This is a genomic window from Variovorax sp. ZS18.2.2, from assembly GCF_024701975.1.
Lineage (GTDB): Bacteria > Pseudomonadota > Gammaproteobacteria > Burkholderiales > Burkholderiaceae_C > Variovorax.
This window is the reverse complement of record NZ_JANLNM010000010.1, coordinates 1-57671: the sequence shown is the minus strand read 5'-3', so window position 1 is coordinate 57671 and position 57671 is coordinate 1. Positions and strand designations below refer to the sequence as shown.

Annotated in this window: 41 protein-coding genes (1 of these 41 running past the window's edge); 25 read left to right on the top strand and 16 right to left on the bottom strand. The window is 65.4% G+C overall.

What is annotated here, in order from left to right:
- Positions 1-251 carry the 5' portion of an acyl-CoA thioesterase gene (locus NU688_RS29080; RefSeq protein WP_257864306.1) on the bottom strand. 199 nt of this gene lie to the left of the window's left edge, so 251 of the gene's 450 nt are visible here — the first part of the coding sequence; its start codon is at positions 249-251; its stop codon lies off the left edge, out of view.
- A 99-nt stretch (positions 252-350) separates the two neighbouring features.
- A complete protein-coding gene (locus NU688_RS29075) occupies positions 351-1247 on the bottom strand; it encodes a LysR family transcriptional regulator (RefSeq protein ID WP_257864305.1) in 897 nt (298 codons plus the stop codon).
- Positions 1248-1376: 129 nt separating this feature from the next.
- On the opposite strand from NU688_RS29075, the gene gtdA reads away from it, so the two are divergent.
- The 11 genes from gtdA to NU688_RS29020 all read left to right on the top strand — a co-directional run bounded on the left by gtdA (position 1377) and on the right by NU688_RS29020 (position 12064).
- Positions 1377-2474 carry a gentisate 1,2-dioxygenase gene (gene gtdA / locus NU688_RS29070; RefSeq protein ID WP_257864304.1) on the top strand — a complete coding sequence of 366 codons (1098 nt, stop codon included), beginning with the start codon at positions 1377-1379 and terminating at the stop codon, positions 2472-2474.
- A gap of 67 nt (positions 2475-2541) precedes the next feature.
- Positions 2542-3246 carry a fumarylacetoacetate hydrolase family protein gene (locus NU688_RS29065; protein WP_257864303.1) on the top strand — a complete coding sequence of 235 codons (705 nt, stop codon included), beginning with the start codon at positions 2542-2544 and terminating at the stop codon, positions 3244-3246.
- Between the two features lie 26 nt (positions 3247-3272).
- Positions 3273-4523, top strand: a complete 1251-nt coding sequence (locus NU688_RS29060) for a 3-hydroxybenzoate 6-monooxygenase (RefSeq protein ID WP_257864302.1) — start codon at positions 3273-3275, stop codon at positions 4521-4523.
- 55 nt (positions 4524-4578) lie between these two features.
- A complete protein-coding gene (locus tag NU688_RS29055; protein ID WP_257864301.1) occupies positions 4579-5556 on the top strand; it encodes a tripartite tricarboxylate transporter substrate binding protein in 978 nt (325 codons plus the stop codon).
- Between the two features lie 84 nt (positions 5557-5640).
- Complete coding sequence (locus NU688_RS29050; protein ID WP_257864300.1) at positions 5641-6618, top strand: tripartite tricarboxylate transporter substrate binding protein; 978 nt, start codon at positions 5641-5643, stop codon at positions 6616-6618.
- Positions 6618-7973, top strand: a complete 1356-nt coding sequence (locus NU688_RS29045; RefSeq protein ID WP_257864299.1) for an FAD-dependent oxidoreductase — start codon at positions 6618-6620, stop codon at positions 7971-7973. Before NU688_RS29050 ends, NU688_RS29045 begins: the two co-directional genes overlap by 1 nt.
- 126 nt (positions 7974-8099) lie before the next feature.
- A complete protein-coding gene (locus NU688_RS29040) occupies positions 8100-8717 on the top strand; it encodes a hypothetical protein (protein ID WP_257864298.1) in 618 nt (205 codons plus the stop codon).
- A 94-nt stretch (positions 8718-8811) separates the two neighbouring features.
- On the top strand, positions 8812-9690 hold the full coding sequence (locus tag NU688_RS29035; protein ID WP_257864297.1) for an acyl-CoA thioesterase II: 879 nt from the start codon (positions 8812-8814) through the stop codon (positions 9688-9690).
- A gap of 29 nt (positions 9691-9719) precedes the next feature.
- The gene (locus NU688_RS29030; RefSeq protein WP_257864296.1) at positions 9720-10331 is read left to right on the top strand and encodes a glutathione S-transferase; all 612 of its coding nucleotides are present in this window, start codon (positions 9720-9722) and stop codon (positions 10329-10331) included.
- 309 nt (positions 10332-10640) lie between these two features.
- Positions 10641-11354, top strand: a complete 714-nt coding sequence (locus NU688_RS29025) for an SDR family oxidoreductase (protein WP_257864295.1) — start codon at positions 10641-10643, stop codon at positions 11352-11354.
- 98 nt (positions 11355-11452) lie between these two features.
- Positions 11453-12064: a class I SAM-dependent methyltransferase gene (locus tag NU688_RS29020; protein WP_257864294.1), complete on the top strand. Its 612-nt coding sequence runs from the start codon at positions 11453-11455 to the stop codon at positions 12062-12064.
- Positions 12065-12071: 7 nt separating this feature from the next.
- Here the strand turns inward: NU688_RS29020 and NU688_RS29015 are convergent, their stop codons facing one another.
- The 12 genes from NU688_RS29015 to NU688_RS28960 form a co-directional block, all read right to left on the bottom strand.
- Complete coding sequence (locus NU688_RS29015) at positions 12072-12800, bottom strand: ABC transporter ATP-binding protein (RefSeq protein ID WP_257864293.1); 729 nt, start codon at positions 12798-12800, stop codon at positions 12072-12074.
- Entirely contained in the window at positions 12797-13552 is a 756-nt protein-coding gene (locus NU688_RS29010; RefSeq protein WP_206176804.1) for an ABC transporter ATP-binding protein, read from the bottom strand. The genes NU688_RS29015 and NU688_RS29010 overlap by 4 nt, the downstream gene beginning before the upstream one ends.
- A complete protein-coding gene (locus tag NU688_RS29005; protein ID WP_257864292.1) occupies positions 13549-14532 on the bottom strand; it encodes a branched-chain amino acid ABC transporter permease in 984 nt (327 codons plus the stop codon). The genes NU688_RS29010 and NU688_RS29005 overlap by 4 nt, the downstream gene beginning before the upstream one ends.
- Complete coding sequence (locus NU688_RS29000) at positions 14529-15449, bottom strand: branched-chain amino acid ABC transporter permease (RefSeq protein ID WP_257864291.1); 921 nt, start codon at positions 15447-15449, stop codon at positions 14529-14531. Before NU688_RS29000 ends, NU688_RS29005 begins: the two co-directional genes overlap by 4 nt.
- A gap of 131 nt (positions 15450-15580) precedes the next feature.
- Positions 15581-16786, bottom strand: a complete 1206-nt coding sequence (locus tag NU688_RS28995) for an ABC transporter substrate-binding protein (protein WP_257864290.1) — start codon at positions 16784-16786, stop codon at positions 15581-15583.
- A 193-nt stretch (positions 16787-16979) separates the two neighbouring features.
- Positions 16980-17219, bottom strand: coding sequence for a F0F1 ATP synthase subunit C (atpE, locus tag NU688_RS28990; RefSeq protein ID WP_013538854.1), 240 nt, complete (start codon positions 17217-17219; stop codon positions 16980-16982).
- A 142-nt stretch (positions 17220-17361) separates the two neighbouring features.
- Entirely contained in the window at positions 17362-22083 is a 4722-nt protein-coding gene (locus NU688_RS28985) for an RICIN domain-containing protein (RefSeq protein ID WP_257864289.1), read from the bottom strand.
- Between the two features lie 150 nt (positions 22084-22233).
- A complete protein-coding gene (locus NU688_RS28980) occupies positions 22234-23094 on the bottom strand; it encodes a class I fructose-bisphosphate aldolase (protein WP_257864288.1) in 861 nt (286 codons plus the stop codon).
- A gap of 43 nt (positions 23095-23137) precedes the next feature.
- Positions 23138-24118 carry an aldo/keto reductase gene (locus NU688_RS28975; RefSeq protein ID WP_257864287.1) on the bottom strand — a complete coding sequence of 327 codons (981 nt, stop codon included), beginning with the start codon at positions 24116-24118 and terminating at the stop codon, positions 23138-23140.
- Positions 24115-25149 (bottom strand): ABC transporter permease, encoded by a 1035-nt coding sequence (locus NU688_RS28970; RefSeq protein ID WP_257864286.1) that lies wholly within the window; start codon positions 25147-25149, stop codon positions 24115-24117. Before NU688_RS28970 ends, NU688_RS28975 begins: the two co-directional genes overlap by 4 nt.
- Complete coding sequence (locus NU688_RS28965) at positions 25146-26672, bottom strand: sugar ABC transporter ATP-binding protein (protein ID WP_257864285.1); 1527 nt, start codon at positions 26670-26672, stop codon at positions 25146-25148. The genes NU688_RS28970 and NU688_RS28965 overlap by 4 nt, the downstream gene beginning before the upstream one ends.
- Positions 26669-27724, bottom strand: coding sequence for a substrate-binding domain-containing protein (locus NU688_RS28960; RefSeq protein WP_257864284.1), 1056 nt, complete (start codon positions 27722-27724; stop codon positions 26669-26671). Before NU688_RS28960 ends, NU688_RS28965 begins: the two co-directional genes overlap by 4 nt.
- A 179-nt stretch (positions 27725-27903) precedes the next feature.
- Between NU688_RS28960 and NU688_RS28955 the strand changes: the two genes are divergently transcribed.
- From NU688_RS28955 to NU688_RS28945, 3 genes are read left to right on the top strand one after another with little or no spacing between them, the layout of a single operon-like run.
- A complete protein-coding gene (locus tag NU688_RS28955; protein WP_257864283.1) occupies positions 27904-29391 on the top strand; it encodes an FGGY family carbohydrate kinase in 1488 nt (495 codons plus the stop codon).
- A complete protein-coding gene (locus NU688_RS28950; protein ID WP_257864282.1) occupies positions 29388-31148 on the top strand; it encodes a glycerol-3-phosphate dehydrogenase/oxidase in 1761 nt (586 codons plus the stop codon). The genes NU688_RS28955 and NU688_RS28950 overlap by 4 nt, the downstream gene beginning before the upstream one ends.
- A 2-nt stretch (positions 31149-31150) precedes the next feature.
- Positions 31151-31909 (top strand): GntR family transcriptional regulator, encoded by a 759-nt coding sequence (locus NU688_RS28945; protein ID WP_257864281.1) that lies wholly within the window; start codon positions 31151-31153, stop codon positions 31907-31909.
- 13 nt (positions 31910-31922) lie between these two features.
- Here NU688_RS28945 and NU688_RS28940 read toward each other — a convergent pair whose 3' ends face one another.
- Both NU688_RS28940 and uvrA read right to left on the bottom strand, forming a co-directional pair.
- Complete coding sequence (locus tag NU688_RS28940; protein WP_257864280.1) at positions 31923-32816, bottom strand: DMT family transporter; 894 nt, start codon at positions 32814-32816, stop codon at positions 31923-31925.
- Between the two features lie 8 nt (positions 32817-32824).
- The gene (gene uvrA, locus NU688_RS28935; protein WP_257864279.1) at positions 32825-35968 is read right to left on the bottom strand and encodes an excinuclease ABC subunit UvrA; all 3144 of its coding nucleotides are present in this window, start codon (positions 35966-35968) and stop codon (positions 32825-32827) included.
- A gap of 158 nt (positions 35969-36126) precedes the next feature.
- On the opposite strand from uvrA, the gene ssb reads away from it, so the two are divergent.
- The 11 genes from ssb to NU688_RS28880 form a co-directional block, all read left to right on the top strand.
- Complete coding sequence (ssb, locus tag NU688_RS28930) at positions 36127-36693, top strand: single-stranded DNA-binding protein (RefSeq protein WP_257864278.1); 567 nt, start codon at positions 36127-36129, stop codon at positions 36691-36693.
- A gap of 143 nt (positions 36694-36836) precedes the next feature.
- Complete coding sequence (locus NU688_RS28925) at positions 36837-37073, top strand: hypothetical protein (RefSeq protein ID WP_257864277.1); 237 nt, start codon at positions 36837-36839, stop codon at positions 37071-37073.
- A gap of 503 nt (positions 37074-37576) precedes the next feature.
- The gene (locus tag NU688_RS28920; RefSeq protein ID WP_257864276.1) at positions 37577-41101 is read left to right on the top strand and encodes a hypothetical protein; all 3525 of its coding nucleotides are present in this window, start codon (positions 37577-37579) and stop codon (positions 41099-41101) included.
- Positions 41102-41214: 113 nt separating this feature from the next.
- Positions 41215-42786 carry a hypothetical protein gene (locus NU688_RS28915; protein WP_257864275.1) on the top strand — a complete coding sequence of 524 codons (1572 nt, stop codon included), beginning with the start codon at positions 41215-41217 and terminating at the stop codon, positions 42784-42786.
- Between the two features lie 46 nt (positions 42787-42832).
- On the top strand, positions 42833-49279 hold the full coding sequence (locus NU688_RS28910; RefSeq protein ID WP_257864274.1) for an Ig-like domain-containing protein: 6447 nt from the start codon (positions 42833-42835) through the stop codon (positions 49277-49279).
- 13 nt (positions 49280-49292) lie between these two features.
- Complete coding sequence (locus NU688_RS28905) at positions 49293-49919, top strand: glutaredoxin domain-containing protein (protein WP_257864273.1); 627 nt, start codon at positions 49293-49295, stop codon at positions 49917-49919.
- Complete coding sequence (locus NU688_RS28900) at positions 49916-54493, top strand: RHS repeat-associated core domain-containing protein (protein ID WP_257864272.1); 4578 nt, start codon at positions 49916-49918, stop codon at positions 54491-54493. The genes NU688_RS28905 and NU688_RS28900 overlap by 4 nt, the downstream gene beginning before the upstream one ends.
- A gap of 12 nt (positions 54494-54505) precedes the next feature.
- Entirely contained in the window at positions 54506-55192 is a 687-nt protein-coding gene (locus tag NU688_RS28895) for a hypothetical protein (RefSeq protein ID WP_257864271.1), read from the top strand.
- A gap of 122 nt (positions 55193-55314) precedes the next feature.
- Positions 55315-56136 (top strand): DUF4240 domain-containing protein, encoded by an 822-nt coding sequence (locus tag NU688_RS28890; protein WP_257864270.1) that lies wholly within the window; start codon positions 55315-55317, stop codon positions 56134-56136.
- Positions 56137-56211: 75 nt separating this feature from the next.
- The gene (locus NU688_RS28885) at positions 56212-56568 is read left to right on the top strand and encodes a hypothetical protein (RefSeq protein ID WP_257864269.1); all 357 of its coding nucleotides are present in this window, start codon (positions 56212-56214) and stop codon (positions 56566-56568) included.
- 70 nt (positions 56569-56638) lie between these two features.
- On the top strand, positions 56639-57671 hold a 1033-nt coding region (locus NU688_RS28880), incomplete at its 3' end, for a hypothetical protein (protein WP_257864268.1).

Here is a 57671-nt window from a genome sequence, read left to right as displayed (position 1 = left end):
ACCGAGATGTTCATGCTGGTGGTGCCGGTGTAGGCGAGGCGGGCCTCGACCTCGACGAGGTCGCCGATCATGATCGGCCGGTGGAAGCGGATGCTGCCGATGAAGGCGGTGACGCAGTAGCGCTTGGCCCAACTGGTCGCGCAGGCGTAGCCGGCCTCGTCGATCCACTTCATGACCGTGCCGCCATGGACCTTGCCGCCGAAGTTGACGGTGTTGGGCTCGGCCAGAAAACGCAGGGTGATCGAAGACATGGAGGCCGCCTTTTGTTGGATGGCTGTGGGTGGGGAGCCGCGATTATGCGAGCGGGCGCCCGCTTCCGGCCGCGCCGCCTGTCGTCCCGGCACACACGTTCAGCTGCCGCTGAAGAGCTGCGCCAGCGTGCGCCGCAGCCAGGCATTGCCCGGGTCTGCATGAAAGCGCTCGTGCCAGTGCTGCTTGACCGCGTAGTCCGGCAGCGCGAAGGGCAGCTCCAGCAGCTTCACCGGCTCCTGCGTGGCCAGCACCTTGCCCAGGATGCGCGGCACCACGACGAGCAGTTCGGTGTGCGCCACGATCCGCGCCACGCTCAGGAAGCTCGACAGCCGCACCACCACGTCGCGTTTCAGCCCGAGCCGCGCGATGGTCGTGTCGACGATGGCGTGCCCCGTACCGGACGTGGACACCACCGCATGCGCCTCCGCCTCGAAGCGCTTGCGCGTGAGCCGGGCGCCGATGCGCGGATGGTTCTGCGCCGCCAGGCAGACGAAGTTCTGCATGAAAAGCGTCTGCTGGTAGAAGCCCGCATCCAGCTGCGGCATGAAGCCCACGGCGAGATCGACCTCGCCGTCCTGCAGCCGGCGGCCGCTGTTGGTGGAGATGATCTCGGTCTCGATGTGCACCCCCGGCGCCGCGTGCCGCAGGTGGTCGAGCAGGCCGGGCAGCAGCACCACCTCGCTGATGTCGGTCATGCAGATGCGAAAGCGCCGCTGCGCTCCGGCGGGCTCAAAGCTGCTGCGGTTGCCCTGGGCCTGCGCCAGCTGGGCCAGCACCTCGCGCAGGTTCGGGCAGATGCGCTCCGCATGCGGCGTGGGCTGCATGCCCTGCGCGGTGCGGGTGAACAGGCGGTCGTCGAAATGCGCGCGCAGCTTGTTGAGCGCGGTGCTGGCCGCGGCCTGCGCCATGCCCAGCCGCTCGGCGGCCTTGGAGACGTTGCCGGTCTTGTAGACCTCGTCGAACACGGCGAGCCATTCGAGATCGAGCTTGGACATGGTGTTCTCCGGGCTTCTTTGCTTAGGGCGAAAGACACCATTATCGAAATTTCCAATTCCGTGTATTGGCTGCCGGTCTTGAGGAAATAGTGGGGCGGCTCAACAATGCGGTAACGGAGACAACCACGCATGAATCCTGCTTCCCAGAGCCCCGCCAAGAGCCCCGCGAAAAGCGCCCCGGCCAACGCCGCCGAACGCAGCGACTACTACGCCCGCATCCGCCCCCTGAACCTCACGCCGCTGTGGGAATCGCTGCACGCCCTGGTACCGCGCGAGCCGCAGACGCCATGCGTGCCGGCCCTGTGGCGCTATGACGAGATCCGCCCGCTGCTGATGGAATCGGCCGACCTCATCACCGCCGAGGAGGCCGTGCGCCGCGTGCTGGTGCTGGAGAACCCGGCGCTGCCCGGCAACTCGTCGATCACGCAGTCGATCTACGCGGGGCTGCAGCTCATCATGCCGGGCGAGGTGGCGCCGTCGCACCGCCATGTGCAGTCGGCGCTGCGCTTCATCGTCGACGGCAAGGGCGCTTACACCACGGTGGGCGGCGAGCGCACCACCATGCACCCGGGCGACTTCATCATCACGCCCTCGTGGGCCTGGCATGACCATGGCAACGAAGGCATCGCGGGCGTGAGCGAGCCGGTGGTGTGGCTCGACGGGCTCGACATCCCGATGCTGCGCTTCTTCGACGCCGGCTTTGCCGAGAACGACGACGCCAAGGTGCAGCACGTCGCGCGGCCCGAAGGCCACAGCCTCGCGCGCTTCGGCCACAACATGGTGCCGGTGCGGCACGACCACGTGTCGGCCACCTCGCCGATCTTCAACTACCCCTATGCGCGCAGCCGCGAGGCGCTGGCGCAACTGCAGAAGCAGGAAGCGCCCGATGCGTGGCTGGGCCACAAGCTGCGCTACATCAACCCGCTGACGGGCGGCTCGCCGATGCCGACGATCTCGACCAACCTGCAGCTTTGCCCCAAGGGCTTCGCGGGCAAGACGCACCGCGCGACGGATGGCGCCGTGTACAGCGTGGTCGAAGGCCACGGCATCGCCGAGATCGCGGGCCAGCGCTTCGAGTTCGGCCCGCGCGACACCTTCGTCGTGCCGTCGTGGGCGCCGCTGCGGCTGCTGTCCCCAGTCAAGGACGTGGTGCTCTTCAGTTTTTCCGACCGGCCCGTGCAGCAGGCCATGGGCATCTTGCGCGAAGCCTTTCTCGAAGACGCCTGAAGCCGGGCGACTCTTTTTCCTTTCACTTGTTTTGACCGTGTGCCGCCGCGTGCGGCAGGAACTCCTCATGTCCTTCGTCTTCACTCCTCCCTCCATCGTCGGCCTGCCCATCGTCGATTCCGACAAGCTGTTCCCCGTGCGCCGCGTCTACTGCGTCGGCCGCAACTACGCGGCGCATGCCCGCGAGATGGGGTTCGATCCCGACCGCGAACCGCCGTTCTTCTTCTGCAAGCCCAACGACGACGCCTCGGTCGTGCCCGTGGCCGAAGGCCAAGTCGGCGCGATTCCATACCCGCCGCTCACCAGCAACTACCACTACGAAGTCGAACTCGTGGTTGCCATCGGCAAGGGCGGTCGCGACATCCCGGTGGACCAGGCCTCCGCCCACATCCACAGCTACGCCGTGGGCCTGGACATGACGCGCCGCGACCTGCAGATGAAGATGCGCGAAGCCGGCCGCCCGTGGGAAATCGGCAAGGCCTTCGACTTCTCGGCGCCCATCGCGCCGCTGCGCACGCTCGCCGATGTGGGCGAGATCAACGCGGGTGCGATCACGCTCACGGTCGATGGCGAGGTGCGCCAGAACAGCGACATCACGCACCTGATCTGGTCGGTCAACGAAGTGATCGCCAATCTCTCGACGCTCTTCGCGCTGCAGCCCGGCGACCTGATTTTCACGGGCACGCCTGAGGGCGTGGGCGCGGTGAAGGCGGGGCAGACGATCAAGGTGAGCATCGAGCGGCTGCCTTCGCTCACGGTCCGCATCGACTGATTTCATCGAAGCGCAAGGGCCACGCGATGAGCACATCCCCCACGAAGAACGCGCCCACCGTGCTGCTTGTCGGCGGCGGCATCGGCGGCATGGCTGCGGCGCTCGCGCTTGCGCGCCTCGGTGTTTCCATCGACCTGCTCGAACAGAGCGCGGCCATCGGCGAAATCGGCGCGGGCCTGCAGCTCGGCCCGAACGCCTTCGCGGCACTCGACGCGCTCGGCGTGGGCGAAGCGGTGCGCCGGGGCTCGGTCTTCACGGACAGGCTGGTGATGATGGATGCGGTCGATTGCGGCGAAGTCGCCTCGGTGCCGGTCGGCGAAGCCTTCCGCGCGCGCTTCAAAAATCCGTATGCAGTGAGCCATCGTGCCGACCTGCACGGTGCGATCCACGAGGCGGTGAAGCAGCATCCGCTGATCCGTTTCCACACCTCGGCGCAGGTCGAATCGATCGACAGCGGCGCGCGCGGTGTCGTCGCAGTCACGCGCGACGGCCGGCGCTTCCAGGCCGATGCCATCGTGGGGTGCGACGGCGTGAAGTCGGTGGTGCGCGCCAAGCTCATTGGCGATGCGCCGCGCGTCTCGGGCCACGTCGTGTACCGCGCGGTCGTGCCCGCGTCCGACATGCCGGCGGACCTGCGCTGGAACGCGCCCGTCGTCTGGGCCGGCCCCAACTGCCACCTGGTGCACTACCCGTTGCGCCATGGCGAGCAATACAACCTGGTCGTCACCTTCCACAGCCGCGACGAAGAAGAGTGGGGCGTCACCGACGGCAGCAAGGAAGAAGTGCTCTCGTACTTCGAGGGCGTGCACGCGCGCCCGCGCCAGCTGCTCGACCGGCCCACCTCGTGGCGCCGCTGGAGCACCGCCGACCGCGACCCGGTCGACCGCTGGAGCGAAGGCCCGGCCACGCTGCTGGGCGATGCGGCGCATCCGATGATGCAGTACCTCGCGCAGGGCGCCTGCATGGCGCTCGAAGACGCGGTGACGCTGGGCGCCGCGGTCGAGGCCTGCGATTTCGACATGACCGCCGCGTTCAAGCTGTATGAAGCGGCACGCGTCGCGCGCACGGCGCGCGTGGTGCTGTCGGTGCGCGAGATGGGGCGCCTGTATCACGCGAAGGGCGTCGAGCGGCTGGTGCGCAACAGCCTCTGGGTCGGCCGGACGCCGGAGCGTTTCTACGATGCCGTCGAGTGGCTCTATGCGTGGCGGCCCGAGCACTGCCTGGACGATGCGCCGGCCTCGCTGCAGCCCGCCGCAGCCGAGCTTTCGTTGCATTGAAACGAGTTTCTTCCATCATCACTATTCGAGGCCACAGGCCCAGGAGACAAGCACCATGAATTTCTCGCGCGCATTGCTGACGGGCGCCCTTGCCCTGACCGCCGCCACGGGCGCACTGGCGCAGGCCGGCGACTTCCCGAACAGGCCCGTCACGCTGGTCACGCCCTTTGCCGCTGGCAGCGGCCCCGACGCGGTGCTGCGCCTCGTGTCCGACAAGCTCTCGCGCCTGTGGAACCAGCGCGTGGTGATCGACAACAAGCCCGGCGGCGGCGGCTTCATCGCCATCGACCAGGCCCGCCGCGCCGCGCCCGACGGCTACACGCTGCTGCAGCTGGACAGCGAGCACATCGCCGCGCTGCCGCACCTGTACAAGTCGAAGAACTTCGTGACGCTGCAGCACTTCGACCCGGTGGCTTCGCTGTTCCGCACGCCCTTCTTCGTGGCGGTGGGTGCCGATTCGAAGTGGAAGACCATGGCCGACCTCATCGCCGCCGCCAAGGCCGAGCCCGAAGGCGTGGTGTATGGCTCCTGGGGCGTCGGCAGTCCCGGCCACCTGGGCGCGCAGCAGCTGGAGGCGCTCACCGGCATCCGCATGCGGCACGCGCCGTACCGCGAGGTGTCGCAGCTGTATTCCAACGTGGGCACGGGTGAGGTGCCCTGGGCCTTCGCGAGCATTCCGTCGAGCCAGGGCATCTACAAGGCCGGCAAGCTGCGCTACATCGCCGTCGCGGCGCCCAAACGCATTCCGCAGATGCCCGATGTGCCGACCATGGCGGAGGCGGGCGGGCCGGCCTCGCTCGAAGTCAATTCCTTCGTCTCGCTGCTCGCGCCCAAGGGCGTGCCGGCGGCGGTGAAGGCAAAGATCAACGCCGATGTGGCCAAGGTCATCGCCGATCCCGAGATCCGCGCCCGCTTCGACACCTTCGCCTTCGAGCCGCTGGCGTGGTCGCCCGAGGAGATCCAGCGCAACGCCGAGGCCAAGTCGAAGGTGTACGGCGAATTGGTGCGCAGGGGCAACATCAGCCTCGAATAGGGAAACGCGTTCCTTGCCCCGCATTCCCCTCGGCTTTAAGCTGGCTTTCTTCGGTTTTTGTTAACTTTTTCACTTCTTTTCGCCATGCACGCCAAAAAGAGAGCCCTTTTGATCGCTTGCGGCCTGGCAGCCGCCACCCTGCTGCCGCTCGCCGCGAGTGCACAGAACAGCGCCTGGCCGACCAAGCCCATCCGTCTGCTGGTGGGCTTTCCGGGCGGCTCCACCCCCGACATCGCGGCGCGCACCATCGCCGAGCCGCTGGGCAAGGCGCTGGGCCAGCCGATCATTGTGGACAACAAGGCCGGCGCCTCGGGCAACATCGCGGCCGACCAGGTGGCCAAGGCCACCGACGACCACACGCTGGGCATCGTCATCAACGGCAACCTCACCTCGTCGAAGATGCTGTATCCCAAGCTGCCTTACGACCCGGTCAAGGACTTCACCTACCTCTCGCTGATCGCGACCGCGCCGCTCGTGCTGGTGGCGCAGAACAACCTGCCCACGGGCACCGCCTTCTTCGACGCCGCGCGCAAGGCCGGCGACAAGTGGAACTACGGCTCGGTGGGCATCGGCTCGGTCGGCCACCTGGGCATGGAACTGCTGAAGAGCCGCGTGAACGGCTTCAAGCCCGAGCACGTGCCCTACCAGGGCAACCCGCAGGTCATCACCGGCATGCTGGGCGACCAGGTGCAGATGGGCCTGATCCCGCCGGGCGTGGCCATGCCGCAGATCAAGGCCGGCAAGCTCAGGGCCGTGGGCCTTACCGGCGGCCGCAGCGCGCTGGTGCCCGAGATCCCGCCGCTGTCCGAAGCCGGTGTGAAGGACTTCAGCCTCGAGGTGTGGGTGGCGCTGCTTGGGCCGGCCAATCTCTCGAAGACGGCGCAGGCGCGCATCGGCCACGAACTCGAAATCGTCATGAAGGACCCGGAGGTTCGCCGCAAGCTCTTCGAGCAGGGCTGGCAGGCCGTGGGCACCTCGCCGGACGGCATGCGCTCGCGCGTGACGGAAGAAGCGGCCATCATGAGCAAGATCATCTCCACCCGCGGCATCAAGCTCCAGTAATGACAACCCAGCCAAAGACTCTGACCGAACCGGCGCGCGAACTGCCGGTCTTCGGCGAATACGACGTGGTGGTGGTCGGCGGCGGCCCCGCCGGCATCGCCGCCGCCGTGAGCGCCGCGCGCCACGGTGCCAACACCCTGCTGGTGGAGCGCTACGGCTTCCTCGGCGGCATGGGCACCGCGGGCGGCGTGACCAACTTCGCGGGCCTGTACGGCAAGCGCAACGGCGAGATGACGCTGCTCGTGCGCGGCGTGGCCGACGACCTGCTCGATCGCATCGGCGCGCTCGGCGGTCTCAACAAGCCGCAGGACGGCATGCAGGGCCGCATCCGCGTGCGCTCCTACGACACCTCGGCCTACAAGATCGCGGCCGACCAGTTGCTGCTCGATGCGGGCGTGAACCTGCTGTTCCATGCGTGGGCGGCGGCGGTGATCCGCGACGGTGAGCGCATCGCGGCGCTCGTGGTCGAGACCAAGTCGGGCCGCCAGGCGATTCGCGCCAACGCCTTCATCGACGCGAGCGGCGACGCCGACGTGGCGGCCTTCGCGGGCGTGCCGTTCGAAGTGGGCGATGGTCACGGCAGCGGCCTCTTTCCGACCACGATGTTCCGCGTCGGCCAGGTCGATGCGCAACCCGCGCTCGAGGCCGTCGGCGAGTTCAAGGCCATCAACGACCTGATGGCCAAGGTGCAGCAGCAGAAGCCGGGCACCTACAGATTTCCGCGCGAAGGCGCGATTCTGCGCCCCAACATCGACCCGCGCGAATGGCGCGCCAACGTCACGCAGATCCGCAACGCGGCCGGCCGCGCGATGAACGGTGTCGATGCGCGCGAACTCACCGAAGGCGAACTCGAAGGCCGTCGCCAGATCGCCGAATATTTCAAGTTCATGAAGGCCGAGGTGCCGGGTTTTGCGCATTCGGCCATCGTGGAGATCGCGCCGCAGGTCGGCATCCGCGAAACGCGCCGCATCGAAGGCCTCTATGCGCTCGCGGGCGAGGACATCCTCTCGTCGGCCATGTTCGACGACAGCATCGGCATCAACGCCTGGCCGATGGAGATGCACGCCGACGGCCGCATCGAATGGGCCTTTCCGCGCGACGACAACCGCACCTACAACCAGCTGCCCTGGCGCATGCTGGTGCCGCGCCGGGTCGACAACCTGCTGGTGGCCGGCCGCTGCGCCGCGATGACGCACGAAGGCCAGTCGGCCGCGCGCGCAAGCGGGGGCTGTTTCGTGATGGGGCAAGCGGCGGGCACGGCGGCGGCATCGCTGGGCAGCGCGAATTTCGTGGATGTCGATGTGCCGGCGCTGCAGAAGAAGCTGGTCGCCGACGGCGCCGACATCGACCGTTGAATCCCGTGGCGCGCTAGAGTCCGGGGCTTGATGAACTCCAACCCCGGACGAAAAGTGCACCTCCTTTCGTTTTCGACCCCTGCGCGTCGTCTCCTCCTCGCCCTGTCCTGCGCCGCGCTCGGCCTCATGCAATGGGGCTGCGCAAGCACCCCCGAAGGCGAACCCGTCCACGGCAAGGACCAGGTGGAGAGCTTCTTCGCCGCCAAGGACGGCCGCAAGGTCGTCATCGCTGCCGAGAAATATCACTACGTGTTCGACGGCGATCCGTCCGTGGCCGCGCTGCTGCGCTGGAGCGGGCGCGCCAAGATCACGCCCAGCCTGACCGGCGAACTCAAGGTGGCGCGCAACAACAGCTTCGAAGGGACCTACACGCTGCTCGCCTTCGACGCCGACCTGACGCCCGAAGACCGCACCTTCCTCGTCCAGATCGGTTTCGCGAAGACCGACATGAAATACGGCGACCGCACCGGCCCGGCGCTGCGCTACTTCGGCACCGTCTACGGCACGCGCTACGCGGCCGCGCCGCTGAAGCCGGCCGACACGCTCGATTTCTCCCGTTGGTTCTTCATTAACTACGTCGAGCAGGAAACCTCCACCGGCCCCGCCGCCCAACCCGCCCCGTCGCCGCTGATCTATGACGACGACGGCAAGCTGCTGGTGGGCGGCGTGCCCATGTTCATCGTGCAGGGCGGCACGGACTACCGCTGCCGGGCGCGCTTCATGGACATCTGCTTCTACAAATAGCAGCAGCACGCTGACCGGGCCGCGACAGCTCGCAGGCCCGTCCTTTGCTATGGTCGAGGGCTGCTTTTTTTCTTGCACTGACTGCCCTTTGCCGATGACCACCGATCCCGCCACCGCCGCCCGCCTCGTCGACGAACTCGTCGCCCTCATGCAGCTCGAACCGCTCGGCGGTGACCGCTTTCGAGCCCAGAGCGAAGACATCGGCACGCCGGCCGTCTTCGGCGGCCAGGTGCTCGGCCAGTCGCTCGCGGCCGCGAGCCTCACGGTCGGCGCCGACCGGCCGGTGCATTCGATGCATGCCTATTTCCTGCTGCCAGGCGAGCATGCACCCATCGAGTACAGCGTCGACCGCGTGCGCGACGGCCGCAGCTTCACCACCCGCCACGTGGTGGCGCGCCAGGGGGAGCGGATCATCTTCGAGATGTCGGCGTCGTTCCAGACGGTGGACGACGGCGTCGAACACCAGCTTGCGATGCCCGCCGTCGAAGGCCCCGAAGGTCTGGTGAGCGAACTCGACCAGCGCCTCGCGCTCGGCGACCGCCTGCCCGAGCGCTGGCGCATCAAGGGCCTGGAGCCGCACGGCATCGAGTACCGCCGCGTCGAGGCCGACGACCTGCTCACGCCCATCGTGCGGCCGTCGGAAAGCGCCCTCTGGATGCGCGCCATCGCGCCGCTGCCCGACGATCCGGTGGTGCACCGCGCGCTGCTTGCCTACGCCTCCGACCACGGCCTCTTGCGCGCCGCGATGCTGCCGCACGGCCTGAGCTTCATGAGCGGCCAGGTGCGCCCCGCGAGCCTGGACCACGCGATGTGGTTCCACCGCGATTTCCGCATGGACGACTGGCTGCTCTACGTGCTCGATTCGCCCAGCGCGAGCGGTGCACGGGGCCTGTGCCGCGGCAGCCTGTTCACGCGCGACGGGCGGCTCGTGGCGTCCACGGCGCAAGAGGGCATGCTGCGCATCGTGCGCTGAGAGAGACCCGCAACCCAAGGACACACCGAATGAAGATCTTCCACTCGCCCGCTTCGCCGTTCGTGCGCAAGTGCATGGTCGTCGCACACGAGCTCGGCATTGCCGACCGCATCGAGAAACTGCCGAGCGCGGCCGGCCCGGTGAAGCGCGACGCCACCATCCTCCCGAAGAACCCGCTCGGCCAGGTGCCGACTTTCCTGTGCGACGACGGGCAGGTTCTGTACGACAGCCGCGTGATCTGCGAATACCTCGACGCTACGCATTCGGGTGAGCTGTTTCCCACCGATGGCACCGAACGCTGGGCCCGCCTCACCGAACTGGCCCTCGCCGACGGCATGACAGCCGCCGCACTGCTCGCGCGCTACGAAACCATGCTTCGACCCGAAGCCCTGCGCTGGAACGACTGGACCGAAGGCCAACTCGCCAAGGTGCGCACCGGTCTCGAATGGCTCGAAACGGCGGCGCCGTCGTTCGGCGACCGCGTGGATATCGGGACCATCGCCTTTGGTTGCGCGCTGGGCTACATGGACTTTCGGTTTCCGGCTGTCGACTGGCGTGGCGATGCGCCGAACACGGCGAAGTGGTTCGAGGTGTTCAATCAGCGGACGTCGATGCAAGCGACGCTGCCGGCCGTCGCTTAAGTCCGTTCAGGGCGGCACTCGCGCCGACGGTGGGCTCTGTTTCGCGAATGTCCCCCGGCTTCGCCTCCCCCTTGATTTCGCGAAACAGAGCCCACCATCAGCGCGAGCGCTTTCAGAGCGGTCGTTGATCGGCTGTTCACTCAGAGCGTGCCCAAGTGCGCAGGGCATCGGGTGCTCCCCGCAGCGAAATCAAGGGGGAGGCCGCAGGCCGGAGGACATTCGCGGAGGGGAGTACCCGGTGGCCTGTGCACCCGCCCCGAAATCTTGGCCAAATGCACCCCTTGCATGAATTCAAACCAAGGACCCCGAATGTCTTCAGAAGCACCCAAGAAAGTAGCCATCGTCACTGCCGGCGGCAGCGGCATGGGCGCCGCAGCAGCGCGCAAGCTCGCGGACGACGGCTTTCGCGTCGCCATCCTCTCGTCGTCCGGCAAGGGCGAAGCGCTGGCCCAGGAGCTCGGTGGTATCGGCGTGACCGGCTCCAACCAGTCGAACGACGACATCAGGCGCCTGGTCGACAAGGTGACCGACACCTGGGGCCGCGTCGACGTGCTGGTCAACAGCGCAGGTCATGGCCCTCGCGCACCGATCCTCGAGATCACCGACGAAGACTGGCACCGCGGCATGGATGTCTATCTGCTGAGCGCCGTGCGCCCCAGCCGCCTCGTGGCGCCGCTGATGGTCAAGCAGGGCGGCGGCACCATCATCAACATCTCCACCTTCGCCGCGTTCGAGCCCGACCCCGTGTTCCCGACCTCGGGCGTGTTCCGCGCCGGCCTTGCGGCCTTCACCAAGCTCTTCGCCGACAAGTACGCCGCCGACAACGTGCGCATGAACAACGTGCTGCCCGGCTTCATCGACAGCCTGCCCGAGAAGGAAGTGTTCCGCGAGCGCATTCCGATGGGCCGCTACGGGCGCAGCGCCGAGATCGCGGCCACCATCGGCTTTCTTGCCTCCGAAGGCGCGGGCTACATCACCGGGCAGAACCTGCGCGTGGACGGCGGCATCACGCGCTCGGTGTAATGCATGGGTCTTAGGTGGTTTTCCCCATGAGCCGGGTGGTGCCCCGGACCTAGCCTTCCCGGTTCCCGTCGGATGTCCGATGGAGCGGAAAGGCGCTCATGGAAATTCCCGCCTCGGTGTTGAAGAACATGGATCGCACCATCCAGTCCTACGAAGACTCCGCGCGCGAATACAACGCGATCGTGGCGGGCCACCGGCCGCCCGAAATCGAGGATGCGGTGCGCCGGATGATGCAGCTCGTGCCCGCCGGCGCCTCCGTGCTCGAGATCGGTTCCGGATCGGGGCAGGACGCCGACTTCATCGAGTCCCTGGGCGGCGTCGTCAGGCGCACCGATGCGGCGCAGGCGTTTCTCGACCTGCAGGCCGAGCGCGGCAAGAAGGGCGAGTTGCTCAATGTCGTGACGGATGCGTTGGGCGGGCCCTACAGCGCCATCCTCGCGATGGCCGTGTTGATCCATGTCGATCGTGAGCAGGTCGCACCGGTCCTCTGCAAGGTGTTCGACGCGCTCGAGCCCGGCGGGGTCTTCCTCGCGGGCATGCGCATCGGCGAAGGCGAGACGAACGGCGACTACCAGACCGTCTACTGGGCGAAAGACCGGTTCGCCGAAGCGCTCGAAGCGGCGGGCCTGCGCCTGCAATGGGACACGCAGTGGATCGGCCGCAAGGACGTGCGGTGGGCCGGCTTCCTCGCGTGCCGCCCGCGGGAGTGAAGGCGGGCTACACGCCCAGGTAGCGCGTCCAGAGCGACCGGTCGGCATCGAGCGCGGCCGAGTCGCCCCGCCACACGACGCGCCCGCGTTCGAGGATCACATGCCGGTCGGCCAGCGGCAGCAGGCGCTGCACGTACTTGTCGACCACCAGGATCGCTTCGCCCTCGGACTTGAGCGTGGCGATGCAATGCCAGATCTCTTCGCGGATCACCGGCGCGAGGCCTTCGGTGGCTTCGTCGAGGATCAGGAGGCGCGGGTGCGTCGAAAGCGCGCGTGCAATCGCCAGCATCTGCTGCTCGCCGCCCGAGAGCTGGTTGCCCGCGTTTGCCTTGCGTTCCGCCAGGCGCGGGAACAGACCGTAGAGCGCCTCGACCGTCCAGCGCGGTGCGCTGCCGGGGCGCGGCCGTGCGAAGGCGCGCAGGTGCTCGTCGACGCTGAGGTTCGGGAATACATGGCGCCCCTCGGGCACGATGGCCACGCCGCGCCGCGCAATCGCATCGGGCTTGTGGCCGCCGATGGCGTCGCCGCCGAAATGCACGTCGCCGCGCATCGGCGAGATCGTGCCGGTCAGCACCTTCAGCAGCGTGCTCTTGCCCATGCCGTTGCGGCCCAGCAGCGCGAGCACTTCGCCCGCGCCGATCGTGAGGTCGATGCCGAACAGCACCTGGCTCGCGCCGTAGCCGGCCTCGATGGACTTCGCGTCGAGCAAGGTCTTGGTTGTGGTCGCCGTGCTCATGCGTGTCCTTCTGCTTCGGTACCGAGGTACACCGCCTGCACGTCGGGATGCCCGCGCACTTCGTCGGCCGTGCCGCTCATCAGCACGCGGCCCTGCACCAGCACCGTGAGCCGGTTGGCGAGGCGAAACACCGCATCCATGTCGTGCTCGATCAGGAGGATGGCCATCGATTCGCGCAGCGATTCGATCAGGTCCACCATGCGCGCCGATTCGTCCGGGCCCATGCCGGCCATCGGCTCGTCCAGCAGCAGCAGCTTGGGTTCGGCCGCGAGCGCGAGCGCCACGTCGAGTGCGCGCTGCGCACCGTGCGGCAGCGTGCCCGCGATGCGATCGCGCTCGCTGCCCAGGCCCACGCGGTCGGCCAGTGCGATGGCGCGTTGCACCAGGTCGCGCTCGGTCGCACGCGGCGCCATGAAGCGAAGGCTGCTGCCCGCATGGGCCTGCGCCGCGAGCATGAGGTTGTCGTGCACGGTTTCCTTGGCGAACACGCGCGTCACCTGGAAGCAGCGTGACATGCCGGCCGCCACGCGCTGGTGGTCGCGCAGCTTCGTGATGTCGATTTCGTCGAGCAGGATGCGGCCCGCGTCGGCCTTCAGGAGCCCTGTGATCAGGTTCACCAGCGTGGTCTTGCCCGCGCCGTTGGGGCCGATCAGCGCATGCACCTCGCCGCGTTCGACGGTGAGGCTCACATGGTCGGTGGCCAGCAGGCCGCCGAAGCGCTTGACCAATCCTTCGATTCTGAAAAGGCTCATGGTGTTTTGCTCCCTCTCCCCTCTGGGGAGAGGGTTGGGGTGAGGGGCAGGCGGCGCTTGTAGAGGGCGGCAAGCCCCTTGGGTGCCCACAGCGCGACAGCGATCAACAACAATCCCAGCGGCATATGCCAATGCTCCGTGTGTTGCTTCAAGAACTCCTCGAGCAGCAGCCAGACGACGGCGCCGACCGGCCCGCCCCAGCTGCGGCCGAGGCCGCCGATCACCACCATCACCAGCAGCGTGGCCGATTGCGTCCAGTGCATCGTCGCGGGACTGACGAAGCCGTTGCCGCCAGCAAGAAGCGCACCCGCCAGCCCGGCAATGGCGCCGGAAATCGCAAACGCCACCAGCTGCAGCCGGAACACCGGATAGCCCAGCGCCCGCATGCGCGTCTCGTTGTCGCGGATGCCCATGAGTGCATAGCCGAAGCGCGATTGCGTCGCGCGGTGCAGCCACCAGAGCGCGAGCGCTACGATGACCAGCACGACCCAGTAGAAGTTCGATTCGTTGCCGAGATCGAGCCCGGGCAGCAGCGTGGGCCGGCTCATGAGCGTGTAGCCGTCGTCGCCGCCATAGCGGCGCAGCGACACCACCACGAAGTACAGCATCTGCGCGAAGGCCAGCGTGGTCATGATGAAGTAGATGCCGCGCGTGCGCAGCGCCACCGTGCCGATCAGCGCGGCGACGACGCCCGCCACCAGCGCCGCCAGCGGCCACATCACCCAGGCCGACATCACGCCCGCATCGCTGAGTGCCACCACGGTGTATGCGCCCATGCCGATGAAGCCCGCATGCCCGAGCGCCACCATGCCGCCGAAGCCGAGAATGAAGTTGAGGCTCGCCGCGGCCAGCGCCACGACGAGCACGCGCCGCACGAAGCCGATGTAGAAGTCGAGCCCGAAGAGCGGCGCGACCAGCGGGAACGCCGCGAGCAGCACGAAGACCAGCCCGAGGCCGATGGAGCGTGAGGAGAGCTTCATGCGCGCGCCGAAAAGAGGCCCGAGGGCCGGAAGATCAGAACAATCACCATCAGCGCGTACATCGCGACTTCGGCGAAGAGCGGCCCGAGGTCCGCCGCAGTGGCGGGCGGCAGCGTGGCGCGCAGGAGCATCGGCACGAACGCACGGCCGATGGTGTCGACCACGCCCACGAGCAGTGCGGCCACGAAGGCGCCGCGCACCGAACCGATGCCGCCGATCACCAGCACGACGAGTGCCGGAATCAGGATGGCCTCGCCCATGCCCACCTGCACAGCAACGATCGGTCCCATCAGCGCGCCGGCCAGTGCCGCGAGCGCCGCGCCGAGCAGGAACACGCCGTTGAAGATGCGGCCCACGCGCACGCCCATCAGCTCGGCCATCGGCCGGTCGGATGCGCCCGCGCGCACCCGCATGCCGATGCGCGTGTGGTTCACCAGGAGGTAGAGCGCGAGCGCCACCAGCAGACCGCCGATGAGGATCACGAGGCGGTAGGCCGGGTAGGGCAGGCCGTCCATCAGGGTGACCGGGCCCGAGAGCGCGGCGGGCGTCGGCGCCATCACCGGCGAGGGGCCCCAGGCCATCGTCACGATGTCGTCGGCCACCAGGATCACGCCGAATGTGGCGAGCACCTGCGCGAGGTGGTCGCGGGTGTAGAGGCGACGCATCAGAAGCACTTCGAGCAGCAGCGCCACCACGACGGTGACCGCCACCGCGATCACGATGGCGGCGGTGAACGAGCCGGTGCGCGTGTGCGCCTCGGCCGCCACGTACGCTCCCGACATGAACAGCGAGCCGTGCGCGAGGTTCAGCACGTCCATGATGCCGAACACCAGCGTGAGGCCCGCGGCCAGCAGGAACAGCATCAGGCCGTAGCCGAGGCCGTTGAGCAGCTGCTCGAGAACAAGAATTCCACTCATAGGATCACAACGATTGCCCGCGTTTTCATTCGAGAAACACCGAGGAACCGGCTTTGCCGGGCCTCAGGTGTTGCCCCCGGTAGGGGGAAGGAGAAGCGGACACGAAGTGCCGCGCAGCCTGAGGGCGAGCTTTACTTCAGCGGGCACTTGTCGGCGTAGGAGTCGCCGTAGTTCGTGAGCACCGTATTGATCAGCTTGTTCGTGACCTTGCCCTGCGCATCCTTGCCGATCACGCGCAGGTAGAAGTTCTCGATGGGGTAGTGGTTGTTCGCGTACTTGAAGGCGCCGCGCGTGGAGGCGTAGTTGGCCTTCTTGAGTGCGGCCACCACGGCTTCGCGGTTCTGCGCGTTGCCGCCCGATTGCTTCACGGCCGCGTCCATCGCGAGGATCGCGTCATAGGCCTGCGCCGCGTACACCGACGGGTAGCGGCCGTTGTATTCCTTGCGGAACGCGGCCACGAACGCCTTGTTGGCGGGGTTGTCCAGGTCGTGCGCCCAGTGCGAGGTGTTGAACAAGCCGAGCATCGGCTCGCCGACGGCGCCGATCACGTCCTCGTCGGCCGAGAAGCCGCTGGTCACGAGCGTGATGTCCTTCGACAAACCGGCGCCCACGAACTGCTTGATGAAGTTGATGCCCATCGCGCCGGGCAGGAAGAAGTAGATCGAGTCGGGCTTGGCCGCGCGCAGCTGCGCGAGTTCGGCGGCGTAGTCGATCTGGCCGAGCTTGGTGTAGAGCTCGTCGGCCACCTGTCCCTTGAACTGGCGCTTGAAGCCGCCCAGCGCGTCCTTGCCGGCGGGGTAGTTGGGGGCGATCAGCACGGTCTTCTTGAAGCCGCGGTCCTGCGCGAACTTGCCGGCGGCCTCGTGGAACTGGTCGTTCTGGTAGGCGGTGCCGAAGAAATACGCATTGCATTGCGCACCGGCAAACTGGCTCGGGCCGGCGTTGGCCGAGAGGTAGGGCACCTTGGCGTTGAAGAGCGTCGGGCCCACGGCCAGTGCCACGTTGGAGCCGATGGGGCCGCTGAAGATGTCGATCTTGTCGCGCTGGATCATGCGGTCGACCAGCTGCTTGGCCTGGTCGGGGCTGCCGGCCATGTCGGCCTGCACGAACTCCACATCCTGCCCGCCGAGCTTGCCGTTCAGCTGCTTGATGCCGAGCGCGAAACCGTCGCGCGCCTCGGCGCCCAACGCCGCGAAAGGCCCCGAGATGTCGAGGGCCAAGCCCACCTTCACGGGGGCGGCCATGGCCGACGCCGCAGTACCAAGGGCTGCACCGCAGAGCAGCAGCGAGAGCAGGGTGCGCGGCAGCGCGGGCGACTTCGGGGACAGGTGGCTCATGGGTTCTCCGAGGGAGGAAGGATGAAACGACGCACCGGCACCGCGTCATGCAGCACCGGCGACATCGAACCGTTGATAGCTAAATACTTTAACCATAAACGATTTGGTGTCAACGGTGCTAGCACGAATGGTGCCAGTGGATCGTGTCACTTCCTGGTGCGTGGGCCCCGTTTTTCAGAGGCCCGGCACCCGTTCAGCCGAAGGGATTTGCTGTCGCAAACCAGAGGCCAATGCCCGTTGCGATGATGAACGCGCCGTCCGTCACGCCCGCGATCAGGAAGAACTTGGTCTGCAGCACGTCGACCATCTCGGGCTGGCGCGCGGTGCTCTCCAGGAACTTCTGGCCGACCAGTCCGATGCCCAGGCACGAGCCGAGCGCTGCGATGCCGATCAGCAGGGCGACTGCGAGGGGAAGGATGTTGAAGCCGGTCATGGTGTTTTCTCCTGGTGATTGGTTGATCGATGGACGTACTTTCCCGCAACGGGTGCGCGCGGTCCATGACCTCGGAGGTCATGCCCAGGACGAAAAAAGCCGGCCGCGGTGAGCGGCCGGCTTTCAGGGGAACGTCAAACGCTCAGGGGAGCTGCGTCCAGTTCTGGTTGTTGCCGCCGTTGCAGGTCCAGGTGATCAGCGCCGTGTCCTGCGTCGTCGAACTGTTCGGCACGTCGAGGCAAGAACCCGAGGCGCGGTTCTTGAGGGTGCCGCCGACCATGCTCCACTGCGTCGTGTCGCCGGCCGAGCAGGCCAGCTGCACCACCGCCGCGTTCGTCGTCGCGGTGCCGCTCTGCGCCAGGCACAGGCCGCTGTGCTCGGCCTTGAACTGCACGTAGCCGCCCGTGAGGCTCGTCACCGTGAACCGCTCGTTGCTCGCATTGCCGCACGGCCACTGCACCGCCGTCGCGCCGCTGGTGGTCGACACGGCCTTGATGTTCACGCACAGGTTGCTGAGGTTCGAACGGATCCGGGTGATCGTCGGCGTCGGGTCCGTGTCCTGCGACCGCACGTACTCGCGAATCGCCACCACGTCGGCCGCCGGCAGGCTGCTGGCGTTGCCGTGACCGCTGGCGAGCACGTCCTGCAGCGTGGCCGCCTGGCCGTTGTGGAAGAAGGCCGTGGTGTTCCAGGTGCCCACGAGCGTCGGCGTGTCGAAGCCCACGCCCGCCAGCGGCTGGTTCATGCCCTTGCCCGACGAGAGCTGGATGGTGCCCACGTCGTGCCGCTGTCCGTCGCGGAAGGTGGCACCGGTGTGGCAGGTCACGCACTGCGCCGAGGCGAACAGCGCCTGGCCCCGCGCCGCGTCGACGCTGAGGCTGCCGTCGGCGTTGCGCGCCGGGCTGCGCATGTACTTGTTCAGCGAGGTCAGGTAGGCCGCCAGATCGTCCAGCTGCGCGTTCTTGCCGGCCTTGGGTGCGCCCAGCGGGTCCTGCGTGGCCGTGAAGTCCGCGTTGGTGAGGAAGCCGACGCCGCCGAACTCGTTGCGGATGTCGTTCTCGAAGTCCTGCACCTCGTCGAAGTTGGCCGTCCAGTGCAGCTTGCCGTGGCCCAGACCTCGCCGTCCCATCAGGCTGATGGTGCGGCGCAGGCCTTCGCCGCGCTGGGTGAAGTCCCACACCATGCCGTCATCGCCGGCATCCGCGTGGCAGCTCGCGCAGGAGATGTAGTTGTCCTTGCTCATGCGCCGGTCCGACGCGTTGTAGAACACCTGCTTGCCGCGCAGCGCCGCGGCCGCCATCGGCTCCTGCGCGACCGTCGAGACGTTCTGCAGGAAGGTCGGCGCCGCGGTTTCCGAGGCCAGCACCGAGGCCACGTCGTGCACCGACACCGAGCGCGCGAGGAAGTTGTTGACGAACAGGCGCTTCCTCGCCGCGTCCAGGTACAGGCCGTGCGGCGCGCTGCTGGCGTTGATCTCGCCCCGCACCGAGCGGCTGTACGGATCGACGATGGCCACGCGGTTGCCCTCCATCTGCGCGACGAACAGGTAGTCACCCGACGGCGAGTACAGCGCGGCGCGTGCCGGTGCCCGGTCGTCGAAGTCGATCTGCTCGCCGAACACCTCCGCGGCCGTCTGCAGGTTGACCTGCGAGAGGATGGAACGCACCGTCTGGTCGTGCACCAGGTTGTTGCCGTCCCTGAACTTGCCGCGCACGATGTTGTCCTTCTTCGAAGGCAGCACCGCCCGCGTGCCATCCGGCGAGATGATCACCTGGCTCAGGTAGTTGGCCACGCCGCGTGCACGGCTCTCGGTGTCCACCGTGGTGGTGTCCACCGGCAGCGCGATGGTGGTCATCGCACTCATGCTCTGCAGGTTCACCTTGTGCAGCTGGCCACCGGTCATCTTCGATTTGAAGCGAGTGACATAAGCTACCTGCGCGTCGGAGTTGACGGCGATGCCGCGCAGGTTGCCTTCGAGCGCGACCGCGCCGGTGGTGGCGCCGTTGCTCGGGTCGAAGCTCATCAGCACCGACTTGCTCTCCAGCGTCAGCAGGCCCTTGGTGCCATCGGGCGTGAAGGCCACGCCGTAGGGACCGCTGCCATAGGCGAGCGGCACGGTGGCCGAGACGCTGCCGTCGGCCGCGTTGAGCGCCACCAGCTTGTCTTCGCCCTGCACCGTGACCCAGATGCGGCCGTCGGGGGCGACGGCCAGCGTCTTCGGTTCTTCGCCCACACGCACTTCCCAGCGCTTGGCCAGGGTCTGCGCATCGATGGCGGCGACCGTGCCGCTGTCGGGGTTGACCGAGTACACCGAGTTCGCATCGCCCGCGATGTTGGTGGTGTGCGTGGGTGCCCGCGCCGTGAGCGGCACGATCACGGTGAGGTTGTAGGTGTAGAAGGTCTCGCGGCCGCTCGCATCCTTCACCGTCAGCGTCACCGTGAAGTGGCCGGGGCGCGTGTAGGTGTAGGTGTAGTTCGGCTGACTCGAGTAGGCGGTCTGCGTGCCGTCGCCGAAGTTCCAGCGGAACTGCGCGCCGCTGCTGCCGAGCGTGCCGGGGTTGAACACCAGCTGGCCGTTGACCAGCTTCGGCCCGCCGCCGATGCCCGGGTCGCCGATGATGGCCTGCCCGCGCAGCGTGCTCACCTCGGTGTCGGTGAGCACGCGGCCGTAGACGCGCACCTCCGCCAGCGTGCCCTTGAAGAGCGCGGTGTTGCCCTGGATCTGGCCCAGCACACTGAACTTGTTCGACAGCCCCTTGTTGCCCGTGAGGCCCGCCGAAGTGGTCTTCACGCCGTCGACGTACACCGCCTGCGCGCCCGAGGCCGCATCGCGCGTCAGCACCACGTGGTGCCAGTTGCCGTCGTTCACCGCCGCGGTGGAGGTGGTGCCGCCGTCGTTGCCGACCGACAGCTTGATGCGCCCGCTGTTGTCCAGCCAGCCCCAGAACACGTCGTCCGCACCGCCTGACTGGTCGCGCCCGAAGATGCCGGGCGCGGTCCACGAGTTGGGTCCGCCTGCCTGCGTGGTCTTCATGTAAAAGCTCAGCGATGCGGTACCGCCGAGCACCGTGGCCACGGAATCGTTCTTCAGCGGCACACCGGCGGTGCGGTTCGCGAAGTTCATGCCGATGCTCTCGAACGCGTCGCCCGAGACCGGCGTGCCGTTGTTGTTGCCGATCTGGTCGGAGAGGTTGCCCGCCAGCGTCCAGTAGTGCATCAGGTTGATGTCGGTCGCGTTGCCGGTGTTGAAGGTCGACTTGTAGTCCGCGCCGATCGCGTTGCCCGCATAGTCCTTCAAGCCGTTGGCGGGCAGGAACACTTCATAGCTCGTGCCCGGCTGCAGCGGCTGGTCGGGGTGGAAGTTGATGATGCCCAATTGCGCGCTGTAGGTGCCCGCCAGCGTGTTGCCGCCCACCGGGCGCACGATGAAGGTGTTGGCGTTCACGCTCTCGGGCCGGATGTTGTCGGTCATGCCCAGGCCGATGCGCGAGGTCAGGGCCTGTTGCTTCGCGCCGTTGGTGGGCGAGACCTGCTTCACTTCAGGCTTGGTGATGTCCGGGTCCACCGAGTGCACGACGAAGCCGCTGCCCGAGCCGTGGTCGTTGCCCACGAAGACGAGGTTGCCGAACATCGCGACCTGGCCGTTGTCCGAATGCGAGAAGTTCGGGTCGTCCTCGCGCAGGATGCTGCCGCGGCCCACCTCCACGTGATTGAGCGGATTGCTCACGTCGACCTTGTGGATGCGCGTCTGCGCGCCCTGGATGACGTAGTTGTCCTGCGTGGCGCAATAGAGCTGTTCGTCGATGACCAGCCGGTTGTCCTCGGCCACGAAGCGCGAGCGGTCGCTCAGGTCGTAGCTGTACATCTTGGCGCCGCCGCCGCGCGTCGAGGCATGCAGGTTCCTGCCGTCGAAGCAGGTGGCGTAGTAGAACGGCGTGGTACCCACGATCGTGTCGAGCACCTTGGGATTGAGCGGGTCGGAGATGTCCAGGCTCGCGAACCCGCCGTTGCTCTCCATCGCGGTCAGCACCATGTGATTGCCCATGGTGAAGATCGGCCCGATCCGGAAATTGCCGAGTTCGCCCGTGGGCACCGGATTGGGTTTGCCGGCGCCGCGGTTCGCGACGACAGCGTTCGCGGGATCGCTCGCATCGACGATGAACATGCCCCGGCCGGCCGACGCCACGTACAGGTAGGGCGCCTGCCACCAGAGCTGCCAGGCGACGTTCTCGTAGTCGCCGGCGTTGACGCCGGGCAGCGCCAGCTTTTTCACCTGCTTGATGTCGTTGATGTCGGTGAAGTCCCAGAACTCGACGCCGTTGATGCTGGGCAGCACCACGTAGGTCTTGCCGCCAATCTTCGCGGTGCCGAAGGAGTGCGTTTCGCGGAACTCCTTGGTGCGACCACCTGTAGCGTCATCGGGCTCGTAGATCTTCTTGACCAGCTGGATCTGGCGCGGGTTCGACACGTCGTACAGCAAAAAGCCGCCCGGGCCGAGGCCGCTGTCCGGCGCGAAGGAGGTGAGGAAGTAGCCGTTGACCATGAGGCCCGCGTTCATGCCGTAGTCCTTGCGGCCCGGGTAGGTGGCGGGCACCTCGCGTGATTCGTAGGCGCTGCTGTGCGCCGGGTCGAGCGGGTGGTTGGGGCTGGTGATCATCGACACCGGCTTGAACAGTTCGGCCGAGGTGTAGGTGAGGTTGCCGAGGCCCGGCCCTTGCAGCGGGAGCGGATCGGCGACGGCCGCGGAGACCGCCGATGCCATGTTGCTGAGGGTCGTCATCGGACTGACCCCGGTGATTGCCGCGTGCGTCAGCAGTGTGACGAACGGCACCATCAATGCCATCACGTAATACCGGATCTTCATCGTTGCCTCCAAGTTGTTAGAAGTTCGCAGGGGGACCCACTGACTCGTTTCTTCTTCTCTGGCTCGACTCGCAAAGTGCGCGCGCAGGACGCACCCCGACAGGCGATGGGTGATCGCCTGCCGTAAACCCTCTCTCCCTTGGCGGCGGCGTTACTTGCCTTGCTTCGTGCCGCCCGATTCGTAGATGTCCCAGGCCGCCTCGGCGCTGGCGTTGCGGTGGATCATTGCCATCAGCGCACTGACCACCGCCGACGGATTGCCGTGCTGGTAGACATTGCGTCCGTACACCATGCCGACCGCGCCCTGGTCCAGCAGCGTGCGCGAGCGCGCGAACACCTGTTGCAGTTCCTCGCGCCCGCCGCCGCGCACGAGCACGGGGCAGCGCGCGGCCTGCACCACGCGGTGAAAGTCCTTCGGATCGCTGGTCGGGTCGGCCTTGACGATGTCGGCGCCCATCTCGCGCGCGAGGCGCACCAGCGTCACGATCTTCTCGGCGTCGCCATCGACCATGTAGCGGCTGCCGGGCGTCGGCGACTGCATCACCAGCGGCTCGATCATCAGCGGCATGCCGTAGCGGTCGCAGTCGGTGCGCACGCGTGCGATGTTCTGCACGCACTGGCGGAACAGATCGGGTTCGTTCGGCAGCATGAACAGGTTCACGACGACGCAGGCCGCGTCGCGCTGCACGGCCGGCAGCACCGGGTCGTGTTCGTTCTGCAGCTGGGCCCACATCACGCGGTGCAGCGTGGCGTTGTAGGGGTTGCCCATGTCGATGCGCATGACCAGCGCGGGCTTGTCGCGGCCCGGACGGTCCTGCAGCAGGTCGGACTGGCCGTAGTTGAGTTGCAACGCATCGGGCGCGGCGGCCACGAGCTTGTCGATGACCTGGGGCATGTCCTCCAGGCCGTCGAGGAACGAGGGCTCGTTGCACACGCCGTGGTCGAGGGCGATGTCCAGGCAGCGGCCGTTGGTGAGCAGGCGGTTGAGCCGTGCTGTCTTGTCTTTCGACATGAGAAAGAACTCCTTGTGGGGGTCGGAAATGAAGAGGGAGGTATCAGACGAGCGCGGAGAGGTGGCGCTTCGCCGCGGCGTCGATCAGGCGCAGGGCTTCGTCGCCCAGCTCGACCGCGCCGGCACCGGCGTTCTCGATGGCCTGCTGGCGCACGCGCGCACCGCAGAGTGCGACGGCGACCGTGCCGCGTGCGACGGTCCACGCGATCATCATCTGGCCGAACGAGCAGCCGAGCTTGGCGCGTGTGGGTTCGAGCTCTTCGAAGAAAGCCTTGAGCGTCGCGCGATTGGCGGCGCTGAAGCGCGGGTTGGTGGCGCGCTGGTCGTCGCCCTTGAATTCGCGCTCGGGATCGATGGGGCCAGCCAGAAGGCCGAGGGCCAGCGACGAGTAGCCGAGCACCGCGACGTTGTGCTCGCTGCACAAGGGCGCGAGCGTTGCCTCGATCTCGCGGTCGATCAGGCTGTAGCGCTCCTGCGCCGCATCGACCGGGCCGTAGCGCAGGTACTCGGCGAGCGTTTCGGGGCTCACGTTGCTCACGCCGATGGCGCGGATCTTTCCCTGCTTCTTGAGGTCGAGCAGCGCGTCCATGGTCTCGGCCACGGGCGTGGTGCTGTCCTGCCAGTGCGTGATGTAGAGGTCGATGTAGTCGGTCTGCAGGCGCTTCAGGCTCTCTTCGCATTCATGGAAGATCGACTCGCGCCCGAGGAAGCGGTACACCGGGTGGCCGTCTTCTTCGAAGAAGTGCGTACCCTGTTGTGTGTGCCAGACGAGGCCGCACTTGGTGGCGATCACCGCCTCTTGCCGGCGCCCCTTGAGCGCGGTGCCGACGATGCTTTCGGAGCGGCCGAGGCCATAGGCCGGCGCGGTGTCGATCAGGTTCACACCCGCGTCGAGCGAGGCCTGGATGGCGATGACGGCGGCGGCGTTGTCGCCCCCGCCCCACATCCATCCGCCCATGGCCCAGGTGCCCAGGCCGATGGCCGAGCATTCGATGCCCGACGGGCCCAGCGTGGTCTTCTTCATCTTGTCTTCTTTCTCGTGTTCATGATGTGGTCGATCGTCACGGCCGCGAGCAGGATCAGTCCCTTGATCACGTCCTGCCAGTAAGGCGACACGTCCAGCAGGATCAGCGAGCTGGTCACCACCGAGAGGAGGGCCAGGCCGAGCACCGCACCCAGCACCGTGCCCGAGCCGCCCTTGAGGCTGGCGCCGCCGATCACCGCAGCGGCGATCACGTTCAGTTCCATGCCCATGCCGAAGGTCGGCGTGGCGGCGCCGAAGCGCGCGGTGTAGATCACGCCGGCCAGGCCCGCCGAAGCCGAGCACAGCACCGTGACCCAGAACTTCACGCGGCCCACGCGAATGCCCGAATAGAGCGCCGCCTTCTCGTTGCTGCCCGTGTAGAACACGCGGCGCAGGAGCGTCGAGCGGCGCAGCACGAAGTCGCTCACCACCACGATCGCCAGGAAGATCAGGATGACCGCCGGCACACCGAAAAGCGTGCCTTGGCCGATGAACTTGAACTCCGCCGGCAGCGAGAACAGCGACTGCGGCGTGCCCTGCGTGAGCGCGAGGCACAGGCCCCGCACGATCACCATGAAGGCCAGCGAGGCGATGAAGTGATTGAGGCCGATGCGCGTGACGCAGCCGCCGATCATGGCGCCGATGAGCCCGCACATGCCGATGGCCACCAGGCTCGCGAGCCACGGGTCCACGCCCATCAGGAAGAGCTTGCCCGTCACCACCATCGCGAAGCACACCACCGAGCCCACCGAGAGGTCGATGCCGCCGACGATCAAGAGGATCGTCATGCCCACCACCACGATGCCTTCGATGGAGAAGGACAACAGCATCGCGCGCACGTTGTCCCAGGTGAGGAAGTAGGGCGATGCAAAACTCATCGCGATGCACAGCACCGCGATGATCAGAAGCAGCCCTGCTTCTCGCATGCTCGTGAGTTTGTTGGCGGGCTTCACGGGGTCGCCTCCTGAGTGTCCAGAATGCCCAGAATTTCGAGGAGGAAGGCCCGCATCGAGTTGTGCCGGGTAGTTCATGCTATTTCCTGTTCGCAGAGTCCGGAAGCCAGCCGCAGCAGGGCCTCTTCCGTCATTTCGTTCGATTCAAGTTCGCCCGCGACCTGGCCGTCGCGGATCACCAGGGCCCGGTCGCAGAGGCCGATGATCTCGGGCAGCTCCGACGAGATCACGATCACGCCCACGCCTTGGTTCGCGAGTTCGCGCAGGATGTGGTGGATCTCCGACTTCGCACCCACGTCGACGCCGCGCGTGGGCTCGTCCATCAGCAGCACCGACGGATTGGTGGCCAGCAGCTTGGCGATGGCCACCTTCTGCTGGTTGCCGCCCGAGAGGCTGGAGACCTCGATGGCGACGCCGTCGGACTTCAGGTTCAGCTTGGCGCCGAGCGTCTTGGCGAGCTTGTGTTCAGCCGAGCGCTGCAGGAGGCCCCAGGCCGAGCTCACGCGGCCGAGCGCCATCGACGACACGTTCTGCGCGATCGGCAGGTCGAGGAACACGCCGGCCGCCTTGCGGTCTTCGCTGAGGTACGCGATGCCTTCGCGCAGCGCGTCGCTGTACTTGCGGATGGTGAGCGTCTTGCCGTTCAAACGTACTGCGCCGCGCCTGGCGATGCGCAGGCCGCAGATGGTTTCGGCGAGCTCGCTGCGGCCGGCACCCATGAGGCCCGCGATGCCGAGGATCTCGCCGCGCTTGAGCGCAAACGAGACGCCGTGCACGCGCTCGCCATCGGCGATGTCGTTCACTTCGAGCACGGGGCCGGAGGATTCGGCGACGGATTGCTTCGGTGGGTAGTAGTTGCCGAGATCGCGCCCGACCATGCGGCGCACCAGCTCGTCGGGCGTTGACCCGGCCAGCGGTCCGCAGTGCACATTGCGCCCATCGCGCAGCACGGTGACGCGGTCGCCGTGCGTGAAGATTTCCGCCATGCGATGGCTGATGTAGATGATGCCGATGCCCTGCGCTTTCAGGTCGTGCAGCACGCGGAACAGCGCCGCCGACTCGTTGTCGGTCAGCGCCGCCGTGGGCTCGTCGAGGATCAGCACCTTGCAGTCGAGCGTGAGCGCCTTGGCGATCTCCACCAGCTGCTGGCTGGAGATGCTGAGGTCGCCAACCGGCGTGGCGGGGTCGATGTCCTGCCCCAGCCGGCGCAGCACCTTGGCCGCGCGTTCGTTGAAGCTGGCGTAGTTCATCCACGCCTGCTTGCCGGCGTTGATCTCCGGCATGAAGATGTTTTCGGCGACGGTCGCGTCGGCGCACAGCGCGATCTCCTGGTGCACCAGGCCGATGCCCAGGCGCATCGCGTGCGCCGGTCCGTCGATCACGACCTTCTGGCCGTTCAGCAGGATCTCTCCCTCGTCGGGGCGGTGGATGCCGTCGATGATGTTCATCAACGTCGACTTCCCCGCGCCGTTCTCGCCGCACAGGGCGTGGATCTCGCCCGCATGCAGCGAGAAGTCCACGCCCGAGAGCGCGCGCGAAGCGCCGAAGCGCTTGCTGATGCCGCGAAGTTCGAGCAATGCAGAAGAACCCACAGTGCTCACTCGCCGATTCCCTTGGTGCCACGGCGGGCGAGGTACTTGTCCCAGTAGAAGTCGTCGGCGTTGGCCTTGCTCACCACGGCCAGGCCGTTGTCCAGGAAGGGCACGGCCATCGGGTTCGTGCCGTTGCGCTTGGCGTCGTTCATCGGGTCGATGAGCGAGGGGTTCTTGGCCAGGAACAACATCATCATGCCCATGTAGCCCTGCATGCCCTGGTTCGGGTTGATGGCGCCGAACACGTCGCCCGACTTGATCATGTCCAGGATCTTGGCGTTCACGTCGCAGCACATCACCTTGATGTTCTTCTTGGTCTCGACCTTGGCCTGCGCCGCGCCGAGCGCCGAGTTGGCCTCGGGCATGAAGAGCGCGCCCAGGTTCGGGTTGGCTTGCGCAAGGCTCAGCACCGCCTGGTAGGCCTTGTTCGGGTCCTGGTTGCTGGCGGCGCGGCCCACCAGCTTCATGCCCGTGTGCTTGGTCTTCATGCGGTTCACGAAGGCGGCGATGCGGCGGTCGTGGTTGTCCTGGCCTGGGTTCTCGAGCACGGCGTATTCGCCCTTGCCGTTGAGCGATGCGGCAATCGCGTCGGCGGCCTGCGTACCTTCGCGGTCGTTGTCGGAAGTGACGAACGAGGTGCGCTTGGAGTTGGGCGAATCGGCCGCGAAGGTGACGACCGGGATGCCCATCGCCGCGGCGCGGTTGATGGGTTCGATGAAAGGGTCCGGGTTCATCGGGTGCAGCAGGATGCCCGCGGGCTTGCGCGCCAGTTCCTGCTCGAACGACGCGAGCTGCTTGTTCACGTCGTACTCCGGGGTACCGGTGTAGCGGGTGCGAACGCCCAGCGTGCGGCCGAGCTGCTTCATCATTTCGTAGACCGGAAACCAGTACTCCACGCCGGAGACCATCACGTTCATCACGTAGACGTCGCTGGCATTGCCGCGCAGGCCTGTACCAGTTGCGGCTGCAGCGGGGGCAGCTGCTTGCTGTTGCGCGAATGCGCTCGCACCGGCCAGACCGATACCGGCGGCGGCTGCGGACTTCAGGAAATTACGCCTCATTCTTTGTCTCCTCACGTTGACTGGCAGAACTTGCGACCTGCTTTTCGAGCAGGTCCTCGGGACCTCAATGTCACATAAGTTGTTATGACAGGCTAGAATGTAATCCCGGCCCGATTGCGCCGAGTACTAGGGGAAACGCTACTGGCGATGGTCTTTTTTTCCGCCGAAGCTGTTATGACATGATGCCAAACATACTGATCGGCGTGGACATGGGCTCAAGCAGCCTGAAAGCCCTGGCCCTCGAAGCCGGAAGCGGCCGTGCCGTGGCCCTGTCCCGCATGCCTTTGCCGCACGACCGGCTCGCCGGCGGCGGCTGCGAAGTGCGCGCCGCGGCCATTCGCGCCGCGCTCACTCACGTACTGCGCGATGTCGCTCACCAGCTCGGTCCGCGCGCGGCCGAAGTTCGCGCCATGGCCTGCACCGGCCACGGCGCCGGCCTCTACGCGCTCGATGCGAACAACGAACTGGTCGGCGGCCGCGCCGTCGCATCCACCGACCAGCGCGCCGATGCCCGCGCACGAACGCTCGCCAAAAGCAACGGTGCGCGGCTCTTCGAAGACGTGGGCTGCGGCCCGTGGCCCGGCCAGCCGACGGTGATCGCCGCGGAGCTCCTGGGCGCCGATGCCGTGCAGCGCGGCGAGCTGCGCCGCCTGCTCTTCGCGAAGGACTACCTCGGCTTTCTGCTCACCGGCGAAATCGCCACCGACGCGAGCGATGCGAGCACCGCCGGGCTGGTGTCGCTCGCCACCGGCGGCTGGTCGCAGATCGCCTTCGAGGCCTCGGGCCTCAACGACCTGGGCGCACACAACTTCGGCCCGATCCTGCCGAGCGGCACGGTGCTCGGCAAGCTGCGCCCCGCGGAGGCCGCGCTGTGCGGCTTGCCTGCCGGCATTCCCGTCGCGATGGGCGCTATCGACCTGCTCGCCTCGATGACCGCGATCTGCGCCGAAGGCCGCGGCCGCGCGGTGCAGGTGTTCGGCACGTGGTGCGTGAACGCGGTCATCGGACCGGTCATGGAACCCAAGCCGGCAATCGCCTCCATCGTGAATTTCGGGCGCACGCACGAGCGGCTCTACATGGAAAACAGCCCCTCTTCGATGGCCAACATCGCGTGGCTCGCTGGCGTGCTCGCACTGCCCGATGCACGCGCGGTGGTCGACCTCGCGATGACCGTGCCGCTCGGCGCGAACGGCCTGCGCTTCGCGCCCTTCATCAACGGCGGCGGCGGCGTGACGGCGGGCTTCGTGGGCCTGAAGAGCCATCACACCCGTGCCGACATGGCACGCGCCGTGGTCGATGCCGTGGCGGCGCTGCATGTGCGTCAGACCGCGCGCCTGGCGGCCGGCGGCCTCGCCGTCTCTGCATCGACTGTGCTGGGCGGCGGTGCGAGCGATGCGCGCCTCGTGCGCCTCCTCGCCTCGTTCCTGGGCCGCCCGGTCGAGCGCTGCGCCGACGACGAGACCGGCGCGCGCGGCGCCGCGCTCTACGCGGCCATGTCGCAAGGCCTGGACGACGCGGCCGAGGGCAGCGCGCTGCTCGCGCCGTGCGACCTCATCGAACCCGATGCACGGGACGCACGCGCCCATGCGGATTTCAACGCCGATTTCAACGAACTGATCGACAGCATGTCACCTGTATTCACCCACATCGCGGGCGGTGCGCAATGAGCGCATGGCAACTTCCCTTCGTGCGTCCCGCTTCTTTGGCGGATCGTCATTTCTCCACCGTGATCGTCGGTGCCGGCATCAACGGCGTCGGCGTGTTCCGCGATCTGTCGCTGCAGCGCGTCGATTGCCTCATCGTCGACAAGGGCGACTTCGGCGCCGGTGCCAGCAGCGCGCCCTCGCGCATGATCCACGGCGGCCTGCGCTACCTGGAGAACGGCAGCTTCTCGCTGGTGGCCGAGGCCACGCGCGAGCGCAACCTGCTGCTGCGCAACGCGCCGCACCTCGTGCGCCCGCTCAAGACCGTGGTGCCGCTCGCGAACTTCTTCGGCGGCCTCATGAGCAGCGCGCTCAAGTTCTTCTGCCGCACGCCGCCGCAGCGCACGCGCGGCCTGCTGGCCGTGGCGCTGGGCCTGCGGCTCTACGACATCCTGGGCCGCCGCCAGCGTGTGATGCCGGGGCACCGCATCAGCCGCGTGCCGACCAACGACCGCGGCCTCTTCCGCGCGGCGATCCGCTGGACCGCGACCTTTTTCGATGCGTGGATCAGCCATCCCGAGTGGCTCATCCTCGAACTCATCGGCGACGCCTGCCGCGACCAGCCGCGCTCGGCCGCCGCCAACTACTGCCGCGTGATGGGCTGCGCGGGCAACATCCTCACGCTGCGCGACGAACTCACCGGCGCATTGGTGCGCGTGACTGCCGACACCGTGGTGAACGCCACGGGCGCATGGCTCGACCGCAGCGCGGCCGTGCTCGGCGGTGCCGGTCCGCGCGTGATGGGCACCAAGGGTTCGCACCTCGTGCTCGACCATCCCGCGCTGCGCGATGCGCTCGACGGCCGCATGGCGTATTTCGAGGCGGTCGACGGGCGCGTGTGCATCGTCTATCCGTTCCTTGACCGCGTGCTCGTGGGTTCCACCGACATCCCGGTCGAAGACCCGGATCAGATCGTCACCGAGCCCGCCGAGGTCGACTACCTCATCGACGTGCTGCGCGAGGTGTTCCCGAACATGGCCTTCGGCCGCGACAACGTGGTCTACACCTACGTCGGCGTGCGGCCGCTCGCGCGCTCCGATGCCGACAAGCCGGGCCAGATTTCGCGCGACCACTCGGTGGTGATCGACCCGCCGAACGCGACGCGCGACATTCCCATCGTCGGCCTCGTCGGCGGCAAGTGGACCACCTTCCGCTCGCTCGCCGAGGAAGCGACGACCGAAGTGCTGCAGCTGCTGGGGCGCTCGCGCACCGCATCGACCGAGCTGCTGCCCATCGGCGGCGGCGCGGACCTGCCGGCCGACGCGGCCGCGACCGAGCGCTTCATCGAGAAGATGACGGCCTCGGGCATGGGCCGCACGCGTGCGCAGAACCTGCTCGCGCGCTACGGCTCGAAGGCGCTGCCGCTCGCACAACGCCTGGTGGCCTCGGGCGACGTGCTGTTGCAACACGCACCCGACTACTCGGCCGCCGAGCTCTCGTACCTGTGCCTCGAAACCGGCGTGGTGCACTTGGACGACCTCGTGATCCGCCGCACGCTGCTGGCGATTCGCGGCCTCGTCACCGATGCCGCGCTCGCCGAAATTGCGGGCATCGCGGCCGAGGCGCTGGGCTGGAACGCAGCGCGCGCGCACAAGGAACTGCGCACCTGCGCGACCGCCCTGCGCGAGCGCCACAACGTGCGCCTGCAGGCCGTGGCGCCCGACGTGGCGCCTTCTTTCGATGCATCATTGATGGCCAGCTCCGCCCTCGGCCAGTCCTAAACGTGAACAGTCCCAACGACATCTCGACCGTGCTCGACCGCAACTCCGAGTCCCCGCTTTGGGCCCAGTTCCGCGATGCACTGCGCCTGCAGATCCTGCAGGGCGTGCTGCCCATCGGCGCCAAGCTGCCGTCCGAAGCCGAGCTGGGCGACCAGTTCGGCATCTCTCGCATCGTGGTGCGCGAGGCCCTGGCCGACCTGGTGCGCAACAACCTCATCTACAAGATCAAGGGCCGCGGCGCTTTCGTGTCGGCACGCGAGCGCGACGAGGATTTCGTCTCGACCGTGCTCGGCTTCTCCGACGAGATGGAGCGCAAGGGCCGCTCGGTGCGCACGCAGATCCTCACGCAGGAACTGCGCGCGCCCACCGAGCAGGAGGCCGCATCGCTGGGGCTCACCGAACCCGATGCACAGGTCGTGGCGCTCAAGCGCCTTCGCAGTGTCGATGGCGAGTTGCGCCTGCTGGTCGAGACGGTGGTGCCCGCGGACCTCGCGCCCGGGCTGCATCGCACGCGGCTCGATGACCGTTCGCTCTACGACGTGCTGCGCCGCCAGTACGGCCTGCGTCTGGTGCGCGCCGAGCGCTGGATCGATGCGGTGCTACCCGATGCGGCGACCTGCGAACTCCTCGATCTGCCGCAGCCCGAGCCGTTGCTGCGCATCGAGTCGATTGCCTATGGTGCGAACGGCCGGCCGCTGGAGCACTACCGCGCGCTGCACCGCTGCAAGGAGAGCCGCCTGCACGTGCAGACGACGACCTGAGTTTTGTGCCCCGTCAGGCCTTGGCGGTGTTGCTGCGCGCGGGCCAGAGCACGGAGGCGATCGCCACCATCATCAGCGCGACCGCGACCCAGTCCTGCCAGTGCACGACCTCGCCAAGCCACACCGCGCCGCTGAACACGCCGAGCACGGGGATGAACATCACGCTCAAGGTCGAAGCCACCGGCGGCAGGCCGCGCGCGAGATAGAACCACGCGGCATGCGCGAAGCCGAAGATCAGCACTGCGTTGTAGAGGATCGATCCCCAGGTCACCTGGCTTGGCCAGTGCCACTGGTCGCGCTCGAAGAGGAACGAGAGCACCGTCATCACGACGGCCGTCATCGCCGTCATCCAGAACGAGAGCGTGAGCGTCGGCAGCCCGATGCGCGTGTGGCGCAGCAACTGCGTGCCCAGCGCCCACGTCGCGGCCGCCACCAGCGCGAGCGCCACGTAGCCGGGACGCCCCGCGAGGTCGGTGAGCTCGTGCCACAGCAAGAGGCCTACGCCGACCGCGCAGGCGCCCACGCCGATCCATGAACGCCGCGTGAGAACGGCGGAGAACAGCAGCGCGCCGATCACCGCCGAGAACACCGGCATCGTGTACCCCAGGATCGCCGCGCGCCCGCCCGACAGCGCCTTCACCGCAAGGATGATGCAGGCGTGCCAGACGAACATGTTGGTCGCGCCCAGCCAGACCAGCTCGGGCCACGCGCTGCGCGGTACGCGGAACGGCACCTTCATCCACACCAGCGCGAGGCCCAGCACCGGCAGGCCGAGCCAGATCGAGATCGCGCGGAAACCGAGCGGCGGGTAGTCGGCCACGCCGAGCTTCATCACCGGCCAGTTGAAACCCCATGCGAGGGTCAGGAGGACGAGCAGGACGAACTGGCGCGGGGTGAAGGAAGGCATCGCGAGGCTTACAGCAAACGCTTGAGATAACGCCCCGTATGGCTCGCCTCGTTCGCCGCGATGTCCTCGGGTGTGCCTTCGCCCACCACCGTGCCGCCGCCGGCGCCGCCTTCGGGGCCCATGTCGATGAGCCAGTCAGCGGTCTTGATGACGTCCAGGTTGTGCTCGATCACGACGATCGTGTTGCCCGCGTCGCGCAGCTGGTGCAGCACCTTCAGCAGCAGCTCGATGTCGGCGAAGTGCAGGCCGGTGGTCGGCTCGTCCAGGATGTAGAGCGTGCGGCCCGTGTCGCGCTTGCTCAGCTCCAGCGCGAGCTTCACGCGCTGCGCCTCGCCGCCCGAGAGCGTGGTGGCCGACTGGCCGAGCTTGATGTACGAGAGGCCCACGTCCAGCAGCGTGCGCAGCTTGCGCTCGATGGTCGGCACGGCCTTCAGGAACTCGTGCGCGGTCTCCACCGTCATCTCGAGGATCTGCGCGATGTTCTTGCCCTTGTACTGGACCTCGAGCGTCTCGCGGTTGTAGCGCTGACCGTGGCACACCTCGCAGGGCACGTACACGTCGGGCAAAAAGTGCATCTCGACCTTCACCACGCCGTCGCCCTGGCAGGCCTCGCAGCGCCCGCCCGCCACGTTGAAGCTGAAGCGGCCCGGGCCGTAGCCGCGCTCGCGCGCGGTGTTGGTCTCGGCCATCAGTTCGCGGATCGGCGTGAACAGGCCCGTGTAGGTGGCCGGGTTGCTGCGCGGCGTGCGGCCGATGGGCGACTGGTCGACGTTGATGACCTTGTCGAAATACTCGATGCCCTCGACCGACTCGTGCGCGGCCGGCTCTTCGTGCGCGCGGTACAGCGTGCGGGCCACGGCGGTGTAGAGCGTGTCGTTCACCAGCGTCGATTTGCCGGAGCCCGAGACGCCGGTCACGCAGGTCAGGAGGCCCACCGGGAAGGCCACGCTCACGTTCTTCAGGTTGTTGCCGGTGGCGCCGACCACGCGAATCTCCTGCAGGTCGGTCTGCGAGGCCAGGTGGGCCGCTTCGCGCGCGGCACGCCGTTCGGCCGCGGGGCTCTGCGGAAAGCGCGAGGTTTTCTTGCCTTCGTTGAAGGCCGGCTTCTTCACGGCCGGCAGCCACGCGGTGCGATGCTTCGGCACCTCGATCTTCTTCGTGCCCGAGAGGTACTGGCCGGTGAGCGAATCGGGGTTGGCCGACACCTCGGCGTACGTGCCCTGCGCCATCACGCGCCCGCCGTGCACGCCGGCGCCGGGGCCCATGTCGATCACGTGGTCGGCGGCGTGGATCATGTCCTCGTCGTGCTCGACCACGATCACGCTGTTGCCGATGTCGCGCAGGTGCTTCAGCGTGCCGATGAGCCGGTCGTTGTCGCGCTGGTGCAGGCCGATGCTGGGCTCGTCGAGCACGTACATCACGCCCGTGAGGCCCGAGCCGATCTGCGAGGCCAGGCGAATGCGTTGCGCCTCGCCGCCCGAGAGCGTCTCGGCGCTGCGGTCCAGGCTCAGGTAGTTGAGGCCCACGTCGTTGAGGAATTTCAGGCGCAGGCCGATCTCGCGCACCACCTTGTCGGCGATGTCAGCCTTGGCGCCGCGCAGCTTGAGCGTCTGAAACCAGGCGAGCGAGTCGCGCAAGGTGAGGTGGCTCAGTTCGAAGATCGCCATGCGTGGCGGTTCACCGCCATCCGCCGGTCGGGCCGACTCATCGACCAGGAACACATTGCGCGCTTCACGCCGAAGGCGCGAGCCGCCGCAATCGGGACAAGGCTGCAGGTTCCGAAAGCGCGCGAGGTCTTCGCGCACCAGCACCGAATCGGTCTCGCGGTAGCGCCGCGTCATGTTGGGGATGATCCCCTCGAAGGGATGCTTCTTCGTGAGCTTTTTGCCCGCGAAGTTGCCCGACTCCATGGTGTAGTTGAACTTGATCTCTTCGGCCGCCGAGCCGTGCAGCAGCACCTGCTGCACCGAGGCGGGCAGCGATTCGAAGGGCGCGTCCACGTCGAACTTGTAGTGCTTCGCGACGCTCTCGATCATGCTGAAGTAATAGCCGTTGCGGCGGTCCCAGCCCTTGATGGCGCCGCTGGCGATCGACAGCGACGGAAAGGCCACCACCCGCGCCGGATCGAACACCTCGCGGTGGCCGAGGCCGTCGCAGCTCGGGCACGCGCCCACGGGCGAGTTGAACGAGAAGAGGCGCGGCTCGAGTTCCGAGAGCGAGTAGTGGCAGATCGGGCAGGCGAACTTGGCGTTGAACAGATGCTCCTTGTCGGCCACGCCCGCAGCGCCATCGGCGCTGCCTTCCGGCCTTGCGCCCAGCTCGAGCGCAATCGCACGGCCTTCGGCCAGGCGCAGCGCGGCCTCGAAGCTCTCGGCCAGTCGCTGCTGCATGTCGGGGCGGGCGCGCAAGCGGTCGATGACCACGTCGATGTCGTGCTTCTCGGTCTTCTTGAGCTTGGGGAGGTCGTTGTATTCGTAGGTCTGGCCGTCGACGCGGAAGCGCACGTAGCCCGCGGCCTGCATCTCGGCGAAGAGCTCTAGGAATTCGCCTTTTTTCTCGCGCGCGACGGGCGCCAGGATCAACAGGCGCGGCTCGTCGGGAATGGCGAGCGTGGCGTCGACCATCTGCGAGACCGTCTGCGCCTGCAGCGGCAGGTGGTGGTCGGGGCAGTAGGGCGTGCCGGCGCGGGCGTACAGGAGGCGCAGGTAGTCGTGGATCTCGGTCACCGTGCCCACGGTGGAGCGCGGGTTGTGGCTGGTGGCCTTCTGCTCGATGCTGATCGCAGGCGACAGGCCCTCGATCACATCGACGTCGGGCTTGTCCATCAACTGCAGGAACTGCCGCGCATAGGCTGAGAGGCTTTCCACGTAGCGCCGCTGCCCTTCGGCATACAGCGTGTCGAAGGCCAGGCTCGACTTGCCCGAGCCCGACAGGCCGGTGATCACCACCAGCTTGTTGCGCGGGATGTCCAGGTCGACGTTCTTCAGGTTGTGGGTGCGCGCACCGCGGATGCTGATGCGCTGCTGCGCCAGCACCGCGCCGAGGTAGGTGTCGCGTTCGCGCTGTGCGTCGCGTGCGCTTTCCTCGTGGGCGGCGAGTTCTTCAGTGGCTTTGGAATTCAAGGGGGCGATCGTCCGAGGGCAACCGGACATGATAGTCCGAGCGGCATTTCATGGCGAGCGGGCGGGTTCGGGCGGATTCACCGGGCGGTGTTTTCCGGCTGCCCGGCGGCGGGACCCGGCCGGCCGGCATCGGGCACAATCTCCGGTTCTCTTCCTCCTCCTTCATCTACTTATCAGGGGCAGTGCATATGGCATCGGTCAATAAAGTCATCGTCGTCGGCAATCTGGGTCGCGACCCCGAAATGCGTACCTTCCCGAGCGGCGACCAGGTCGCGAACGTCACAGTGGCCACCACCGATCGCTGGAAAGACAAGCAAAGCGGCGAAATGCGCGAAGCCACCGAATGGCACCGCATCGTCTTCAACGGCCGCCTGGCCGAAATCGCCGGCCAGTACCTGCGCAAGGGCTCGCAGGTGTATGTCGAAGGCTCCTTGCGCACGCGCAAGTGGACCGACAAGGACGGCATCGAAAAATACACCACCGAAATCCGCGCCGACCAGATGCAGATGCTGGGCAGCCGCCAGGGCCAGGGCGGCCCGTCGGGCGGTCCGGAAGACGACGGTGGGTATTCGCAAGGTGGCGGAGGTGGCGGTGGCTACTCGCAGGGTGGCAACGGTGGTGGCGGCGGTGGTGGCTACGCGCCCCGCGCTCCGGCTGCCGCTGCGGCACCCCGGGCGCCTTCGGCTGCGCCGCGCCAGGCACCGGCCAAGTCGTCGTCGGGCTTCGACGACATGGACGACGACATTCCGTTCTAAATAAAGCCGACTTTCCCGGATTCATGAACAAGAGCCAGACGCCGTGAGGCGTCTGGCTCTTTGCATTTCTGGGCAGCTGTCGGGCTTGTAGGCACTCGGGGGGAAAAGGTGCCGAACCGAAACGGCGGCCTGCCTGTCATCCGATGGCTTGGCGCCTGTGGCGACCTACGCGTTCAAACAACGGCAGCTGCACCGTGCAATCGGTTGAGCAAAACATAACGATCGGATTGCCCGAGCAGGTGCTTCGTGAATTTTCTCTGCCGTATGTGTTGCACAGCAATTCGCTATCTGAACGGCCACGCATTCTGGAAAACCCAGCTCCTGCTGAAATAACCATCGATGACTTGATCCTGGTTGATTTACCAGTTGATTTTTTGTGAAATTTAATTCACGTCAATTCAATTGATTTCAGGAAGATGAGAGGAGCCTTCTGTCGGAAATCATTTGTGCAAGCGTGTCCCTTTTAATATCGTTTTTGGTCATTTCGATCATTTTCAGGTGGGGTTACTGCTGTTAGATTTCGTAAAAGTTCTCTTGAAGAACGATACAAGAATCAGCAGGGAGGGAATACCTTGAGCCATAGCCCGTTGCTTTCGCAGCGCTGGATTGCCACGTCTGAATCGTTTGTTCGATTGCAGACAGGCCTTTCCATGATTTGCCCGAAGACCATCTTCGGTGCAAGCGGTTTGCGCTCGAGGTTTTTTTGATTCCGGGCCTTTTTTTAGCGCTGAGAGTGCTTCGCAATTGGCGAAGAGGCGCGCTTGTTTTTTTATTGGCATTGGGTGCGGTATTGGCGGGTATGACGTCGGTCTCCGCTCAAACTGCGGTTTCGGGGCCGATTTCGACTTCTGCCCGCTGGACACTCGCCGCCAGCCCTTATGTGGTGAGCGGGGTGGTCACCGTGCAGGGCGCTGCGGTCCTGACGATCGATCCCGGCGTGGTTGTCTACATGGGTGCAGGCGCCGAACTCCGGATCGAATCCGGCAAGTTGCTCGCCCAGGGTGAAGCCGCCCGGCCGATCAAGTTCACGTCGGAAAAGGTGCGCTCGGGCGCCAACCCGGCAGCCGGCGACTGGGGGCAACTGGTGCTTGCAGCCGGCGCCACCGGAAGCGCCATCCAGCACACTGAAATCGCCTATGGCCGAGGCCTGTCGGTTTCCGGCGCGGCGGTGGCATTCGACAACGTGCGCCTCTTCAATCATGCCGCGGCCGCCATCTCGGCCGATCTGACGGCGAGCCTCAGCGGCTCGGGCAACCAGGCGGCCGGCAACACATTGAATGCGGTGGTGGTTCCGTCCGGCGATGTCACGGGCACCACCCGCTTCGGCCTGCGAGGCATTCCGTACCTGGTGCGTTCGGGGACTTTGTCCGTCGGCGCGTCGCCGACCATCGACACCGTCAATCCCGGCAGCATTCTTGCGGGCGAGACGGCGACGCTGTCGATCACCGGCAAGCGCCTCAGCGGTGCCGTTTTGCCGAAATGGTCGCTGGCCGGGCTCACCACGCAAGTGCTTCCCGATGCCAGCGACACGAAGGTTCAACTGAAGGTCGAGGCCGCGCTGACCGCAACCCCGGGCAGTGCCGACCTCACGCTGCTGACCGACGCGGGCGAGGCGGTCGGGACCAACGCGTTGATCGTGCAGCGCAATCAACCGCGCATCACCGCACTCAATCCATCGAGTTTCTTCACCGCCGCGGGAGCGGGCAGCTTCACTGTCACCGGTACCTTCTTCGCCAAAGCGTCGGTCGTCGAACTCGACGGCCAGGCGCTCGCCACCACGTACAACGCCGAGACGCAACTCACGGCCGCGCTGCCCGAGCAATCGGTCGCCGGCTCGCGCAGCGTGCGCCTGCGCACGCCCGACCCGCTCAAGGCCGGGGCCTTCCTGACGTCGAACGTTCTGCCGCTCAACGTGGTGCAGGCGAAGGCAGCTTTCGCCCCGGCAACGGCATCGATGTTCGCGGGCGCTTCGCAGACCATCGCGCTGCAGTTGCCTTTCAATGCGCCGGCGGGTGGCCTCGAATTCAACCTGACATCGACCGCACCCGCCATTGCGACGGTGCAGCCGAGCGTTGTCGTCGTTCCGGCCGGCTCGAAGACGGCGAATTTCCAGGTGCAGGGCGTGGACGTCGGCGAAAGCCAGGTGGTCGTCGCGCGCTCGGCCTGGGCCAATGCGACCCTGCCGGTGGCCGTGATCCAGCCGCCCGTGACGCTCGCCTACGAGCCTGTCGCTTCGGCGCTGGTCGGCGTGATGGTCGGCACCGAAACGAAGCCGGTGCTGCTCCAGTCGGTCGACGGTCTTGCCTCTCCTCTCGTCGGCGTTGCGTTCGGCACCTATGCCAAGCAGCTCACGCCGGCGGCGGCGGTGGTCGGCACTTCGCTCACGCTGAAGGTAGAGGGTGAAGGGCTGGGCGCGGTGTCTGCGATGCAATTCGTTCCGGCGGATGGCCTCACGGTCGGCATTCCGTCCGTCAGCGCCGACGGCAAACTCCTGAGCGTCAGCGTGGTCATCGACGCAGCTGCCACAAAGTCCACGCGCCGTGTGATCCTGTCCTCGGCCACTGGGCGCGTGCCGTTCACCACGGCGACCGGCGATCAGTTCGTGGTGGCTGCACCGGCGCCGCGCATCGATTTCGTCAACCCGAACGTCGTGACCGCGGGCCAGTCGGCCGTGAAGCTCTCCATGGGTGGGCAAAACCTGCGCGACATCCAGTCGCTGCGATTCGAACCGCCGCAAGGCGTCGTGGCGATCGATGCGCCCGTCGCGAACGCGGACGGCACGCAGATCGACATCACGGTCCAGACCGATGCCGATGCAAAGAGCGGGCCGCGCACCGTTGTCGTCACGACGGCCGGCGGCGAATCGTCTGTTGCGCCGACGCCGGGCAACACCTTCCAGGTGGCACGCGAGATCGGTGCGAACTACCGCGACCTGAGCTCGCCGATGGTCGGCGTGCAGGTTGGCGCCATCTCCGTTCCGCAAGAGCAGGCCGTCGGGCCGGTCATCTCGGCGCAGGTGGGCGTGATGGTGGGCCAAGCGCCTGCGGCTTCCGGGCAAAGCGTCGATCCGGTGACGTCGCCGCTGGTGGGGCTGGTGGTTGGTTCGGGCGCGTTCGAGATGACGCCGGCGGCCGGCAGCGTGGGGACCAGCGTGAACGTCGTGGTGCAGGGCACGGGCCTGTCGTCCGTGACCGCTGTCGAGATGCTTCCCGCGAACAACCTGACCGTCAGCAAGGTCGTGGCCAACACGGCGGGCACGCAACTGAGCTTCACGGTTGCCATCGATGCGGCGGCAGACAAGACGGTGCGCCGCGTTGTGCTCAAGACCTCCGATCCCGCCAATCCGGTGGTCCCGTTCCTGCTGTCGGCCAAGTCGCAGTTCCTCGTGGCGGCGCAGCTGCCGGTGGTCGACATCTCGGTCACACCGCAGGTCGTGGTGGCGGACGGGCCTAGGGTCGATCTCATCGTGCGCGGCCGCAACCTGCGCGACGTGCTGGGCGTGCGCTTCGTCCCGCCGCAAGGCATCACCGCGCTGGGAACGCCTGTCGCCAATGCGGACGGCACGTCGATGCTGGTCAGCGCGCAGGCCAGCGCCGATGCCAAGACAGGCCCGCGGGTGCTGGTGGTGAAAACGGTCGCCGGCGAGTCGTCGGAGGTGTCGATTCCCGCGAACACGGTGCAGGTGGCGCGCAAGGTCGAAGGGCCTTTCAACGATGTGAGCTCGGCGCTGGTGGGGGTGATGGTCGGTACGCCGGCTGTCGATCCGCTCGTCCGCGAGGCTTATGCCCCCGCCGTTGGTGTTGTCGTGGGGCCGGTGGTCACGGCCATCAACCCGCCCGGCTTGGTCAAGGGGACTTCCGGCACGCTCGTGGTCAGTGGCTTTGCGCTGGCAGGTGCCACCGCGGCGAGCCTCACACCCGTTGCGGCGGAAGGCCGCGTGACCTTGGGCAAACCTGTGGTCAATACCGCGGGCCTGGAGGCGAGCGTGCCTTTCAAGGTCGAACTCGGCGCGACAAGTGCCAACCATCGGTTCAACCTGCTGGACGCAACCGGTGCGCGCATCCCGACGCTGACGGATGCCTCGCTGCAACTGCGCGTGCTGGATGCGCCCTCGATCTCTTCGTTCGAGCCCATCGTGATGACGCGGGGCCGCTCCTACACGCTGGTGGTCCGCGGCAGCAACCTCAAGGAAGTGCAGCGCATCGCCATCGAGCCGGCAGCGGACATCACGTCGCAAGACCTGGCGCTGGCCTGGAGCAGCGATTCGCTCGGCGAGAAGCTGACCCTTCGCGTGATCCTGTCGCCAACTGCCGCCACCGGGCCGCGCATCGTTCGGCTCGTCTACCCGGGCGGCATGACGAGCGGACAAAGCGCCACCAGCAACACCCTGAGTGTGGAGAAGCCATGAAAACCGTCCGGAACCCACTGCTGCCAGGGCGCACCGTGTGCGCTCTCCCCGACCTGTCTCGTCCCGATTCTTCGCTTCATTCAGCGCTCAACGATTTATCCAAGGAGTCCACCATGCACTCAAAAACCCAAACCCCTGCCCTCACCGTCGAGCGGGTGCTGCGATTGAGCATCGTGGCCCGCGCCCTGTTTGCATCGACCCTGCTCGCATCCGTCGGCATGGCGCATGCGGCCTTCAGCAGCGGCAGCACCGGGGCCGATGGCGAACTCAACCCGGCGGTATCGACCGAAATCGTGTTGCCGCCTTCGGGGATCCTGAACTACAAGTCGATCAACATTCCGAAGGACGTCATCGTGACGTTCAAGAAGAACGCGCTGAATACGCCGGTGCAACTGCTGGCCAGCGGCGATGTCACCGTGACCGGCACCATCGACATTCGCGGTGGGTCAGGCAAAGCCACGGGGACGGCGGGCGATGGGAATCAGGCGGACGACGGCCTGCCCGGGCTCGGCGGGCCCGGCGGCTTCGACGGGGGGCGGGGCGGCAGGGAAGATGCCAAGTCCCAGCCGGAGGTGATTCGCGGTGGCGCAGGCCTCGGGCCGGGCGGTGGGATCGGGGGGTACGAGCGCGCGGAAGGCACTTGTTTCGGCGGAGCCTATTACCACCGGTATGGCGGTGGAGGTGCCTTCGCTGGAGCCGGCGGGTCCCGTGGTCAAGGCAGCTGCGCGTCGACGTCAGTCGATCAACGTTTTGAAGTGGCGAAAGCTTATGGCTCCGCAGCCTTGGTGCCGTTGATCGGTGGTTCGGGTGGCGGTGGGGGCAAGGGAAATACGATCTATCCAGGCTCCGGCGGCGGTGGGGGGGGCGGTGCAATTCTCATTGCTGCCAGCGGGACGCTCACCATCACCGGAACAATCAACGCGTCAGGTGGCCACGGCGGTGATCTGGTGGTGCCGAGCGGAGTTGATGACTCGGATGGGGGTGGGGGCTCAGGTGGCGCCATCAAGCTTGTTGCCACGGCAATCAAGGGCGCGGGCACTCTCGTGGCAACGGGGGGGTGCTGGAACAACAACGGAGACACCGGCTACTACTATTGCACCGCCGACTACCCCGCGGGCAGTGCGGGCCGTATCCGCCTGGAAGGCGACAGCATCACCTATACGGGCGCTTCCACCCCGATCTACACAAGCGATGTCCCCGGCCCCATCACCGTCGCAAAACCCCCTTCGATCCGCATCGCTTCGGTAGGCGGAACCAAGGTGCCCGCTGCCCCGACCGGCAATGCCGATGTCGCGCTGCCCGCCACCACCACCGACGACGTCGCGGTGGACTTCGAGACGGTCAATGTGCCCACCGGCAACACGATCAGGCTGCGTGTTGTGCCTGCTTACGGCATCGCGGTGGAAACGCTGAGCCCGGCCATCACGGGCACCGCGGCCAGCGGCAAGACCAGCGTCAAGGTCAAGCTACCCCAGGGCCCGAGCGTCCTGCAGGCCATCACCAGCTACACCGTCACCGTCGCCCAGGCCGAATCGCTCTCACGCTTTGCAGAGAACGAAAAGGTCGAGCGCGTCGAACTGGTCGCGTCGATGGGCCAGGAAAGCACCGCGCAGCTGATCACCGCCAGCGGCAAGCGCTACACCGTGCCTGCCTCGGTGCTGCAGCTGGTCGGCCTCGCAGGCTGATCGCGCGCCCCCCAGCGACAACAAGAACCACACCCAGGGAGCGACAGTGGCGGATGCACGGCAGTGGCAGGAGAGCGTGGGGCGTGGTGCGGTCAGCGGTGACCGGCCGGGTGAGCCGCGTTCCGTCAGGACTGCGCCGCCGCCGCCGTTTGCACTTTCGCACACGCCACCGCCGCTGCGTTCGCGTTTCAAGCGCGTGGTCTCGGCCATCGTGGCGCTGGCCATGCTCGCGCCGTCGCTGGGCTCGGTGGCGCATGCCGCCGAACTGATCCTCGACGAAGGCGTCGTCGTCAAGTTCGGCGCCGATGCCCAGTTGGTCGTGCGCGACAAGCTCAGCGCCGGCGCCGCCGTCACGCTCACCAGCGTCAACGACGACACGACCGCCGGCCAGACGAATCCCACGGCCGGCACGCCGGCTGCCGGCAGCTGGCGCGGTCTCAGCATCGAGAAGACATCGACCGCTTTCGGCCAGCCGGCGTTGAACGGCCTTACCCTGCGCTATGGCGCGGGCCTGTCCGTGCGCGGCGCGAGCCCGGCGCTGCAGTTCATGCAGCTGACCGACAACACGGTCGGCCTGCGCCTGCTCGATGGCGCCAAGCCCGCCATCGCCGGCTCCAGCTTCCTGCGCAACGGCATTGGCATCGAAGCGCTCGGCGGCAGCGTGCCGAACGTCACGACCACGCAGTTCTCGCAGAACACCAGCTTTGCGATCACCAATGCGACCCCGGTCACCGTCATCCAGGCGACGGGCAACTGGTGGGGCCATGCGAGCGGGCCGCGCGATGCCGCGAACAATCCGAAAGGGCAGGGCGATGCCGTGTCGACGGGCGTCAACTACAGCAGCTATCTGGCCCAGGCGCCGCTGATCAGCCCGAGCATCCGACTCGTGGCGCCGGCGGCGTTCTACGCGACCAACACGCTGCAGCTCGAACTCGCGTGCGTGAACGCCACCGAATACCGCATCGCCGAGAACGGCGAGTTCGCGGCGGCAACCTTCGTGCCGCTGACGGGCGGCAAGGCCGTCATCGACTACGCCGCATCGGCGGGCGACGGCCGCAAGACCATCGGCGTGCAGTTCCGCAACGCCGCGGGCACGGTGGTGTCGGCCAACCTCACCAACCCCGCGGCCACCAACACCGCGACCGTGCTCATCGACAGCGCGGTGCCGGTGGTCAGCATCAACAACCCGGCGGCCGGCAGCGTGCTGGCAAAGCCGATCGCGGTCGAGGCCACGGCCACCGATGCGGGCGGCCTGGTCAAGGTGGTGTTCTATCTCGACGGCCAGGTGGTTTCGACGCAGACGACGATCTCGCCGTCGGGCAGCTACAGCTACGCGTGGAACACCGACAACAGCGCCAACGGCGACCACACATTGCGCGTGGTGGCCACCGACGAGGCCGGCCGCAGCAGCGAGCAATCGCGCGTGGCAACGGTGTCCAGAACGCCACCGGCACCGGACACCGCCGGCCCCGCCATCGCCAACGTGCGGCTCGATGGCGCGGCACTGACCGACGGTGCCACCCTGACCCGCGATGCGGTGGTTACCGCCGAAGTGACGGACCGCAGCGGCGTGGCCCGCGTCGAGCTGCTGCTCGATGGCCAGACCGTCGCCACCCCGACGGGTTCCGGCGGGCAGTACAGCGCGCCGTTCAGCATTGCCGGCGTTGCCAATGGCAGCCATGCGCTCGCATGGCGCGCGGTCGACTCGCTGAACAACGTCGGCACCGCCAGCTACAAGATCACCGTCGCGCATGCGGCGCCCGACGCGCCTGTCATCACCAGCCCCAAGACGGGGCTGACCACGCGCACCGCCACCTTGCCTGTGACCGGCACCTCTGCCGCCGGAAGCAGCGTGCAGCTGCTGGTCAATGGCCAGCCATCCGGCCCGTTGTTGACCACCAGCAACGGCGCATTCAGCGGTGCGGTCACGCTCGTTTCCGGCGGCAACAAGGTGCAGGCGATCGCCAGCGATGCCTACGGCAAGAGCGCCCCGTCGGCCGCGGTGTCGGTCACGCTCGATGCCACGGTGCCCTCCAGTCCGGGCAATCTGGCGGCGAGCGCACTGGTCGATGGCAAGGTCCGGCTGACGTGGACCCGCTCCACTGATCCGAACGCCATCGGCTACGACCTCTATCGCTCGCGCAGTGCCTTCGCCGACATCGGCGCGGCCACCAAGGCGAACACATCGCCGATCACCGGCACCGTCTACGAAGACCTGCCCAAGCCCGACGGCGCATGGTTCTACCGGCTGGTGGCGGTCAACGCCGTGTTCACGCCCTCTGTGCCGACCGACCAGGTGCAGGTGCTGGCCGACGGCACAGCCCCCAAGGCCGTCTCGGTGGTGTACCAACCACTGGGCAAGGTGGACGCTGCGTCCGGCCGCATAGGCCAGGGCAAGGTCAACGTGCAACTGACGGTCAGCGAAGAGCTGCAGACGGCGCCTTATCTGGCGGTGGTGCCCGCGGGCGGCACGCCGATCGTGCTGGAGCTGACCAAGGCCAGCGCGACCAGCTACACGGGCGCCTTCTTCGTGGACGCCAACACGCCCTCGGGCACGGCCAACGCGCTGTTCTCCGCGCGCGACACGGTGGGCAACCGCGGCACCGAGATCGGTGGCGGAGCCACGCTCAAGATCGACACCGAAGGCCCGGCGCTGTCTTCCATCACGCTGAACCCGGGCGCGCCCATCAAGGTTGGCGCGGCAACCACCGTGCAGGCCACCTTCGTCTTCAGCAAGGCCCCCAAGTCCGGCGCCACGCCGCAGGTGAAGTACCTCTTGTCCGGCCCCAAGCGCGAGGCCACACCGATTGCCGGCCTCAGCGCCGTCGACGCCACCACCTGGAAGGCCAGCTTCGTGCTGCCCAAGGATGCAGGTCTCGCCGCACCCGAGATCCTGAGCTTCAGCAGCCAGGCGCAGGACGACCTGGACAACGTCTCCACCCGCGTGAGCGCGGCCAACCGCTTCCAGGTCTACCAGGGCAAGCTGCCGCCCGCCGGCGCACCGCTGCTGCTCACCGGCCAGGCCCTGCCCGGCGGCAAGGCCTCCCTCACCTGGCAAGCCGTGGACGAAGCCTTCGCCTACCAAGTCTACCGCAAGGGTCCGAGCGACACGGCACTGGTGGCGCTCGCACGCGCCAGTGGCGCGACCCATATCGATCAGACACCGGCCGACGGCCGCTACACCTACGCCGTCGCATCGATCCGCAAGTCCAACGACGAAGAAACCGTCTCCAGCCAGAGCGCCACGGTGGACGTCACGACCATTGCCAATGGCCCTGGCGCACCGCAAAACCTCGCGCTGCTGCTTACCGGCCAAGGCATCAAGGCCACCTGGCAGGCCCCCGTCGCCAGCGCCGTCGACTACTACAACCTCTACCGCGCCAGCGGCACCAGCATCACCAGCGCGGCCGGTCTCACACCGCTCAAGACGCGCGTGAAGAACCCCATCACCTACGACCCGCAACCGTCTCCGAGCCAGGGCGCCTACGTCGTCACCGCCGTCGATGCCGCGGGCAACGAGTCGGCTGTGTCCAACTCGGCCTACCTCAACGCGAGCCTGCTGCCCGTGGTCGACCTGCGCGTCGAGCAGATCGGCAACGCCCTGCCCGTCATCTCATGGAAGGCGCCCAACGGCAGCCTCGCGGGCTACAACGTGTACGTCGGACCCGAAGCCAAGCAGATCAAGCTCACGCCGAGTCTCATCAAGGCCACCACCTTCAGCGACAGCGGCTTCTCCGGCGGCGAGCGCCGCTACACCGTCGCCAGCGTCGACAGCGCCGACAAGGAGATCAAACGCAGCCTGACGTTGCCGGCTGTCAGCACCGAGATCGTCTCGGGCCTGCCCCTCAAGCGCGGCATCATGAACAAGGTGCAGGTCCAGGTCGTCAACACCTCCGCCAGCGCCGTCACCAACGCCCGCGTGGTCGTGCGCCTGCCCATCAACCGCGATGCCACCCAGTTCGCCGACCACAAGTCCGAGCCCTTCGACCTGGGCAGCAACCAAACCCAGCTGGTGAGCGTCGTCGTCGGCGGCTATGCCGACCTGCCCGGCCAGGCCCAGGCCCAGGTTGGCCTGGAGAGCAGCCCCAACGAAGGCGAAACCGTCAAGATCGCGCGCAACCAGACGCTCGAAGTGGGCGACAGCGCCCTCGTCGTGGGCATGTCCACCGGCGAGTTCACGCGCGGCGCCACCGGCAAGGTGCGCCTGACCATCGAGAACACCTCCGAGGTCGAGGTGGAGTTCCTCACCGCCACCGCCGGCGGCAGCAATCCCTCGAACGAACTGCGCTTCAAGATCCTGGACGCCGACGGCAACGTGCTGGCCACCCAGCCCTACAAGCAAGCCGTGGGCGCCAACGTCGTCACCCTCACCAACGGCCAGACCGTCGCGCGCATCCCGGCCGGCGCCAGCTACACCTCCGACCAGTTCGAGCTGGCCGTGCCCGGCTCCAGCCCCAACAGCATCCGCGTGAAGCTGGAAGTGGACAAGATGCGCTACCACAGCGGCCAGGACGACCAGGTCGTCATCGCCGGGCGCGGCAGCGAGAAGGCCGTCTCCCTCATGGACACCGCCTACGTGGGCGAGATCACCAACGTCACGCCGCTGAGCTCCTTCGGCGACCAGGACATCGTTATCACCGGCCGCGCGCTGGCACGCGCAAGCAACCCGTCCGGCAGCAACCAGGCACTGCCCAACACGCGCCTGAAGCTCGTCTTCAACCAGCAGGGCTTCGAGCGCGTCTTCAGCGTGCTCACCGATGCCAGTGGTGCGTTCACCTACACCTTCCAGCCCACGGCGACCGACGCCGGCCTCTACAAGATCAGCGCCATCCATCCGGACCTGACCGACCGCCCCGAGCAGCGCAGCTTCACCATCAACCGCGTCACCTTCGGCCCCACGCCGTTCAAGGTCGATGTGCCGCGCAACTACAGCTACCCCGTGCCCTTCGTCGCCCGCTCGGGCGCCGGCACCACCGCTACGAACATGCGCTTCGTGCTGGAGGCCAGCGCCCAGCCCACCGGGCAGCTGCCCGTCGGCATCAACCTGCAGCTGCCTCCGCCGGCGAGCATCGGCGAGCGCGCCCAGGTCAACATCCCCGTCGTCTTCAGCGCCAGCAACGAAGCATTGGCCTCGGGCAGCGTCATCCTGAGCGTGTACAGCGATGAGCGCCCGCAAGGCGCCGGTGCGCCCATCGGTCTGGTGCGCATCAACTACGCACTGAGCGAGGCCAAGGCGTATCTGGTGAGCACGCCCAGCTTGATCGAGACCGGCATGTCGCAAGGCGCCAACCAGATCGAGAGCGTGACCGTGCAGAACAAGGGCACGCAGGATGCGCTCGCCCTAGCCTTCACGCTGACCAAACCCGATGGCGGGGCAGTACCAAGCTGGGTCAACCTCTCCAGCAACGCCGACGGCAACCTGGCCGTGGGCGAGAAGCGCACCGTGGACATCGCCTTCAAGCCGCCCACGGGCCTGCAGGAGGGCGTGTACGAGTTCCGCCTGAACGTGCAGGGCACCAACGTGCCCGCGCAGAGCCTGAACATCTATGCGAGCGTCACGCAAAGCGGCAAGGGGAACGTGCTGTTCCGCGCGAGCGACATCTACACCGCCACGCTGGACAAGCAGGGCCGCCTGATCCCGGGCCTGGCCGGCGCGAACATCACACTGCAGAACGAGGACGTCGCGAGCGTGAGCCACCAGGGCACCACCGACGCCTTGGGCGAGGCCTACTTCCAGGACATCCCGGCCGGGCGCTACACCTATCGCGCGCGCGCCAACAACCACCAGGAAGTGGCAGGGCGGCTGCAGATCAAGCCGGGCATCACGCTCACCCAGCCGATCTTCCTGAACTACAACCTCATCACGGTGGAGTGGAGCGTGCGCGAGGTCACGATCCAGGACCGCTACGACATCACCATCGATGCGACCTTCGAGACGGATGTGCCGGCGGCGGTGGTGGTGATGCAGCCGAGTTCGGTGAACCTGCCCAAGATGAACCCGGGCGACGTGTTCTACGGCGAGCTCTCGCTGACCAACCACGGCTTGATCCGTGCGGATGGCGTCAAGCAGCAACTGCCCGCGAGCGACGCGAACTTCCGCTACGAATTCCTGGTCGAGGTGCCCACCGAGCTGCAGGCCAAGCAGCGCGTGACCATCCCGTACCGGGTCGTGGCCCTGCAGTCGCTGGACACACCGGCCAACGCGGGCAATGCGAGCGGGGGCGGCTGCTACAGCTACAGCAACACCACGCGCGTGAACTACGACTTCACCTGCAAGAACGGGGAGCAGTCCAACGGCAGCACGTCCACCAGCTGGTTCAACAACTCCAGCAGCAGTTGCCCTTCGGGTGGTGGCGGAGGCGGAGGCGGCGGCGGTGGGGGCTGGGGCGGAGGCGGCTTCGGCGGTGGCATCGGTGGAGGTAGCACGTCCATTCCGCTGCCGGGCAAGAAGTGCGTGGCCGTGCCCGGCGGCAAGACGTACTGCAAGCTGTAGCAGGGAAACGCTCATGCCAACCATCTGTCCCAAGTGCCAGCTCGTTCGTCCCGAGAACGCGAGCGTGCCAGTCTGGCAGTGCCCCGGCTGTGGCGTGGCCTACAACAAAGCCGCCGATGCGTCGTGGGCGCCCCGGCAGTCCGCGGACCGGCGGCCCTACAGGCAGATGCACGCAGCGTCGGGAGACGGTGGGTTCGCCTGGTTCAAGTGGGTGCTGCTTCTTGCGTTGATCGCGGGCTGCTATGTCGGCTACCAGAAGCTGCAGCAGCGCGGCTGGACAAGCGAGAGCGTGCGCGGCATTGCTTCGCGCCTGGGCCGCGACGACAGCCCCGAGCAGCTTGCTGCCCTGGCGGCCGGAACCCAGCCGGGCGACATCTTCGTCTTCAGTGCCGACTGGTGCCCCAACTGCCGCGAAGCCAAGAGGTGGATGGAGCAGAACGGCTTCAGGTACGAGCAATGCGACATCGACAGGGACCATGGTTGCCAGGCGCGCCTGGCCAGCCTGGGCGGCGACGGTGTTCCCTATTTGATCGTCAGGGGCCGTCATATGAAGGACGGATTCGATTCCGAGGAGTTTGTCGCGGCGCTTCGCAGCGGCACGCAGGGCAGATCTAGAAAGCAGCAGGGAGCAGGACAGTGAAGATCGCAAGTGTCGTTTGGGGGAAAGCGCATCGCGCATGGGGTACAGCAGGGTTTGCCGCCATGCTGGCCATGGGCGTCGCCGTGTCCGCGCTGGCCCAGGTCACGGTCGCTCCTCCCAACGGCACCCTGAGCGCGGATGTCGTCGACCTGAGCGTGCAGACCTCCGCTGGCCCGGTCGAATGGAAGCGCAGCTTCAACGGCACCGGCTGGCGCTTCAACCGCCATTGGGACGGTATCTCGGCCAGCTACAAGCCCGTCATGACCCAGAACACCGGCGGCGGTGCGCCCGGGATGAGCGACGGCAGCCAGGGCAGCGCGCCCTCGACCTGCTGGATCTGGGTCGACGAGGACTGGCAGCCCGGCGATGGCGTGACGGTTCCGGCCGGCGGCAGCACTCCGGCGCTGGCGGTGCCCCCTGAAACCTACTTGCCCGCCAACCGCAGCTACAACCAGACAGCCGTGGCGCTGGACACGGTGATCACGACGGGCTTTGCGAGCGGGTGCGCGAGCATCGGCGGCAACCCCGTGGGCAACTCCAGCGAAGTCATCGAAGGCTATCGCCGCCAGAGCACCTTGTACGTGGGCGCGGGCGGCACCTACATCTTCAAGAACCGCTTCACGCTGCAAAAGCAACCCATCCAGAAGCTCGCCCCTGTTGCCTTGCCCATTGTTGGCGGCAGCGTGAGCTTCGTGGGGCTGACGAGCGTTGCGAGCGGCTGGCGCTGGTCCGACAGGGCCGGCGACTGGGCCGAGTACGACGACGACGGGCGCATCAGCCGCTACGGCGACAAGAACAACAACACGGTGTGGCTGCAGCGCAATGCGGCCGGGCAGATCGTGCGCATCGTCGATGGTGGGGCGGGAGGGGTGTCCACCAGCGGCAACGTGATCATCACGCTGCACTACGACGCCAAGGGTTACTTGGAGAAGGTCAAGGACTGGCCGCCGGCGGGCAGCAACAGCCTGGACGTGCCGCAGCGCACCGTGACCTACATCTACGACACGCAGGGTCGCATGACGGGCGTCACCGACGTGCGGGGCAACACCACTGCCTACGCGTACGACGGCAAGCAACGGTTGACCAAGACCACCGACCCCAGGGGTGGGGAGACCAAGCTGACTTATGACACCGAGGGCACGAGCGTCAAGAGCGTGACGGCGGCCGATGGCGGCGTCACGGACTACAGCTCGAGCTGGGACAGCACCAAGAAGCTCTTCTATAGCAAGGTACAGGGGCCGGCGACGACGGCCGGGCGAAGGGTCGAGGACTACAGCCATGACCGCGCGGGCGATCTGGTGAAGTACGAGGTCAATGGGCGCATGGAGACCGAGATCAAGCGGGATCCGAGCGCGAGGACCGAGACGCAGACCAACGCCCGGGGATTCGCCACCACGTACACGAGAAACGAGTTCGAGCAGATCACGCAGATCCAGTACCCGGATGGGGCCAAGGTCAGTACGGCGTATGACGCGAAGTCGTTCAATCCTGTCGAGGAGACGGATGAACTGGGAGTCAAGACGCGCTACGAGTACGACCCCAAGGGAAACCTGACCAAGAAGATCGAAGCGGTTGGTCTGGCCGAGCAAAGAGCGACGGAATACGAGCGAGACGGGGCAGGCCGGCCGTCAAGCATCACGGTCAAGGGGCGCCTGGAAGCCAATGGCTCCCTCACACCAGATGCCACTTGGCAATTGGTGTACGACGCCGCCGGTCAAATCAGTCAGACCATTGATCCGGAAGGCGGTCGTCGTAGCTATGTATACAACCGGCTGGGGAAGTTGGCGAAATACACCGATCCATTGGGCAATGCGAGTAGCTATGAGACGGATGCGAAGGGCAACCTCATCAAGGTGACCAATGCCTTGGGGCACGTACGCAGTTTCGACTATGACAAGAACAACAATCCCATAAGCAGCACGGATGCAAAGGGAAAAGCGATCCAAGCGGCCTACGACGCCATGAACCGTCGCATCCAGACAACCAACGAAGTAGGCGGTCAGCAAAAGCGGACATATGACAAGCAAGGCTTGCAGGTTGGTCAGACCGATGAGGACGGTCGGGCTACGGTCATTGGCTACGACACCTTCCGGCGTATCACCAGCGGGACCGATGCGCTGGCCAACGTAACCAGCTACGGTTACCAGATCATCGACGGTACTGCGGCAGGCGGACTGGGGAGTCTTGGGGCACCCACCGAGATTCAGTACCCCACGTTCAAAAAGCAGATCAAGTACGACAGCCGTGAACGGCCAACCAGTGAGACAGTGCTTAATCCCGGCGCCGGAGGCACGCAGACGACTACCAACGGCAAGACCTACGATGCAAAAGGGCAACTCATCGGCGAGCAGGACGCCAACGGCAAGACCCGCAGTTACCGATATGACGCACTGGGCCAGAGGGTGGAAACCACCAATGCCTTGGGTGCGAAGACGCAGATTGCGTACGACTCGCGCGGCAACCTGATTCAGCTCACTGATGCCAAGGGAAACGTAACGAAGTTCGTCTATGACCGCGCCAACCGGCTGACTACTGAGACCTTGCCTTTGGGCCAGAGCACGACCTATCGGTACGATGACGCAGGCAACCTTAGCGAGCGCACTGATCCGGCCGGGACAAAGAAGCAATACATCTACGATGCGGCCAACCGCATCACCAAGGTGCAGCAAATCAAGGCCGGTAGCGTCATCCGCATCGTCAGTTTTACTTGGGACGCGGATAACCATCTCACTGGCTGGAGCGATACGGACGCAACGCGTCCGATAGGCCAGCAAACCACCACCGCGACTCTTGGCTACGACGACGCCGGCCGAAAGATCCGAGAGACCGTCAGTTATCCCAACCCCGCTGGCGAAAGCTACGCCCTAAGTTATGGCTACGAGTACAGCCTCGCGGGCAAGAAAACTCAACTGAATTGGGCGGATGGCAGCGCTATCGACTATGGCTATAGCCAGCACGGCGAGTTGGAGACCGTGAAGATACCTGGCGAAGGCACGATCAGTGTCAACCAATTCAAGTGGATTGCGCCAGCCAAGATCACCTTGCCGGGGGGCGGGACACAGGAAAAGACCTGGGATGGATTGTTGAACCTGAAGGACCTGAAGGCCCGCACTCCGGGTCAACAGACTGTCCTGAGTCTGACCAATACGTACGGCAAATTTCAGGAAATTCAAAGCGCCAAGCGCAGTGATAGCGCTTCAGGCTTGAGCCGAACCCAGGATGCCAGCTACAGCTATGACGACGAACTGCGGCTCACTCAAGTCAAGTCCAACAGTGGGGGGCTTTTGACCGACACCGAGACTTTTGTACTCGACGCCTTGGCCAATCGAACAAGTCACAGCACGACTGGCGATGGGGCTTGGAAATACGATGCCAATAACCGGCTTCTTCAGAGACCCAATACAAACGGCGCCAGTTTGGTGAGTTATGAATATGACGCCAACGGCAATCAGGTGAAAAAAATCGAAGCTACTCGGACCACGAACTTCATCTACGACAGCGACAACCGATTGATCGAAGTGCGTGACGGGTCGAAAAATCTTGTCGCGCGTTACGGTTACGACCCAATGAGCCGGCGCACGTGGAAGGAACAGCATCGCGACAGAGCAGGTAATTTGCTGAGTCAGGCTCGTCGTATATATTTTTTGTACAGCGATGAAGGGCTCATTGCCGAGGCCACGCAGTCGATTAGCTTGAGCACCGATGGGAGCGTGAATGCGATCGACGCACCGGCAATCACTACACAGTATGGTCCCAGACCTGACAGTGAATTCACTACAGGTACTCTGTTCATTAAGACCAGAAACACCAATAACCAAGACGCGGTCGCCTATTACCAGCACAATCACTTGGAGACGCCAATTCAGGCTAATGACAAAGCAGGAAATGTGCTATGGGCAGCCAGCTACAACGCCTTTGGCCAAGTTGCTGTGATCACGCCAGCCGCCACGCAAGAAAACCCTATTGTTATTTCTAATTTAAGACTGCCAGGGCAATACTTTGATGAAGAGACCGGGCTGCATTACAACTGGTTTAGAAGCTACGACCCGCTGCAAGGGCGTTACATATCAAGCGATCCCTTAGGTGTGGGGGCGGGGCTCAATTTCTTTAATTATGCTGCGTCAAACCCTTTGATTGCATATGACCCTACAGGTTTGAGAACGTTAAAAGGCCCATGCATTGAAAATATTCTTGGGCCAAAAAGATATAGAAATTATGACCTCACTGAGGAGGACGTTCTTTTTACGTTGTACAAACCAGGAGTTATTGTAAAGGGGGTTCAGTTCGGTCCAGATATTGATCCACGATCTCCCAAAAACAAACCTATCAAGCCCGGGCTTGATGCGTACTTCGTAATTGATGAGTATGAGTACTATAGGCAAACTGTATATAACATGACCGATGTGTATCAGAAATTTGTTGTGGCCTGCACTTGGATAGAGGAATGTGGTCGTGAAGAGAAAACATTTGTGGAGAGAGAGGAGAAAATTGAAACCATACAAACCCTGAAATCGATATCTGGAATAAAAGAAAGATTCGTAGAGCGAATTATCGAGATCAGCAATCCTTTTTGAAAACGGACGATCATGCGCGCAAAAACTATTGGCTTGTGCATTTCAGTGGTTTTGACAGCCTGCCATCAGAGCGCCGACCCTCAAAGTCTTAGGGATGGTTCAAAAAATACGGGCGCAGCGTACAAAGAAAATCAAACCGGAGATGCTGTCGAGAAATTAATATCGCTGATAGCCAAATCGGATGAAGACGGGGTTGTAGGTCTGCTGAACGAGCTAAAAAAAACCAATACCACTGGATTGATGAATGAGAAGCTTCAGCAATTTTGGGAGTTGAAGGGAGTCGAAAATCCTGCCGCACAAGAATTTCTTATGCGGCCTCGCGTACGCCTGATGTTGGCGGATTTTTTAGTTCAGCTTTGGAACAATGGAAGAATCGATGGGCCCGTGCAGCCCTATGTTTCATACGCGAGAGGTTTTGTGAAGTCGAGCGATGTGGATTTGATCAATTCAGCGGTGGTTTTATTGGGTTTGGCAGGGGAGCATGCTGATGTGAAGGTGTTTGAGGAAATTTTGAGGTCGGAGAATGAAAAGATTTTTTACTCCGCTTCCCTTGCATTTTCAATGAGTTGTTTTGTGAATCAGGATCAATTTGAATCGATGGCGGCGAAAATTCAAATGAATAATCTTAGAGACCACCTTCGCACGGCATGGGGAAGTTATTCTGGATACAGAGAGAGCCGATGCCAAAAGGCTAAATAAAATATCAATCGATAACTTTTTGACTCGAACCTCTTGGCAATCTCGATCATGCGAAATGTTAATTCGTGGTGTGCATGTCCGTCGATGCGATACAAAAAATGCCGAGCGTGTGGATTTAAAATATGCAAACCATGTCAACAATTGAATCGAATATCAAGAGTGAGGGTATCTGGCCCTGGCTGGAGCAAATAAAAAAGAAGTTTCCCGTTTGCCAAGCACTGGAAATAGATTCCATTGAGATTTCAGAGCCTGAACGTGCTGAGATTGGAGCTTCGTATCTGAGAGTCGCTCACCGCCTGGACCGAACGATCATTTATCTGGCCGGATCATTAATTCACGGAAGAAAATTGGGAGACGACTCTTTTTCGGACTTCAGAAACTGGTTGATATGGTGCGGTCTGGAAATCGTTGAAGCCGCAATAACACGTACCGATGAACTGTACGATCGACTGGTTGCCAAAAACTTCAATATAAATAAGCCTTATTGCGAGAATTTGAGTGAGCTTGGTGCCTGGGCACCTCCATCGCGCGAGGTGGAAAGGTCATTGTCTCTGGAGGAATTTCTTGGTGAAAATTACGAGGAGCCCGATGGGCCATTGACGGCAGAATTGCTGGAAAAGAAACTGCCAAAACTCTGGCTTGAATTTGGCAAAGAATTTGGGTCTGAGCAGGATTCAGGGTTGTCGGGTCTTGTTGGGGTCTATATAGGCGAGTTGGGTTTAGTTCGAGTTGGGGATGCGGTGTTTCATAAAAATGGATATGGCGAGGGGGAAATCCTTGAATTGCTGGACAGTGAGGGACTGGTTCTTGCCCGATTTGGACATGAAGAAAAAACATTCCGGCTGGATCCGGAGTTTGTTGATCGCGTAAAGAATAATGGATGCTGCGGCGGATTTCGCCAATCGATGCAGCTTCGAGCACGCAATTCATCAATGAAAAAGTGAATCAGGGAGCAAGGAATGAAGGGAAATCTGTTCGGACGAATCTGCGCAGGTTTATCGTCAAGGACCAGAGGCGCTATGTTTGACAAAAGGAAAAATCTGATTTGCTGGATTGCATTTTTTGTATATGTGGCTGTGGTGTCGGGTTTTGTTATTTGTTTTTCTATAAAAGGCAGCCATCAATATGCTATGTATTTCATAGTTGTTGGTTATTGTTTGATTCCAATTTATCTATCGCACTTCATGAAAGGCGTGTTGGATAAGAGGGGTAAAAGTGATTGGCTCGGGCTGTTGGAGCCAGCTTATGTGAGGTGGTTGTTTTTATCCCCTGAGATCGCTGAGGAGCGAAGTCTGATAAATCTGGCTCGCGCCGTTTTTGTTTTATCAATTGCGGGGGTGATTGCTTTGTTGTTCCATGTTTGGTGGGTTGGTTGAATTTAATGGAAAGTGTGCAGGGGTAATTTAGATTGAAAAATAAATCGTCGAGCGAGAAATGAGGAGAAATATGATTTGGCGATTCGGCGTGGGTGTAGGGATACTGCTCGCTCTGGCGATGCCCGCCGTCGCCCAGGAAACCGTCTGCGCCAGCGTCAAGATCCAGATCAAGCAGCAGCTCACCCTAGAGCGCCAGGCGTTCGACGCCGAGATGAAGATCAACAACACCACTGACAGTGGCGTGATCTCCAACGTCTCGGTGGTGGTCAAGGTCATGGAGGAGAACGGCAGGCCCGTCTCCGTCACCGAAGACCCCAACGCCAGCGGCGCAAAGTTCTTCATCCGCGTCTCCAACAAGCAGGGCATTGCGGACGTCACCGGCACCGGCACCATCAGCCCGGCCACCTCTGCCGTCATCAACTGGCTGATCATCCCGGCCCCCGGCTCGGCAGGCCTCACACCCGCAGGCAAGAAGTACCTCGTGGGCGCCACGCTCAAGTACCGCTACGCCGGTGAAGACCAGACCCTGGAGGTCTCGCCCGACGTCGTCACCGTCAAACCTCTGCCGCTGCTCACGCTCGACTACTTCCTGCCCCGCGAAGTCGAGGCCGACGATCCGCTCACGGCCGAGATCGAACCCGTGGTGCCCTTCACGCTGGGCGTGCGCGTCAAGAACAACGGGCAGGCGGCCGCGCGCAACCTCAAGATCGATTCGGCCCAGCCCAAGATCATCGAGAACAAGCAAGGCCTGTTGATCAACTTCCAGCTCACGAGCAGCTACGTCGACGACGCGCCCGCGCAGAACACCCTGCTCCTGAACTTCGGCGACATCGCCGCCGCCACCAGCAAGACCGGGCGTTGGGTCATGGAGACCTCGCTGTCGGGCAGGTTCACCGAGTTCAAGGCCAGCTTCAGCCATGCGGACGAGCTGGGCGGCGCGGTCACCTCCATCCTGCAGGCGACCAATGCACATCCCCTGATCCGCGATGTGCGCGTCGATCTGCCGGGGCGCGACACCGTGCGCGACTTCCTCGCGGTCGATGGCGACTACATCCGCGTCTACGAATCCGAAGGGCTCGATACGCTGGTCACCGACCGCAGCA

Excerpts from the sequence above, each read along its gene's own strand:
- NU688_RS29075 (WP_257864305.1), bottom strand. The coding sequence starts at position 1,247 with ATGTCCAAGCTCGATCTCGAATGGCTCGCCGTGTTCGACGAGGTCTAC.
- gtdA (WP_257864304.1), top strand. The coding sequence starts at position 1,377 with ATGAATCCTGCTTCCCAGAGCCCCGCCAAGAGCCCCGCGAAAAGCGCC.
- NU688_RS29065 (WP_257864303.1), top strand. The coding sequence starts at position 2,542 with ATGTCCTTCGTCTTCACTCCTCCCTCCATCGTCGGCCTGCCCATCGTC.
- NU688_RS29060 (WP_257864302.1), top strand. The coding sequence starts at position 3,273 with ATGAGCACATCCCCCACGAAGAACGCGCCCACCGTGCTGCTTGTCGGC.
- NU688_RS29055 (WP_257864301.1), top strand. The coding sequence starts at position 4,579 with ATGAATTTCTCGCGCGCATTGCTGACGGGCGCCCTTGCCCTGACCGCC.
- NU688_RS29050 (WP_257864300.1), top strand. The coding sequence starts at position 5,641 with ATGCACGCCAAAAAGAGAGCCCTTTTGATCGCTTGCGGCCTGGCAGCC.
- NU688_RS29045 (WP_257864299.1), top strand. The coding sequence starts at position 6,618 with ATGACAACCCAGCCAAAGACTCTGACCGAACCGGCGCGCGAACTGCCG.
- NU688_RS29040 (WP_257864298.1), top strand. The coding sequence starts at position 8,100 with ATGCAATGGGGCTGCGCAAGCACCCCCGAAGGCGAACCCGTCCACGGC.
- NU688_RS29035 (WP_257864297.1), top strand. The coding sequence starts at position 8,812 with ATGACCACCGATCCCGCCACCGCCGCCCGCCTCGTCGACGAACTCGTC.
- NU688_RS29030 (WP_257864296.1), top strand. The coding sequence starts at position 9,720 with ATGAAGATCTTCCACTCGCCCGCTTCGCCGTTCGTGCGCAAGTGCATG.
- NU688_RS29025 (WP_257864295.1), top strand. The coding sequence starts at position 10,641 with ATGTCTTCAGAAGCACCCAAGAAAGTAGCCATCGTCACTGCCGGCGGC.
- NU688_RS29020 (WP_257864294.1), top strand. The coding sequence starts at position 11,453 with ATGGAAATTCCCGCCTCGGTGTTGAAGAACATGGATCGCACCATCCAG.
- NU688_RS29015 (WP_257864293.1), bottom strand. The coding sequence starts at position 12,800 with ATGAGCACGGCGACCACAACCAAGACCTTGCTCGACGCGAAGTCCATC.
- NU688_RS29010 (WP_206176804.1), bottom strand. The coding sequence starts at position 13,552 with ATGAGCCTTTTCAGAATCGAAGGATTGGTCAAGCGCTTCGGCGGCCTG.
- NU688_RS29005 (WP_257864292.1), bottom strand. The coding sequence starts at position 14,532 with ATGAAGCTCTCCTCACGCTCCATCGGCCTCGGGCTGGTCTTCGTGCTG.
- NU688_RS29000 (WP_257864291.1), bottom strand. The coding sequence starts at position 15,449 with ATGAGTGGAATTCTTGTTCTCGAGCAGCTGCTCAACGGCCTCGGCTAC.
- NU688_RS28995 (WP_257864290.1), bottom strand. The coding sequence starts at position 16,786 with ATGAGCCACCTGTCCCCGAAGTCGCCCGCGCTGCCGCGCACCCTGCTC.
- atpE (WP_013538854.1), bottom strand. The coding sequence starts at position 17,219 with ATGACCGGCTTCAACATCCTTCCCCTCGCAGTCGCCCTGCTGATCGGC.
- NU688_RS28985 (WP_257864289.1), bottom strand. The coding sequence starts at position 22,083 with ATGAAGATCCGGTATTACGTGATGGCATTGATGGTGCCGTTCGTCACA.
- NU688_RS28980 (WP_257864288.1), bottom strand. The coding sequence starts at position 23,094 with ATGTCGAAAGACAAGACAGCACGGCTCAACCGCCTGCTCACCAACGGC.
- NU688_RS28975 (WP_257864287.1), bottom strand. The coding sequence starts at position 24,118 with ATGAAGAAGACCACGCTGGGCCCGTCGGGCATCGAATGCTCGGCCATC.
- NU688_RS28970 (WP_257864286.1), bottom strand. The coding sequence starts at position 25,149 with ATGAACTACCCGGCACAACTCGATGCGGGCCTTCCTCCTCGAAATTCT.
- NU688_RS28960 (WP_257864284.1), bottom strand. The coding sequence starts at position 27,724 with ATGAGGCGTAATTTCCTGAAGTCCGCAGCCGCCGCCGGTATCGGTCTG.
- NU688_RS28955 (WP_257864283.1), top strand. The coding sequence starts at position 27,904 with ATGATGCCAAACATACTGATCGGCGTGGACATGGGCTCAAGCAGCCTG.
- NU688_RS28950 (WP_257864282.1), top strand. The coding sequence starts at position 29,388 with ATGAGCGCATGGCAACTTCCCTTCGTGCGTCCCGCTTCTTTGGCGGAT.
- NU688_RS28940 (WP_257864280.1), bottom strand. The coding sequence starts at position 32,816 with ATGCCTTCCTTCACCCCGCGCCAGTTCGTCCTGCTCGTCCTCCTGACC.
- uvrA (WP_257864279.1), bottom strand. The coding sequence starts at position 35,968 with ATGTCCGGTTGCCCTCGGACGATCGCCCCCTTGAATTCCAAAGCCACT.
- ssb (WP_257864278.1), top strand. The coding sequence starts at position 36,127 with ATGGCATCGGTCAATAAAGTCATCGTCGTCGGCAATCTGGGTCGCGAC.
- NU688_RS28925 (WP_257864277.1), top strand. The coding sequence starts at position 36,837 with ATGGCTTGGCGCCTGTGGCGACCTACGCGTTCAAACAACGGCAGCTGC.
- NU688_RS28915 (WP_257864275.1), top strand. The coding sequence starts at position 41,215 with ATGCACTCAAAAACCCAAACCCCTGCCCTCACCGTCGAGCGGGTGCTG.
- NU688_RS28905 (WP_257864273.1), top strand. The coding sequence starts at position 49,293 with ATGCCAACCATCTGTCCCAAGTGCCAGCTCGTTCGTCCCGAGAACGCG.
- NU688_RS28895 (WP_257864271.1), top strand. The coding sequence starts at position 54,506 with ATGCGCGCAAAAACTATTGGCTTGTGCATTTCAGTGGTTTTGACAGCC.
- NU688_RS28890 (WP_257864270.1), top strand. The coding sequence starts at position 55,315 with ATGCAAACCATGTCAACAATTGAATCGAATATCAAGAGTGAGGGTATC.
- NU688_RS28885 (WP_257864269.1), top strand. The coding sequence starts at position 56,212 with ATGTTTGACAAAAGGAAAAATCTGATTTGCTGGATTGCATTTTTTGTA.